We start from the raw sequence: 57,671 nt of genomic DNA, 5'->3' as shown, positions 1-57,671 counted from the left end.
TCTTAGCATCGCTTCGATCCGATAAATAGATCGTATAGTTCTCTCCCACGACGCGTTGGATTGCTGCTTTACTCGAAACCTCTTGAAATGCAAGGATTGGAGTGTCGATCTGACGGAAATAGTAAGACATTTTGCTAAAATCAGCGTTTGATCGCAATGATGGTTTGAAACGCGTATTTCCCTTGATATCTAACCATTCCATGTTCCATGTCGAAATTTTAATCTCTTGTTGCGCTAGTGTTGGTTGTGCGTATAAAACCACTACATATAGCAAAATGTGACATTTCACAGCACAATTCATTAAAGATTTCTCATAAAATTTTAGCCAAGCCATATCCGACAAGCCCTCGCAAAAAATCAAGTTTAAAAGCGAAAAAAATGCAATTTTCACGCTTTTCTTTGTATCTGAGATCTATGCCATTAAGATCGATTTGTTATTGCTCTCTAACTTATGTTTATTGATCTAAATCAATACTTTTGGCTCGTGGTTTGAGTTTAATACGGCACAACATATAGTGTCAGCCGAACAATAATTAGCCCTATATAGTGTATTTGTGGATAACTCTGTGAGTATGCTGGGTAAGGAGATAAAGTGAAACCAATCGTAATCAAGCGCGATGGCTCAAGAGCGCCATTTAGCCGAGATCGTATCCAAGCAGCAGTGGAAGCTGCAGCTGATCAAGTAGACAACGAAATCGCTATTCATGCTTTAAATGTAGCATTAGCGGTTGAGCTACAGTTAAAAGATCACGATGAAGTTCATATCACTGAAATCCAAACCCTAGTTGAAAACGAATTGATGCAAGGACCATTCAAGTCTCTTGCTCGTTCATACATCGAATATCGCCACGACCGCGATATCGCACGTGAAAAGCAAAGCACATTAACGCGTGAAATCGAAGGCTTAATCGAAGAAAGCAACGTTGATCTCATCAACGAGAATGCTAATAAAGATGGTAAAGTGATCCCAACGCAACGTGATTTACTTGCTGGTATTGTGGCGAAGCACTACGCAAAGACCCACATTTTGCCTCGCGATATCGTACAAGCGCATGAAGAAGGCGATATCCACTACCACGATCTCGATTACGCACCGTTCTTCCCAATGTTCAACTGTATGCTTATCGATCTTAAGGGCATGTTAACGCATGGTTTTAAAATGGGTAATGCTGAGATTGATACGCCAAAATCAATTTCAACAGCGACTGCAGTGACAGCACAGATCATCGCGCAAGTGGCGAGCCATATTTACGGTGGCACTACGATTAACCGTATCGATGAAGTATTGGCTCCTTATGTCTCGGCTAGCTACGAAAAACACCTACTAACAGCGAAAGAGTGGGATATTCACACGCCAGAAGCGTTTGCTATTTCACGTACCGAAAAAGAATGTTATGACGCATTTCAATCATTGGAGTATGAAGTAAACACACTGCATACCGCCAATGGCCAAACACCGTTTGTAACGTTTGGTTTTGGTCTAGGCACTAGCTGGGAATCACGCCTGATCCAACAATCGATTCTGAAGAACCGTATCGCAGGTTTGGGTAAAAACAGCAAAACAGCGGTATTCCCTAAATTGGTTTTTGCAATCAAAGATGGCCTAAACCATAAAGCCGAAGATCCAAGCTACGATATCAAACAGCTAGCGCTTGAGTGTGCCTCAAAACGCATGTACCCAGATATCCTTAACTACGACAAGATTGTTGAAGTGACCGGCTCATTCAAAACCCCAATGGGTTGCCGTAGCTTCTTAAACCCATATGAAGAAAATGGCGAGCTCATTCATGAAGGTCGTAATAACCTTGGTGTTGTGAGCTTGAACTTGCCACGTATCGCATTGCGTTCAAACGGTGATGAAAAAGCGTTCTACCAGCTACTTGATGAGAAATTAGATATCGCTCGTCGCGCACTTGAAACGCGTATTTCTCGTTTGGAAAACGTCAAAGCACGCGTTGCGCCAATCCTGTATATGGAAGGTGCATGTGGTGTTCGTTTGAAAGCGGATGATTCAATTGCCGATATCTTTAAAAACGGTCGTGCATCTATCTCGCTTGGCTACATCGGTATCCATGAAACGGTTAATGCACTATTTGGTACAGAGACCCACGTTTACGACAGTGAAGAATTGCGCCAAAAAGCGTTGGATCTTGTGAGTTACTTGAAGAAAAACGTTGAGCAGTGGGCGGAAGAAACGGGCTATGCATTTAGCCTGTACGGTACACCGAGTGAAAACTTGTGTAGTCGTTTCTGCCGTATCGATACCAAAGAATTTGGTGTGGTAGAAGGTGTAACGAACAAAGGTTATTACACAAACAGTTTCCACTTAGATGTAGAAAAGAAAGTAAACCCATACGATAAGATCGATTTTGAAATGCCTTATCCGCATATCTCAACGGGTGGCTTCATCTGTTATGGTGAATTCCCGAACATGCAACGCAATATCGAAGCGTTAGAAAACGTGTGGGATTACAGTTATAGCCGTGTACCTTACTACGGTACCAATACACCAATCGATGAGTGTTATGAGTGTGGCTACACTGGTGAGTTTGAGTGTACGAGTAAAGGTTTTACTTGCCCGAGCTGCGGCAACCACGACTCTAGCAAAGTGTCAGTAACCCGCCGTGTGTGTGGTTATCTTGGTAGCCCGGATGCTCGCCCGTTTAACTTTGGTAAACAAGAAGAAGTTAAACGTCGCGTTAAGCACCTTTAATCGTTGCTAACACACTGAATGGTAACCAGCTCGTTTAGGCGAGCTGTTTTTTTGCAGAAGAACTATGAACTATCACCAATACTATCCAATCGATGTCATTAACGGTCCTGGCACTCGTTGCACTTTATTCGTTTCGGGCTGTGTTCATCAATGCAAAGGGTGTTATAACCAATCGACATTGCGCCTTGATAGTGGTCATGAGTTCACCCAAGCGCTAGAAGACCAAATCATTGCCGATTTGAATGACACGCGCATCAAGCGCAAAGGTTTGTCTCTTTCAGGAGGTGATCCGCTTCATCCGGCTAACGTCGCTTCGGTGCTAAAACTGGTAAAACGTGTACGCAACGAATGTCCAGGGAAAGATATCTGGCTTTGGAGTGGTTATACGCTTGCAGAATTGAGTGATGAGCAACAAGCCGTGGTCGATCTTCTCGATGTGCTGGTGGATGGAAAGTTCGTGCAAGAGAAGAAAGATCTTAACTTGGAATGGCGAGGCAGCTCAAACCAAGTGATACATCGGTTCAAAATTTAGAAAAGGCAGCGAATTCGCTGCCTTTTTTGTATCTAGCAATGTCGCATTTATTAGAAAATTCAATTTCATCAGTCAGTTACGCGTGCTAGTTTTAACTGGCATTGAGTTAAGACGTGAACCTGTCATCAACGTGTTGATGCAGTAATTTTCGTCATTAGATGGAATTGAGCTGTATGGATTATGAAGTAACGACGCTAAGTGAAAGACCGGATTTAATTGACCAAGTAGCGAACCTAGACAATCGTTCATGGCCCGTATTTTTACAGCACGGTGATGCAGACAATTGGCATCATCTGTATGAGGCCTTTAGTGAAACCGTTTTAATTTTACTTTCCAGTGATCAAGTGATTGGGGCGGGTTTTACGATCCCAATCAAGTGGGGTGGAGGCGTAACGAGCTTACCTGAAACGATAGATGATGTTCTTGAACGTGGTTTAGCTATACAGAATTCCAAGTTACCAGCGAATACGTTGGTCCCGATTGCAGCTTTAGTTGATCCCAGTGTTCAGGGGGAAGGACTAAGCGCGAGCATCTTGTTAGAAATGAAAGCGCTCGCAAAACGTCTGGGTTTAACCTCTTTAGTAGTGCCAGTACGCCCAACGTATAAATCCAAATACCCAATTCAATCGATCCAAAGTTACGCTAGCTGGTTACGTGATGATGGTCTCTATTACGATCCTTGGTTGCGTGTTCACCAAAAACTAGGAGCGAAAGCGATTCATATCGCCAACTGTACGTTGACCGTTAAAGGTTCGATTGCCCAGTGGTCGCAATGGACCGATATGATTTTCCCACATTCAGGCCAGTACATTGTGCCCGGAGCATTATCGACACTTGAAATCGATAAAGCGAATGATTGTGGCATCTATCGTGAACCCAATGTATGGATGAAGCATCCGATGAGCGACGAGCTCTCGTGATACGAAAAGATATAAAATGACGGAGCGGGGTAGTGCCCCGCTTTTTTGTGCGCGTGATTAACTTGTACAGCTTCTAATACCAGCCAATATCGAGGAAAAATTTTAGTTAGAGCTTGGTTTATTAGTCGTAATTTAAAAAAAGTAGTGATAACTTGAAACTCATATTACTAACGTTGAATTTCAAAGGGTTGTGACTTTCATGTTTACTCATTTACCGACACCTCAATTAGATCCCATTCTTTCGCTCTCCGTTGCTTATAAAAATGATCCACGCAGTGAAAAAGTCGATCTCGGTATTGGGGTGTATAAAAACAGCGCCGGTGAAACACCGATCATGCGCGCAATTTCTCAAGCTCAAGATATCGTGGTCGCCACGCAACAGACAAAGTCTTATGTAGGCCTTGCGGGCTGTGAAGAGTTCAACCAATCCATGGTCAATCTAGTTTTGGGTGGCACGTCAGTATTAGATCGAGTAAGTGCGGTACAAACACCGGGTGCGAGCGGTGCGCTGCGTATGCTTGGCGACTTAATAAAGGTTGCTCAGCCTAATACCACAGTGTGGATTTCTAATCCAAGCTACGTTAACCACAAACCGGTCATGGAAGCGGCTGGATTAAAAGTAAACTACTACCGCTATTTCAGCCCGCAAACCAAACAAGTCGACAAAGGAATGATGTTGGAAGACTTAGCAAAAGCAGGCAAGAATGATGTGGTGCTTTTGCATGGTTGCTGCCACAACCCGACAGGTGCGGACATTGATTTTGATGCATGGCAGCAAATCACGGCTCTTGCACAGAAAAATGGTTTCACACCTTTCGTCGATGTTGCTTACCAAGGGTTTGGTGATGGGCTTGATGCGGACGCCAAAGGTTTGCGCTATATGGCCGACAACGTTGATGAAATGCTGATCACGACGTCATGTTCGAAAAATTTTGGTTTATACCGTGAACGTACCGGCGCAGCCATCGTACTTGGTCAATCAGCGGTTGATGCGAACAATGCCAAAGGAAAACTCCTAACATTGGCGCGTTCAACTTATACCATGCCACCTGATCATGGAGCAGCATTAGTGAAAACTATTCTTCAAAATCAAGAGTTAACTGAGATTTGGAAGCAAGAGTTAAGTGAAATGCAACAGCGTTTGTTAAACCTACGCAAAAGTTTATGTGATGAGTTGCGAAATGCCCACAATACTTCACAATTTGATTTCATCGAATCTCACAAAGGGATGTTTACTGTGCTAGGCTTTAGCCAAAGTCAAATGTCGCAACTGCGTGATGAATATGGCATTTATGGTGTGGGTGACGGACGTATTAATATTGCTGGTCTAACTGAAAAAGACATCCCATATGTGGCCGATGCAATAATTAAAGTCTCTTAAGACGGTTGTAAAAAGACTCTTCGGAGTCTTTAAGAAATAAATGAAATTTGGGGGAATGAATGAAAAAATCATGGAAGGCGTTAGTTCCATTATTATTGTGCGGTGGCTTAGTTGCTTGTGCGAATACAAATGAGCAAGCCGTCGGCAATGACAGCAAACCTCAAACATCGCCAAAAGTTGAACAACAGGAAACCTCACCAGAAACTAAGCCCGCGGTGACGCCCGATGATGCAGTCACTCAACAGCCGGAAGTCAAACCGAAGCCAGAACCTGAAACCAAGCCTGTCGAAAAGCCCAAACCACCAGTCATTGAGGCGCAACAAACTGCTGATGGCCGTTTGATTTTAGGCGAAAAAGAGTGGGTGTATATTCCTGGTTTAGAGCAGTCGTTTAAAGCGCGTATTGATACTGGCGCGACGACATCATCAATCAGTGCCGTTGACATCGTATCGTTTGAACGTGATGGCAATGATTGGGTTAAATTTAAAATTGAACACGATGGCATCAAGAGTAAAGAAATCGCTCTTCCGGTTGATCGATGGGTTAAGATCCGTCAATCGAGTGCAGAAGGCACTCAGCGTAGGGCTGTGGTTCAAGCGTGGATTCAGATTGGTGATTTAAAAGAGAAAACGGAGTTTACCCTAGCGGATAGAACGCATCTTACTTTTCCAGTATTGCTGGGGCGAAGCTTCTTTAAAGATGTGGCTTTAGTCGATGTGAGTAAGAAGTACATTCAAGACAAGCATAAGTAACCTGTTTGTTATATGCCAAAGACGGATGGAAAAACAAAAAACCGCTCAATGAGCGGTTTTTTTTATAAATTTCTGAGTTAGCGTTATTGAATCTCAATAAGCTCTACATCAAAAATAAGCGTCGCTGCAGGTGGAATAGGGCCTGTACCGCCTTTTCCATAAGCCAGTGTGCTTGGAATGTAGAGACGGAACTTGTCGCCTTCTACCATGTAAGTTAAACCTTCCTGCCAGCCTTTGATGACTTGGCCAAGACCAAATGTAATTGGCTCTCCACGCTCAACAGAACTATCAAAGACGGTGCCGTCAATGAGCGTACCGTGGTAATGAACTTTAACGCGATTTGCTGTTGTTGGATAAACGCTTCCTTCGCCTTTAGTTAGTACTTCATATTGAAGGCCACTTTCGGTGGTAACCACACCTTCTTTAGTGCCATTTTCGAGCAAGAAAGCTTGGCCAAGTTGGAAGTTTTCATCAGCTGCTTTGTGGTTAGTCCAAGTACGATAAATGAAAAAACCGGCAAGCACAAAAATGATGATTGGAAATACAAATTTAGACATGAATCCTTTCCGTTAATTTATTTTTTGATTAGGTAGTTAATGGTGTCAGCAATACTATCGACATTCTGGTGACCAGAAGTAATCACTTGGTATTTACCATTAACAATGAAAGTTGGTACTGAGCTGATCTGACCTTGCGTAGTAATGTCATCGGCCAGTTGTATTGCCTGGAATAGCTGAGCCTGCTGTTCTTCGTTTAGGTTGTATGGTGAGATCAGGTTACGGCTTTGAAATGCGTTATCGATGGCCGCTTTACGTTGTGCAATGGTCGAACCGTCACCCATTTGTACAGCAGAAAAAAGCTCAAGCATCATTTGGTGATCAGGTTTATGGCCAAGTTGCATTTCTGCTGCGTAGTAAATCATCGCGCCAATTTGTGCACTTTCGTTAAAGGTCACGTGGATCTTACCAATGCTTTGATCGATTAAACTTTCCAGTTTAGGGATTTCCGCTTCCATTTTGCCGCAGTGACCACAGTTCAACGAAAACACTTCTGTTACTTGCGGGATACGGAAGGTAGATAGGTTTGCGGGCAGTTTTGAATACTGCTCACCTTCAACTGGTACGGTGCTATCAGAACAACCCGCTAATAAAGCCGAAGCACCTAGCAAAAATAGTGTGATCATTTTTTTCATAAAAGTTTCTCGTTACGTGCGCGGCAAGGGCGCATTTAAAGTGGTTTGATTTTACCGTTATGTCAGGATTTAACAAACGGTTATAACTTCAGAGTAGCAATTTCTAACAACTTATCGTCATATGTTTGTAGTTATGAATGAGAAACACGAGTGTTTGCGATAAAAATGAGCAAGCAAATAACTTTTTGTTTAATCTATCTAAAGAAATCGATTAATAGGGCGATATAACGTCTGTAAGCAATCGATTTAGATGGTAGTCAGATGAGAGCATTAATAGCCTTAAGTATGTTGTTAGCCCTACAGGGCTGTGGTTCGTTACCCGATGATATTCTTAACGACAACATGTTGACCATAGCGCCGCAAGGTGAACAAGACGTAATGCACCCAGATTGGGGCAAAGCCACGGTGAAACCAAAATCCGGCGTGCAAGGCCCCTATGGTGAAAAGAATGCGTACCAACCACACTCACTAGAAAGTTTTCTAGCAAAGCACAATTTAAATTATGAAGTGCTGCCGGGTGATTACAAGATGGTCAAACTGGTCGATACGATCAAGTTCAATACGGGTTCATCGCAAGTGTCTCGTCAGTCTGCTTACTGGCTCGACGTTATCGCCCGCTACGTTGCGTCCCAGCCAGGTATTGATGTAGTGATTGATGGCCATGCTGACAATACTGGCGCCGCGAAATTTAATGACAAGCTTTCGGTGAAACGTGCCGACGCCGTCAAGCAGTCTTTAGTCAACAATAGCGTTGATCAGCGTTCAATATTTACACGTGGCTATGGCGAAGCTGAGCCTGCTTGTAATAATGCTACTGCAAAAGGTAAAGCTTGTAATCGACGTGCAGAAGTCCTGTTCATCTTATCGGCGGATTATTAAGCAAACCGTACTCATCTAGACGAATTAGCACGAGAATAGCGACATTGGCGCTATTCTCGTTTTTGTATCTGCCTATAATTACTCTCAAGACGTGCCAATAGGAAAATTACGTGGCTGAACAACCCAAATATATCGTTGCGCTGGATCAGGGCACAACAAGCTCCCGAACGATCGTGTTTGATCATCAAGGCAGTGTGGTCGCCAATGCGCAGCGTGAATTCAAACAGATTTATCCTCAAGCCGGCTGGGTTGAGCATGACCCGCTTGATATCTATGCAAGCCAAAGTGCAACGTTAACCGAAGCCTTAGCAAAGGCCGGGATTCGTGGCGACGAAATCGCAGCGATAGGGATTACGAATCAACGTGAAACCACGGTGGTGTGGAATAAATTAACGGGCAAGCCCGTGCACAATGCCATTGTATGGCAATGTCGTCGTACCACGCCGAACTGTGATGAATTAGTTGCACGTGGTTTAGAAGCGTGCATAAAGACGAAAACAGGCTTGGTACTTGACCCATACTTTTCGGCAACCAAGATACAATGGATCTTAGACAACGTTGATGGTACTCGGGAACAAGCCGAGCGGGGCGAATTGTTATTTGGCACGGTGGATAGTTGGCTCATTTGGAAAATGACGCAAGGAAATGTTCACGCAACAGACTACACCAATGCTTCACGTACCATGCTGTTTAATATTGACGATAAGGCATGGGATGATGAATTACTGCAATTGTTTACGATTCCCAAATCGATGTTGCCACAGGTGCAATCTTCTTCATCGTATTTTGGTGATGCAAACATTGCAGGCCATAACATTCCTATCTGCGGTGTCGCCGGCGATCAACAAGCAGCGCTGTTTGGTCAAAAATGCACCCAAGCAGGTCAAGCCAAAAATACCTATGGTACGGGCTGTTTCTTATTAATGAATACCGGGCAGCAACGTGTTAATTCAACTCATGGTCTATTAACGACACTCGCTTGTGATGCACAAGGTCATCCGTGTTATGCCCTTGAAGGCTCTGTTTTCATGGGCGGCGCATCCGTTCAGTGGCTACGTGATGAGTTGAAATTACTGAACTCTGCTCAGCAATCGGAAGAAATGGCGACACAAGTAAACTCCACCAATGGTGTTTATGTGGTTCCTGCTTTTACGGGGTTGGGTGCCCCTTATTGGGATGCGCATGCGAGAGGTACAATTGTGGGATTAACCCGAGGTGTTAATGCCAATCATATTGTCAGAGCCACCTTAGAAAGTATTGCGTATCAATCAAAGGACGTATTGGCAGCCATGCAAGCCGATTCGGGCATGACATTGGAACATCTCAATGTAGATGGTGGTGCGGTTAAAAATAACTTCCTAATGCAATTTCAAGCCGATGTATTGGCAACCCCCGTTGTTAGACCTCAAGTTGGTGAGCTTACCGCTCTTGGCGCAGCTTATCTGGCGGCGTTGGGATGCAAAACATGGCCTCATAGTGAGCAAACGGCCAGTGCCAACGCGATAAATGATGTATTCACGCCTTGCCAAGATAACCACAAACAAGCTCAACGCTATAAAGGTTGGAAGCGCGCGGTGAAGTGCGCCCAGTTATGGGCAACATTAGACGATGAGTAATAGATAGACTGGATCGTCTTATTTAAGAGATTCAGGCTTGTTTGCTTCGTTAAACCTTGAGTAAGCCCTGCATAGCAGGCTTACTCTGCTTACTTTTCTACTACCTAGACGATCGAAATAAAACGTTAGACTTGTTTGTGCTTGTCTTGGTGCATTTTGACTAGGAAGTAAACATTAACGCACGCGATGAAACCATTAGTCAGAACCACTGGCCAGGAATCAATCATTAAGCCGTAAGCGGTAAAAAGCGCACAGCCAAAAAAGTTGATGACACGTAACTTGATGATATCTTTCATAGTCAGTGATAGTGCGACCATGATGGATGCAGCGTAGCCTAATAGTTCGACTCCGTTAAAGTCCATTGTTAACCCTCATTTTATTGCGATGTATTGGTACTACTTTGTGTTTTAGCGGAGCGGTTAGCTTGGTATGCGTCCTTCCCCTGTCGCTCTAGGAGATAGAAACTGACTACACTGCGTTGAACTCAAAGTTTGTACCAAAAGTCATTCTGAATGCATGGTATGTGTTGTTATATTTAGCATTGCATTGACAGATGCTTATTGTGTTTAACAAAAGCATAGCAGCGACAAAACTGTGATTAAACCCTCGAAATGCAGAAGATTGAAGGTTAGCGATTACGCAAACGGTTGGGGAGTGGTGGGCTATGCAACGAAGTGTTAACTAAAAAGCAAAAAAAAGCCCACATATAAGCATGTGAGCTCAAATCTATTTAGACTGAAAAATCAGCCTTTACAGCGATAAGTTATTTCTTAACGCCTTTTTGAACTTGTTTGTCAGCTTCAGTTAGTTCACGAATGCGACGGCTGATGTCACGACGTTCTTTTGAGATTTCAGCGCTTTTGATGATGTGGTCATCAACACGGTCTTCGTAATCCGCTTTCATGTTTTTGATGATTGCAACGATTTCATCATGAGACATGTCTGCAACGATGTAATCCATCAAGTTTTCTAAAAGGTCTACACGTTTACGGTTATCACGAACTTTTTTCTCGTTATCGATAAGCTCACGTTTTAACTTATTCTTACGACGCGCCTGAGATACGATTTCAAATACACCACTCATAGGTTCCATTCCTAGTTTTAACGTTAACTGGCAATGATTAAATCATAACAGAGCGGGGGTTTACAGTACTAAGATCAATCATTTCGACAACTTGGTGCTTTTATCAGCAATTCGTTTCAAGATAGATTGAGCCTATCGCTGGAACGATATATTATTTTGCAAAGTCACTTGAATGATAACGTGTTGAATTATGCGAAGTTCCGACATTATCTTACCAAAGCCTGAAGCGACCTCAGATGAAATGCGCAATGAAAAACTTGTGAAAGCGTACATATTTGAGAGAACACAGCAAGAAATCACCGAAGTCGAGCTAAACCGCGCTAAAATTGTCATTATTGATGAAAATGGCAACTTGAAGCGAGTGCCACTCTTGGCAGAACACTAATTCATATCAAAGTTAAAATAATAAGGAAGTATTATGAATATTGAGCTATCCCCGATTGAAGCACGAGTGATTGGTTGTCTTATCGAAAAAGAAGTCACAACACCTGATTACTATCCCCTAACGCTCAATAGTTTAACCGCCGCTTGTAACCAAAAAAGTAACCGCGAACCCGTTTTGCAACTGAGTGATTCTGATGTACAAGGCGCTGTTGATAGTTTGATCTCTCGCCGCTTGGTCAGTGATGAGAGTAGCTTTAATAGCCGAGCAAACAAGTTCCAGCATCGTTTCTGTAATACAGAATTTGGCGACCTGAAGCTAAGTAAGCAGGAAAAAGGCATTGTTTGCTGTTTGCTACTTCGTGGTGCTCAAACGCCGGGTGAAATTCGCACTCGCACCAATCGCCTTGCTGAATTTTCTGACGTAAAGGAAGTCGAGGCGTTACTAGACAAAATGGCTAATGCTGAAACGGGCGCCCTCGTTGTTAAGTTGCCACGTGAAGCAGGTAAACGAGAATCACGTTACCAACATCTATTTAGTGGCGAAGTAGATATTGAAGCGTTAGCTGCTTTAGCACCGTCATCTACCGGTCAATCGGCGAATGCACGCATTGTTGAGTTGGAGGCGGAAGTTGCGGCATTAAAAGCTGAGGTTCTCGAACTTCGTGCGACGATTGAAGAATTGAATGGTTAACCCAACTAAGACATTGTGGAGCGTGTATTTTGTACGTACACGCTCTGACAAACTTTATTGTGGTATTACGACCAATGTCGAGCGCCGTTTCGAGATGCATTGTGCAGGCACAGGCGCGAAAGCCCTAAGAGGGCAAGGGCCACTTGTTTTAGCGTGGTATCATCCGGCTGGCGATAACCGCAGTATAGCGTCTAAGATAGAGTATCAATTAAAACAAATTCATAAATCACGAAAAGAGGCTTTAATTTGCGGCAAGCTAGATCTAAATGAGGCCCTTCCACAAGAATATTGTGAGCTAATAAACCCGCAAAGTTAAAAATGTATTACGCTTTATAATAGACAAAAAATTCAAATAAAATTCTGATGGTTCAGCATTGTACTGAACTACTTAATGGCTAGGTAAAAAAGAGATTTTGTATGTATAAAACGACTTTAGCTGCGCTACTGTCTCTCATCTCATTAAACGCGATGGCGCATTCGACGCAAGTGTTAAATGGCTATTGGCAGTATGATGAATATCTAGAATCACACGTAAGGCAAAAGGTATTGACGGAGCAACTTTCACAGGCGGTGAGAGAGGAACCGACCACTATAGAAAAGGCGCAAGAACAGCCTATTTCAATCTCTGTGGTTTATCCAGGCCAACAAATTTCAGATTACTGGGTTCGTAACATTAAAGCGTTTGAAGCTCGCTTGGATAAACTGGGCATCAAGTATAATATTAATCAGGTATTTACAAGGCCTAATGTGGATATGCGACAACAAAGCTTGTCGTTACTCGAAGCGATTCAAAACAACTCAGACTACCTAATTTTTACCTTAGATACCACTCGCCATCGAAAATTTATCGAGCATGTAATCAGCTCAACCGATACCAAGCTCATTCTACAAAATATTACCACTCCGGTGCGCGCTTGGGATGATCATCAGCCATTTATGTATGTTGGTTTTGACCACCAGCTAGGTACAAAGCACATCGAAAATTACTACAAAGAAAAAACCGCAGCTGGTAGTAAGTATTCCGTGTTGTACTTTTCAGAAGGCTACATTAGTGATGCGCGTGGAGATACCTTCATTGAAGAGATGAGCCATCATGACGGCTATAAGTTGAGCTCTTCATTCTACACCAAAGCGACCAGAGAATCGGGTTTCAACGCAGCCATGAATGCGGTGGAAAAAGATCCGGATATTTCATTTATTTATGCTTGTTCAACCGATGTCGCACTGGGTGCCGTTGATGCTCTGAAACAACTCAAACGAGGCGATATTTTGGTTAATGGCTGGGGGGGAGGCTCTGCGGAGTTAGAGGCGATCGAACAAGGTGATATTGATGTGACGGTGATGCGTATGAACGATGACACCGGCATTGCGATGGCTGAGGCGATTAAGTGGGACTTAGAAGGTAAGCCAGTTCCCCATGTTTATTCGGGTGATTTTGAAGTGGTAACGAGTGCCGATAGTGGTGAAAAGATCGACATCTTAAAGCGTCGTGCATTTAGGTACTCAGACCAATAATGAAACTGTGGAAAAGGCGAACGGGCAAACACCAACTTGCGACGCTATTAACGCATTCAATTTTTGTGACAATTGGCGTGCTTACCTTAGTGGTTGTGTTACAAAACTACCAAGTAAACCGCCAAGTGGTCACACAAGAAGTTGCTCGTTCAAAGCTGCAAACATCGAGCTTGATACAAGAAATATTTACATTCAGGCTCGAATCGATTGAAATCCAGCAAGATAGCTACAGCCGTAGCTTATCCCTGATCGATTCTTTACGCGGTGACAGTGAAGAAAATATCACCTTATTCTTTAATGGTATTGACCAAATCGATCCCGATCTTTCGCCTGATTTCCGTTTTATCACCAAAGGCGACAAGATAACGTGGAACGATGAGAATCACCGTTTCTACGGTATTGATGATGAACAATTAATGCATATTAGCCATGATCTCGTCACGGGTAGTGATTGGTATATCTCGCAAACACCTTCTGCTTTGGGAATGCGCTATCTGATGATTCGCCGTACCTCACTGATTGCAATGAGTAATGGTGAGGTAGTCGGTGATCTCTATGTCGGTATTGTACTAAACAATAATTTTTCTCTTATTCGCGCATTACTGGATGGCAGTAATGTCGATGAGGTTGTGTTGACGGTCGGCAGTGAAATCATCGCGAGTAGCCTGAAAACGAATGCTCGTCACATCCAATGGCTTGAAGAATACTCTCCGGAACTCAATGCGAATGATTTCATGGTTTCGAAGGTTGATTTAACCATCAACGATGTGGCTACTTTTATTACGGTTTACACCATTCAAGATAACTCTCATATCGCGTTATTAATGCAAGGCCACTACCTCTGGGTTGGTGCTGCACTATTGGTGATCGTGTTAATTGCACTGTACAGCCGATTTTGGCTCCGGCTGAGAGTGTCGAAAGAGCTGAATAACTTAATGGTCTACACCGAGCAAAGCATAGAAGCCAAGCAAGAAAAACGGTTTGAAGGATCTGAAATAGCAGAATTCAACACTATCGGCAAATCGTTTCAACGTTCGTTCAAAAGACTCCGCGAACAAGAAAAGCAATTTACAGACTTATTCAACTACTCACTGTCACCGATGACCTTATGGGATACATCAGGCCAATTACTGCGAATGAATCCGGCAGCGGAACGTACATTCTGTAAAAGTGATGAACTCTATCAATTATTATTAGATAAGCTTATCCCGCAGATTCGAATGGCGGCAAATGGGGCATCATTGACGGGAATTAATATTGCCATCAGCGATATTACTTATCGTTGGAACTTCTCTCCCATCATTATAGACAATCAAACCCGGCACATTATGGCGCAAGGACAAGATGTCACTAGCTTTGTCGAAGCGGAACATCAAAGTAAAATGGCGCGTGAAGAAGCTGAAGAGCTAGCGCGGATTCGAGCGGACTTTTTGGCCAGAATGAGCCATGAGTTGCGCACACCGCTAAATGGTATCTTGGGTGTTTCTCAGTTACTCAAAACCAACCTAACCAAAGCAAACGACATCGAGCATATGAATGTTTTGGTCAATAGTGGCGAACATCTATTAGCAGTACTGAACGATATTCTCGATTTTTCTAAAATTGAACAGGGTAAGTTTCATATCCAAAGCCGAGATTTTAGATTGTACGAAATCGTCAATACGATAGAGAAAACTTATCGACCACTGTGCGATGAAAACAATGTTCGGTTTACGATGCAAAGTAATATCGATGCAGGGCAATTGGTCTGCAGCGATCAAATTCGCTTAAACCAGATCATGTTTAATCTGGTCAGTAACGCGGTTAAATTTACCCATTTTGGTTCAATTAATGTCAGTCTTAATCTCCAGACTCATGGCCGTGATACGACACTGGATGTTGTAGTGGAAGATTCGGGCATTGGTATTGATAGCTCACGACTTCAGCATATTTTTGAGCCTTTTGTTCAGGCCGAAATGACAACAACCCGTGAGTACGGTGGTAGTGGCCTAGGTTTGGCGATTGTTCATAGCTTAGTTGAATTACTTGAAGGTTCGATTTGGGTTGAAAGCGAAATTGGCGTGGGGACACGCTTTAATATTACACTGCCAATCCAATTGCATGACAATGAAGCATCCGCTGAAGACAACCAATTGCTCGTGAAACCCGAAACACTGTTTGATCGCTCATTAGAGGTATTGTTGGTCGAAGATAACCATACAAATGCTTATATCGCCCGTGCATTTTGTGAAAAATATGGAATGAAAGTGACATGGGTGCAAGATGGCTACAATGCCATAGAGCATTTAAAACATAATCCGGAACTCGATTTGGTCTTAATGGACAATCAACTACCGAGTTTGGGTGGAATAGAAGCGACCAAAATTATCCGTCAAGAATTGCACTCTTCGGTGCCAGTCTATGCTTGTACGGCGGATGGTATGCATGATACCAAGCGTGCATTTATCGATGCGGGGGCAAATTATGTCATCGTTAAACCGATCAAAGAGAGCGCTCTTAACAAAGCTCTGATTCATTATCGAGATACTTTTTTCCAAACTAACTATGTTAGCCACATGGATAAGTAACGCTCAGTGAGTTGGGATGACTGTTTGTCAAGAGTGGTTCAGAGTGGCTTGGCTTGGAAGGATTTTTCAAGCAGCGTTTGTTTTAGTGTCTGGGTTAGCTCGATAGCGTGATCAAATTTGACGCCGATTTTATGGCCGTGTTTGGTTTTCTCAATGCTTACAACGGAATAAGTTAACTCTTGCGGTAGTGCATTTGAAAGTTCACAAGCAATCTCTATTATATGCTCTTTTTCGAAGTTGTTTTCTCCCGCAATAGACAAAGCACAGCCGGTGATGGAAAAATCGGTCATAGTCGCTTCGTAGGTGACGGTGTTGGCGGTAACTTGGGCTGGGATGTTGATCGAGTAGCGCTCATAATTGCGAATCGGTTTCGATGCAAAATGTTGTGGCATACGGATCAACAATAACCCAGTTGGTGCGCTTATGCAGGCGAGTACAGAGCTCTTGAACGCAATGATATGGCCAAGTTTCGACTGTGTTACCGCTCGAACGACAACAGAAACGTTGTTCAGTTGGCGCATGACCAACATTTCTTGCGACTTTTTTGGCAACTCAACGATGAGATATTGGCCAAGCTTACACCCTATGTAATCGGCATTGTATGAGTGTGTGTCATTGGGGCCAAACTCAAGATTGATCGATAGCTTGAGGCCAGCGGTCAATAATGGGATAAGCTGATCAACGTTGTTTTGCGGCATAGTCATGAGCGTACGTGGAAAACATATCGCCTACTATAACGTTGAATAACAATAAGTTGAACCGTATCACTTTAGGTGAAGATCATTTTGGGATCTTCGTCTGATGGAGAGTTCATTTTCAAGCCGTCGCAGTTCTTGTGCATCGCAATCAAAATGCAGCTTGGTTCTACGTCTCACAATGTCATCAGCGGTGAAGGCCCACTCATTTTCGACCAAATAATCTAACTCAAAGCGGTGTAAGTCAGCGATGATGATTTCGTTATGAGTCTCGGCATTTTTCACTACGTCCCACACAGCAGTACCATACTGAGCCACGAGTCTTGCAACGGTTGCTGCTGAAAGCGAGGGATGTGCGCAGGTGACTTGATTCAGTAGTACCGCTCTTTGCAGGCCAATAGAGCCGGGAAGGGGGGCTGTCGGTTCTGACTGTGGCGGTGATAAGGCAAGAAAAGGTTCTAACGCTTTGATCACTTTAACGGAAAGCTTACGGTAAGTGGTTAATTTACCGCCGAAAACAGTGAGGAGAGGTGGCGCATTATGCACTGACTGTATTGTCAGATCATAGTCGCGGCTGAGCGCTTGCGCCGACACCGGCTTTTGCTCATTATTACTAGTATCATTCGGCATGTCCTCGAATAAGGGCCGGACACCGCTAAAGCTATCAATGACATCACTCGTATCAAGTTGATGGGTGAAAAATTGGTTGGTGAGCCGCAGCAAATAGGCGGTTTCCTCGTCACTTGTCTTCGCGCTATAAGCATCACCTTCAAAAGGGATATCGGTAGTACCAATCATTGAAAAACGGTCAAGGTAAGGAATAACAAAGACGATTCTTTTATCCTTATTTTGCAAAACGTAGGCGTGTTCTCCTTGATAGAGCTTAGGCACGATGAGGTGCGATCCTTTCACTAAACGCATACTATGTGGGCTTGTTTCTGGCGTGTATTGCTCAATAAAAGAAGCGGCCCAAGGCCCCGTAGCGTTAATCAGTACGCGGCTATAGCGTACTGATTCTAGATTTGTTCGCTGATCAAAAATAGTCACCTTCCATAACCCATGCTCGTATTTACTCTTTATCACTTGGCAATAATTACGCACTTCAGCGCCTGCTAAACGGGCTTGCTGCAAGTTCGCTATCACCAAACGTGCGTCGTCAATCCAGCAATCAGAATATTCAAACGCGGTGGTTATGTTTTTTTCTAAACCATCGGCTGGGTCGACTTTCATTTGTCGGGAAGGCTTAAGAATGCAGCGTCTGGCAAGATGATCGTATAAAAATAGTCCGGCTTTGATTTGCCATTTTGGCCGTAGGTGGGATAAGTGTGGCAGGCGAAAGCGCATGGGTTTAATGAGATGAGCGGCTCTAGAGAGCAAAATCTCTCGTTCGTTAAGCGCTTCTTTGACTAACCGAAATTCGCCATATTCAAGATAGCGCAATCCGCCGTGGACGAGTTTTGAACTGGCTGAAGAAGTTGCACAGGCAAAGTCCTTAGCTTCGAATAATCCGACACGTAGTCCACGATTGGTCGCTTCTGCAGCAATACCCGCGCCGTTAATGCCTCCGCCAACAATGATGACATCGAGCGTGGAATCTTGATTTATTATCGACTTGCCTTTGCTCACTATAAGTTCCTGATATCAGGGCTAATAGTGGTAATTATAGACAAACGCTAATAACGGAATGTGAAAATTATCTAATAACCAACAAACAACATTAAAACAGGCTGTTGATCAAGCGTTGTTCTTCATCAGTAACTTTAAATCGGGCGCTATCATCCAATTTGGTATTGATGACGCCACGTAACTCCCGTAACTGACTTGGCGTGAGTTGATGCAAGCTCGCTTTGAGTAACTCGAGTCTTTTCGAGTCGTGGTATGAGCGCTGAAGATAGGTCGTTGTTCTGGCGTTGTGGACAGTTGCCATTAGAATCCCCTTGTTTTGAAAGCAAAACTAAGCCGCGCCACATCCTTATGGTAATCGTTTTATTTTGGTCGTCGCATCAGTGCGTGCTTAGAGGCATTTAGAATAGATAACTGAGGGGAAGTAATGTCCGAATTGTGTCAGCTAAAGGCGAGAACTCGGTGAAACTGACATTCGTTTTAGGCTACTTTTGCAGCCACTGTGTGTAATCTATAACTCAGAATTACCCACAGTGATGCATTGATAAATAGCGCTGTTATTGCGCTAGACCACTTGTTACTGAGCGCTTTGCTCTGTTTCAGACGAGTGGTTAACTCGTACCGAGAATTTGCTCGCCAGTGAGTGCAGTTCTGGCAGCATGCGATAAATCAAATAGAGCTGCTGTAGCACCATTCTCGCCGAACTGTCATCTTCATCGCGCCATTCTGCAAGGCGAGCTTCCAGTGCAGGGTCATCAATATTTGACGTCGTACATTCCGCAGATTGATCGTTTAATTGGCAGTAGAGAGATTCAAGGTGATGGTGAATCACACGGTGCGATTGCAAAACAAGCTGATGAGTACAATCATTATCGATTCGCGTTCGATGAGCGCCTAAGGCCGAAATATAGCTCAGTAGGGCATGATTGAGCGTTAACAGACGGAAACTTTCATCCACGGCTGAGAGATATCTACCCGGTTCCACCAACATCGCACTGATTGCTGACGTTAAATTGGCATCTTGGTTGTGGGCATTACGACGTGCGATACGGTAGGCGAGGCTATCATTTTTACCAATACGATACTGGCCAATAATCTGTGCGAGGTAATCCTTATTGGAGCGAATACCTTCAGCCATCACTTTATGTAAACGCTTCGATTGCCAATCAGGCAGGATGAAGGTGACGGCCGCAACGGCAAGCGCGCAGCCAATCAATGTATCGGCTAAGCGCGGTAACACGACAGCGTAACCTTCGCCAAGCTGATTAAAACAGAACAACACTAACAGAGTAATAAATCCGGTCGCATAACCATAATTGGCGATACGAAAAGCAAAGAATGCCACACCAGAAATGACGATAAACACCAATTGGCTCTCTTGGGACGGGAATATAGCCAGCAGTGGCGCTCCCACAAGTAGCCCCACCAGAGTGCCTAATACTCGCGCCACCAGTTTTTGTTTTGTCGCGCTGTAGTTAGGTTGGCAGACGAATAGGGTGGTCAGCAAGATCCAGTAGCCACGTTCAATATCAAACAACTGAATAATGCCATAACCGAGGGTTAAGGCGATCGACATCCGAATCGCATGACGAAACAGCATCGAATCTTTGTTGAGATTAGAACGAATGCGTTGCCACATGATCTTTGGCGTGTGTGCATCAGTATCGTCAAGAACTCCTTCTTCTAAACGGCTGACATCTGGGTTGTTAACGTTGCTCAGCTGTCTATCGACCGTGGCTAGGTTATTAAATAGATAACCGAGTTGCGAGAGTAACGAACGCCATTCGGGTTTGTTCTGCTGCTGCAAGTAGGTAAGAGAGGCTTGTAATTCATCGAGAGCCAAGATGGAGTCGGTATATTGAAAGTCCTTACCTAAACGGATTGCTGTAGCGATTTCTCGGCATGCTTTGGCCTGAACTTGCAATAAGTGTTTAAAACGAAAGAGTACGTCAGAACGATCAAAATGCGATGCGAGCTCTTGATAGCGATAATGGCTCGAACTAGCACGTTCGTGAATATCTTGGGCGATAAAATAGATATTGAGGAAACGGTCACTGGCACCATCGATATGGCCACGCTTGGAGCGACTCAGTAATGTGGCCTTACATTGATTTAGCGCAGTAACGGTCAGTGCGTTGAGGTTTGCCTCTTTAATTCGATAGGGCTGGGGATGAAGGTCAGCAACTGGGTGAAAGAGTTCACTTTTCGCATCGAGATAATTGCCTAGCTCATAAAAAACTTTGGATAGACTTTGCTGTACCGGTTGTGTTGGCCAAAACGCATGCCAAATCATCGACATCAAATAGTACCAAGCGGCACCACTGAGTAGCATTAATGGCTGAAACCAAAGGTTGGTGCTTTCGTGAGCCCCTAACATGGCATAGATAGCGATCAATAACGAACCAAAGGCAATACTGGCATATCGAGGACCAATCGCACCTAGCATAATAAAACCGAAGCTAGAGACGAAGAGGCCAATAGCGAACAGTGGTGGATATTTGAAAAGTACTTCAATCGAAACGGAGGCGACTGCGAAGCAGATAAAAGTCAGTGTGACAGATTTTAAGCGACCGGTGAAACTATCTTCACTTTCAGCAAGCGCCGCTGCAATCACCCCAAGAATCAACGGTATGACTAATGAATTTAGCTGGTAATACCAAGTTGGAATGACAACACCTAACAGGGTGGTCAGTATTAATAGACTGTAATTAAACGTCTTATTAGCCCAATAGAGGCGGAGTTGACTCAAAAAATGCACTGTAATTCCAAATTTTACCGTAACTGAGAGCGAATCATAGCAGAGTCTCTATGGTAAACTTCTGATACAGATAAAGAAATAAGTTTAGTTGTTGATAAATTAAGCGTTGCGATTATTGACAACGAATTTTCAATTCCTTTTTCAAATCGGAACAAGGATACGATATGATAAAAGCAACAGAATCCATAGGCTTATTACAATGCAGCTAACTGCAAACAAGACTGCAAAGTTCTTCATCCAAAACGAATATCATCATGTTAGCCTCGATAACGATTTTATCGTATTGAGCTCAGAAAACTGTGAAGAGCGCATTCCCTTTAATATCTGGAATGGTCGCGTTGAACTCAAGCGTGGGTTAATCTGGGGCGGATTGCAGTTCTTCGCACATCCTCAAGATAATCGTCAACAAAGTTGGCTTGTGCAAGGTTTGCCGTGGGAAAAATGCCGCCAATTTGCGCGCTACGCAATCAATCATTATCAGCATTGGCATAACGAGCAATGTCGTCAGTTAGTGGCACATTTACCGCAGTGGGAAGAGCAGGTCAGTGTATTCCATCGTGCACAAAGCTTTGTCACTCATGCTCAAGTTTCACAGTGGCTTGATACGGTAAACCAAGATTTTAGTGCAATGTCGATGTCGCTAGAAGATGCGACGCTGCGTATTCCCAAGCGGATGAGCAAAATTGCCCCATGGATCAACGATTCCGAGCAACAGCTTGAACAGCGTAATCATGACTGGATGCTCAATGAACTGGACAATTGGAAAGTACTATTCTCGCAAATTGAATCGTCACCTCTCAATCTATCGCAGCAAAAAGCGGTGTTGCTAAACGATAACAATAACCTTGTCTTAGCTGGTGCTGGCTCAGGTAAAACCAGTGTACTTACCGCACGTGTGGCCTACTTGTTGCAAAGCCATTTAGCGCAAGCCTCAGAAATATTAATGCTCGCGTTTGGTCGAGAAGCGGCCCAAGAAATGAGGCAGCGACTAAGCAGTAAGATTGGTTCAGGCTCTGAGCCGGTGAAAGTGAACACATTCCATCAGCTTGGTTTGCAGATCTTGCGCCATGTGGAAGGCGATCAAGTTTCGATTTCTCAAGTGGCGACCAACGACAATTTACGTCAAGCCTGGTGTACTGATTGGTTAAAACGCCATTGGATGACACCCACTAGCTACAAACGCTGGCAAAAACATCTGTCGCAATGGCCAATTGCCTATATTGCCGGTGATGAAGAGTTAGGAAGCCATGTAGAAAACCCGAAATTAATCGCTTGGTTAGATACTCAGTTGAGCCAACTAGCGGCGATGGAATGCAGCAAAAAGCAGATCCAGCAACAGCTGGTTGAACATCGTGAATATACACGGCTTAACAGCGAGTTAGCACTAGTGTGGCCATGTTATCAAGCGTGGCTAGAAATGTTGAAAGAACAAAATGAAATCGATTTTAACAGCATGATAAGCCGTGCAACCAGTTACGTGCAAAAAGGCAAATTTACCTCACCTTGGAAATACATCATGATTGATGAATACCAAGATATTTCGCCGCAGCGATTGGCATTAGTGGAAGCACTGTGTAACCAAAGCAAACACCAAGACTGCGTGCTATTTGCCGTAGGGGATGATTGGCAGTCAATCTATCAGTTTGCGGGTGCAGATGTCGACTTGACCACTGGCTTTGCTGAACGTTTCCCTAACTCTACGTTACACTATCTCGATACAACGTATCGCTTTAATAACCAATTGGGTAACGTTGCCAATGCCTTTATTCAGCAAAACCCTAACCAGTTGGAAAAAGAACTTAAGAGCCACAAAGAGCAAAAAGGCAAAGCGGTCACCTTGTTGCCAATGGCGAATGTTGAGAAGGTACTCGATCAATTAGATCGTAAAGCGAAGACAAAGCAAACGGTATTGATTTTAGGCCGCAATCACTACCACAAGCCAGAGTTGTTTACTGATTGGCAGAAACAGTTTAATCAACTCGATATTGAGTTCATGACTTGTCACGGTAGTAAGGGTAAAGAGGCGGACTACGTAGTGATTGTCAATGTTGATGAAGGCCAGTTTCCTGCGCGAGTGAAAGCGATTCACCTCAATGGTGCGTTAACGCAATCGAACGATGATTTCGCTTATGCAGAAGAGCGACGTCTATTTTATGTGGCATTAACCCGTGCGAAGAAAAAAGTATGGGTGGCGTATAAAGGCAGTGGTTCTACTTTTGTCAAAGAGCTACTTAACGACGATTATCCAGTGAACCAAGCATAGTTAGCATTAAGCCAGTGTTAAACGTTGTATAAAAAACCGAAGCCAATGCTTCGGTTTTTTCTTATCTCAGACTGAAATCAGCACTTGCCGTTAAACATTGATAGCAAGAATTAAGTGCGCTCAGCAATGTATGCGTCATAATCTGGAATTTCGATGTCTACTTCTTGCTCGATAAGATCTGAGCTAAAGAGAAATTTAGCGGTGGCACGGTTTGTGGCAACCGGAATGTTCCATACACTCGCGATACGTAGAAGGGCTTTTACATCTGGGTCGTGTGGAACGGCATTGAGGGGATCCCAGAAGAAAATCATCACATCAATTTTACCTTCAGAAATTAACGCACCTAACTGTTGGTCGCCGCCCATAGGGCCACTGATCATGCTCTTAATTGCAAGGCCAGTCTCTTTACTTAGCATATGGCCAGTCGTGCCCGTTGCGTAAAGAAAGTGTCGTTGAAGTTTCTCTTTGTTTTCTTTTACCCAACGCAACAGCTCTGGCTTGCAGTTATCGTGAGCGACCAGCGCGACATGTTTATGTGCTGGCATAGTACGCGTTGTTTTTTGCATCTAATATTCCTAATTATTGATATAAAACGTAGGGCGATACTCTGAAGGAGACAGAGACTCGGCGATCACTTTAGGGTTGAGACTATTCGGTGTCAAAGCTTCTATGATAGGAGCTTCAATTTTTTCATATTGCATCCCATTCAGGTAATGAATTGCCTGTTGAATCGAGAGACGTCCTTGCTTAACCATTTTGTCGGTTGGGGCAAATTCGACACGATTTCGTAGCAAACCGCGATACACGCCATGACTAAGGTAAGTGGAGATGAGACCGATTTGTCCGGTTTTTCCTGCTGAACGCAATTCACTGATTGCCGCTTCAATTGCTACAGCGCTACCCACGATGTAATCGATTTGATCACCTTCAATCGCTTTTTGCACTAGATTGCGTTGTAGCTCTTTATCATTATCAGCCCAGTACGTTTCCGTGATGCGGACATCGCTGTCTTTAATAGCGGCTAGTAGCCCTTGAATAACGGGTTTCGTTCCACCGCTTGATTTTGGTCCAGGTAACAAGGCGACACTAGTGATGCCACTGCCTAGTGGATGTTTACGCTTGAGGTATTCGCCGGTGTAGTAACCCATCCAGTACCAATCAACGCCTACTTCACCTTTGAGGAGGCTTTCCGTCTCTTTATCGACAATCAGTTTATTCACAGTGGCGAAAATGGGGGTATTACCAACATAGCTTTTCAGATCTGAGAAGTAGATATCAGGTGCTACAGTACCTAGAATAATTGCGTCGGCATTCCAGTTGGTACACAGCGCAAGCTGTTCTTTTTGTTTTTCGTGGTTTGGGTAGCCACCGGCTTCGAGTACTCGTAGTTGAACGTTGTTTTTGCGTGCTTCGTCCACCATGCCATAGTTAACAGATAACCAGTAGGAATCTTTGAGGTGAGGGTAAATGGCACAAATTCGTAACGGCTCTTTGGCGACAGAATGAACGCTAAACAATAAGCATGAAAGAAGAAGTGAAATTTTGATAAAGCTATTGGGCACAGAAACAAATGGCATGACGGTTTTCGTTGGATTAAATAGTGTAAACACTGCAGAATATAGCGCATTCTGAGAGAGTTAAGAAGTGATGAATTCCCATGTTACTTGCTAAAGCCAGCATTGGCCGTAAGTTGTTGTTTGCTTTTTTGGCGATGGCACTGTTGGTTCTTATGTCGTCCGTTATCGGCGTTTTTGGTTTTTCGTTTGTGGCGAAAACCGAACGCAATGTAGTTAATTCCGCGATCCCTTCAATGATAGAAGCTCGTCAAGTGGCAGAGCTTAGCTCACGTATTATCTCGTCGGTGCAAAACCTAACCAATGCGCGAACCGAAGCGCAACGTAAACAATCGGGTAAGGAACTGTTTGATCAACTGGAAGCCTTACTGACTCATATCAAACAATTAGGCTCAGATTCTTTTGATTCTCAGTTACTTAAATCTCTTGAAACGAATGTACAGCAGATCATCAACACGTTGGGCAAACTCGGCATCGTCGTCGAGAAGAAGCTGTTTCTTGAACACGATTTAATTGTACGCACGGAAGATATGCGTACTCTTGCCCAAGAATTGGAGCAACTTACTCGCACGCAAGTTTCAAATACCAGCACTATTGCGGTGGCGAACGTCACGCACATTTATGATCTGCTAGCAAAAAAGCAAACAGAGAAAGCCTACCAAGCACTCGATGCTCTAGTCGAAGTTGATTTGGATCTCTCTGAGCGCTTGCATGAACTGCACCTATTAGCGTTCCAAATGCTAAATCAAATCGAAGAAATTCGCACGATTAACGATACTAAGCGATTAAGCAGTATTCGCGAGCAGTTCAATAATAACTTGTCAATCATGAAGCGCCGCGTAACGGCAGTGGAAGATCCGACACGCTCAGTACAAATGTCTGAACTTCTCACCCAACTTGATAAGCGTGGGGTCGCATTTGATGTTGTGTTACAACGTCACGATAACGAGCAAGAATCACATCAGTTGATGCTCGATACGCTCAATCAATTCACAGCACTGAATACGACCGTTAATAAGTTGGTGGATGATTCCAACCAAGCGACAACGGAAGCGGTCGACGAGTTAAAAACCACGCTTAATTTTGCCCAATTGACCCTTACTATCATAACCGTGTTAGGGATGATAATCGTGGTACTCATCGTATGGAAAGTGGTTTACGTGTCGGTATTAAAGCGATTAGCGGAGTATTCTTCTGCGCTGCTGTCGATTGCTCAAGGACAATTGAAGGTCGATATTACGGTAAAAGGTAACGATGAATTGGCGCATATGGGACAAGCTATCATCACTGCGCGAAATACCGCCCATGCACTGAAAGTGGTGGCGGAGAGTGAACGCACCGCTAAGCGCGAGCTAGAAGAACATAAAGGGCAATTAGAGGAGTTGGTCACTGAGCGTACACATCAGTTACAAGAAGCGAACAAGCGTCTTAACCTCGAAGTGGTTAACCATACATTAGCTCGCCAAGAAGCAGAGCAGGCGAGCCGTGCTAAGTCTGCCTTCCTTGCGACTATGAGCCATGAAATTCGTACCCCAATGAATGGTGTGTTAGGTACGGCTCGTCTACTTAAAGATGCCGGGCTAAATGCTCAACAAACTTACTATGTCGACATCATCAACCGCAGTGGCAAAACCTTGCTCGCGATCCTTAATGATGTGCTTGATTACTCCAAAATTGAAGCGGGTCACTTAGAAATTCGCCCGGTTGATTTTAATCTTCACTATATGGTTGAAGATGTCCATCAACTGTTAACCGGCCGAGCGAAAGAAAAACACCTTGAACTGAACACCATCATCGAAAGTGATATCGCACCATTTTGGTATGGCGATGTTACGCGCATCAGCCAAGTACTGACTAACCTGGTTGGTAACGCCATCAAGTTCACCGACGATGGACATGTTGATATCTACGTTTCATTAGAAGATGAAAATCAGGTGATGTTCGAAGTATCAGATTCGGGTATTGGTATTTCACAACAAGAAATGGAAACACTGTTTGATGCCTTTACACAAGCGTCGGGTGGTTTAGGTGTTAAAGGTGGTACTGGACTTGGTTTAGCGATCAGTAAGCGTATTGTAGAGGCGATGGGTGGTACGCTAAATGTGGAATCCGAAGTCGGTCAGGGGAGCCGATTCTGGTTTACCGTTCCACTTGAATTAGGACAAGAAGTCGCGAAGAAGGAGAGTCAGAATCAATGCGTTCTGAGTGCCAAAGTGTTGTTGGTGGAAGATAATCCAGTTAACTGCCTGGTTGCAGAAGGGTTCCTGACAAATTTAGGCCACCAAGTTGTGATTGCCGAAACGGGTGAAGAGGCTAAACAATTGTTTGCCGAAGACAAGTTCGATATTGCCTTGTTGGATATTAACCTACCTGATTGTGATGGCCGCGATCTGTTGGAACAGCTTCGTCAAATGGAGCAAGATGCCCAAATACCAGCGTCAGATCTAACGCCTTTTGTTGCCGTATCAGCGCATGTCTATAACGAAGAAGTTGAGAGTTATCTGGCGGCAGGTTTTGATGGTTACTTACCGAAGCCGCTAGATAAAGAAGCGTTATGTGAACTTATTCAGAATCATCTGGAAGGAAAGACTTTGTTACTCGATCAGGCTAATTTGCCTCAACCTTGCACCAACCACCTAAGCGTCATTAATGAAGCGGTGATCCTTGATGATCTCAACGTGCTTGGTAAAGAAAAAATGCAGCACATTGTGGAATTGTTCCTCAATGGCAGTGATGAGATATTAGCCTTACTGACTTATGCAGAACAGGCGAATGACAACGTTCAAGTGAAGCAGTTGGCGCATAAATTGAAAGGTTCAGCGGGAAGTTTAGGCTTAATGGCTCTCCACCAAGTGTGCGCTGATATTGAGAGTGCCAACAACCCGAGGCAAACCTACCAAATTTCAAAAACTAAACTGGTCGACGTTCTACAAGAGTCCAAGTTGGCATTATTAGCGATAGTCGCCTAAATATAGTCGGCAAAATAATGATAAGTTTTAGTTGATCAATAACGGATTAGTAAAGAGTAACAAGATTAGATCATCCAAATGGCCGATAGGGCAATTAACGATTGTGCGGTGTAGTAAGTGAACATTACGACATGGCGAGAAAAATCGGAACTTGCTCTAAATCGGTCAATGGCTAAAACCAAATCCGACATAATAAAAATGATCGCTCCAATACCCGCTAACACACCGATGTGTTCTGGAGAGGTTTGCCACGCTTGAATCGCATTCCAAGCCATAAACAAAATAGCAGCTATATAACAGCCTACATGCCAGCGAACCTTTTTCATATTTGGCGCCAATAAGAGAAAGATCACCACGCCACTAAACGCTAATAAGATAGGCAGCAGCAGATTCGTGTAACTCGGAATAATGAGCGAGAAAGCGAATCCGTAGCAGATCTGTACAGTTAAAAAACACCACAAACCAGCGAGGAAATGATCCTTGGGCGACATCAGAAGTGCATCGCCTAATACCGACAAAGATAGCCCTAAAGCAATGAGATGATTGTAGTCGTTGTTGTGACTTGGACTGCCAACCACCAGCAACGCAAGTAATACCGCAGGGAGAGGCTTGCTAAGGTAAAATAGCCAACGCGGCCCATGACTAATCGTGTAAATATGCACTAAGCAAAATGAAACAATAGCAAACCACATATTTTTCCTTTAGACATAAACCATCTGTATTGATCCCCGTAACCTTAGCGGTTGTTGCTCAAAATTTCTATATGATGTTGAAAATTATTAATCTTTTACCAGTCGTCTAATGGAAAAGTTTGGTTTTATTGATGGTAGTAGTCATAAAGAGCAATTTGTATGTGAAAGTGGTCAATTTTGTCTGTTAGCCACTATTCTTATCAGACCTATATGTGCTGAGGTAACTGGTATGAGTAATCCTGTTTGTTGGTTTGAAATCTATGTTGATGACGTTGAACGAGCGAAAGCATTTTATCAAGATGTCTTTAACGCTGTTCTTGAACACATTGAAACACCGGATGGGTCAAATATTGAAATGTGGGCTTTTGGTTCAGATATGGAATCTTATGGTGCGACGGGCACAATTGTTAAAATGCCGGGAATGGCGGCTGGGGGGAATAGCGTAATCGTTTATTTTTCTTGCGAGGATTGTTTAAACGAAGAGCAGAAAGTTGTCGCTGCTGGAGGTAAGGTCATTCAGCCCAAAATGTCGATCGGCGAGCATGGGCGGATCTCATTAGTAAGCGATACTGAAGGTAATATTATCGGATTACATTCTACTCAATAAGCGTTCTTCGTTGATTTGAAACGCGATCGACAAGGGTGTTAATAACGAGATTTAGGCTTAGCACATGTCATGCTAAGCCTAGAACTAAAAGCTGAAAGTTAAGCAATCGCGTTTTCTAGGATGACGCGGCTTTGCGTCAAATCAATTGCTTGTGTTTCACCTAACGCAACCATGCCATGCTTTTCAAGTTGCTCAAGAACTAAATTGATTGCTGCTGCTTTATCGCCGTTATGTTCGGTTAGTTGGGTCGGTACATTAAGGCTGTGATAGAAGCCTTCAATCGCGTCGATAGTGCGCTCAGCAAGCTGGTCACCGGAGTCTAAACGGAACACCTCACGGCCCATCTGTTCAAGTTTGCCGCGTTTAAGTTCAATCTGATTACGCAATAGAGAGGGTTGCACGATCGCTAAAGATCGCGCGTGATCAACATGCCAAAGTGCTGTTAATTCATGGCCAATCATATGAGTCGCCCAATCGTGTGGTACGCCGGAACCAATCAAGCCATTGAGCGCTTGGTTTGCCGTCCACATTAGGTTTTCTCGCCATTGGTCATTATCACGTTGGTCATATTGGCTCGCAAGCGTCAAAAGATTACGCAATAACACTTCAGCATAGCCATCTTGTACCATATGGCCGTGATTGTAGGTCAGATATTGCTCGCAAACATGAACCCATGCGTCGACTAAGCCATTGATAAGTTGACGTTCAGGCAAGGACTTCATTACATCCGGATCCATAACCGCGAATTGTGGTTGAACAAAAGGGGAAAGAAATGCCAGTTTATCTTGCGTTGCTGCTTTCGTGATAACCGCTCCAGAATTCGATTCAGACCCCGTTGCCGGCAGGGTGAGTACTGCACCCAGAGGTATTGCTGATCCTACTTGGTGTTGGCCTGTCAAAATATCCCAGCCGTCACCATCGTAATGAGATGCCGCAGCGATGTACTTACAGCCATCAATAACCGAACCACCACCGACTGCAAGGATCATCTCAATCGCGTGCTCTTTGACAATCGCCACCGCTTTATCGAGTGTTTCTTTGGTTGGATTCGCTTCAACACCCGAAAACTCGCACCATTGATGATTTTCCAGTGCTGCTGCAACTTGCTGATACACTCCGTTAGCTTTAATTGAACCACCGCCATAAACCACAAGCACTTTAGTTGTAGTAGGAATAGAATTCGCGATAGCGGCAATTTGCCCTTGGCCGAAGAATATTTTTGTCGGATTTAGATAAGTGAATTGCATAGACATGGCACACCTCGTAGGGGTAGTTTGGAGAACTAATATTATTGATTTATTTATTACTTAATGGGGGCGGTCAAACACGATTGCAACTCAATAATCGTTGAATCACCGTTAATGAGTGAATAGCGCTTTAATCAGTTGTTGTTTGATAATGCTGTGTCGTGCCTCGTTACGTAGTAAAAGACGTAAAGGCATACTAATTGAGCACATTGTTGATTATACGAACAAAAACGGGGAAAGAATCATTTACAAATTTGCTGTTTTTTACTGGCAGTGTTTAAGCGATACTAAATTCCCCTATAGGAGATCTAGTCAATCTTCTCAAACACCCTCAGTCAGAGGGTGTTTTTTTTATTATTATTTAGCGTCGTTCAGCAGTGGTTTAGATCGTTCACCATTAGGTTGCAATATCGTTTTTCAATGGGTTGTACTCATACTGACTGCTATCAAGATTATTGTCCTCAAAACGGTAGCTTTCTGGGACAACCACGACGCCGTTGGGGGAAATGGTAAAGCGTCGTGCATCATCAATACGATTTAAGCCAATTTGTGTTCTTGGTGGGATCTTGACGTGCTTATCGATAATACAATTCACTAGTTGGCAACCTTCGCCAACCTCGACATCGTCAAATAAAATACTGTCAACAACGGTCGCGCCATCCAAGATACGTACGTTGGGCGAAACAATCGAGTTTTGCACGGAACCGCCAGAATTAATGACGCCATTTGAGATCATCGAGTTAATGAAAATGCCTTCATTTCCAGTAGCAGAAGAAACGGTGCGAGCTGGTGGATATTGCCTTTCATAAGTTCGAATTGGCCAATCGTACTGATAGAGATTCATGGGTGGAATCGGCTCCAACAAATCCATATTGGCTTGGAAAAAAGAGTCAATCGTGCCCACATCGCGCCAATAACAATCCATCGCCACACGGCCCAAAGGATTACAAAACTGATAGGCATAGACTTGTTGGCTTTCAATCAGCTTAGGAATGATGTCGTTACCAAAATCATGGCTAGAATCGGCTTTTTTTGCATCCAATTCGAGTTGTTCGCGCAACACATCGGCATTGAAGACGTAAATCCCCATCGAAACATCGGCAATATTGGGGTCATAGGGGCTAGTAGGGGGATCACTCGGTTTTTCAATAAACTCGGTAATAACCGAGTCGGCTCTGGTTCTCACTACACCAAATTGATGAGCTTCTTCCTTGTTGACGCCCATACAAGCGATGGTCAGTTTTGCACCATTCTTTTTATGTTCGGCAATCAACGCTGCATAATCCATACGATAGATATGATCACCCGAGAGGACCACCACATACTTGGCATCGCTGCGCTCCAAAAGCCACAGATTGTGGTAAATCGCATCTGCCGTGCCTTCATACCATTTACCGCCGCCACGCATTTGTGGAGGGACCACGGAGATGAATTCCCCCAACTCTGGATTAAGTAATGACCAGCCATCACGAAGATGTTTCTGTAATGAATGCGATTTGTATTGCGTGAGTACCAAAACTCGTCGTAGCCCTGAATGAAGGCAATTGCTTAATGTAAAATCGATAATCCGGTATTTTCCGCCAAAGGGAACGGCGGGTTTCGCCCGATCATCGGTTAAAGGACTTAAGCGTGAACCGACACCTCCTGCGAGGATGATGGTTAATGTGTCTTGCATGGTGACTCTCCGGTTTCTGACGTTGCCTGCAAACAAATAAGTTGCTTACTTGATAGAGGTTAGTACAAGAAATAGGCCATTATGCAAAGTATTGGTTTTTCAGAATATTTACTGTTTGAGTTGGCGAACTACGTCTCATTAGAGTGCAACGTTGTGTTGTTTTGCACTCAATTGGGGATTGAAGCAATAATCAGACAAAGGAAGAAGCGTTGATCCGAATGTATAAAAAAACGCCTTATAAAAATAAGGCGCTTACATAGGGGGAATTCAGGAGTGAAGCATGAAATCGATTAAGCGGTCACAGCCACTTTCTTATCACGACTCTTGAGGAATGCATAAGTAAAGCCCGTCACTGCCGTACCTGCTGCAATTGCGACTAAGTACATCAACACCGGAGAAACTGCATTTGGGATCAACAGGACAAACAAGCCGCCATGTGGCGCCATCAGTTTTGCTCCAAACAACATAGAAAGAGCCCCCGTTAATGCGCCGCCCGCCATACATGATGGGATAACGCGAATAGGATCTTTCGCGGCAAATGGGATCGCACCTTCAGAGATAAAACACAGACCAAGAACGAATGATGCTTTACCCGCTTCGCGTTCACTTTGCTCAAATTTACTTTTCGCAAGGAACGTCGCTAGCCCCATACCAAGAGCTGGAACCATACCGGCCGCCATAATTGCCGCCATTGGTGCGTATGTTTGTGAGGCTAATAAGCCAACACCAAAAGCATAAGCAGCTTTGTTAACCGGACCACCAAGGTCAAAACACATCATTGCGCCAAGGACAATACCAAGCATAACTGCACTGTCTGAGCCCATATTATTAAGGAAATCCGTCAGCGCAGTCATAATGCCAGCAACAGGGCCACCGACAATATAGATCATGACTAAACCGGTAAATAAGGTCGCAACAAATGGAATGATCAGGATTGGCTTAAGCGCCTGCATCGATTGAGGTAGCTGCAGTTTGTCGGCAATAAATTTAGCCGCGTAACCGGCGATGAAACCTGCGGCAATACCGCCTAGGAATCCGGCACCAGTTGAACTGGCTAACATACCACCAACCAGACCTGGCGCGAGGCCCGGACGATCTGCAATAGAGAAAGCAATAAAGCCCGCTAAGACAGGGATCATCAGCGCAAATGCAGAACCACCACCGATGGTCATTAGTGCAGCAGCCAGTGTGCCTTCTTTTTCAAATGCATTAATACCAAAGACAAAGGATAGGGCAATGATCAGCCCGCCCGCAACAACGACTGGAAGCATATGAGATACGCCGGTCATTAGATGCTTATAGACACCTTTCTTTTCGTCTGTTGCTGAACTGGTTGCGCCAGCCGTCGCAGTGAAAGGAGTTGCGTTAGCAAAAGCGGTTGTGATTTCTTGCTCGGTTTTCTTGAGCGCAAGCCCAGTACTGGTTTTATATAACTTTTTGCCATTAAAGCGCTCTAGGGGCACTTCAATGTCAGCGGCGATAATCACCAAATCAGCATCAGCGATCTCTTGAGCACTCAATTGGTTTTTCGCGCCCACAGAGCCACGGGTTTCCACTTTGATCTGGTGGCCCATCGCTTGCGCTTGTTTCTCTAACGCTTCCGCCGCCATAAAGGTATGTGCGACGCCTGTTGGACATGCGGTAATGGCAACAATGCGTTTTTGCTGCTCAGAATCAGTACAAACCGGCTCAGATTGACAAGCAACTTCAAGTAAGACCGCCTTGGCGTCGGCATCTTTCAAAACCTGCTGTGCGTTGTGGATGACTTCTTCGACATCAACACGGTACACTTTTTTACCCACAAAACGTCGATCATCAACTTCACGATTCGCTGCAATAATCACAACATCACTTGCGTCGATGATTGCTTCGTCAATCTCAGTGTAAGGGATCACATTCGATTGGCATTCTATATTGGCTGTCCAGTTTAGTGCTTGAGCCGCTTTTTCCAAAAGCCCCGCAGCAATAATGCTGTTAGCAACGCCGCTAGGACAAGCGGTAATAATAGTTAGATTCATAACATCGACCTTTTGTTATTTGAATTCAGACGAAATTGGATTGATTTCTACTTGTTGTTGTAATGCGATAACTTCTGCAACCTCAGCGACACCAACTCCCACCTGCGAAACCGCAAGGGCAGAGAGTGCTGTTGCGAAGGTGAGTAATTGATTTTTTTCCATTCTTTGCATGTGTCCCCAGCATAGTCCGGCGACAAGGGTATCCCCAGCACCTACCGTACTGACCACCGACATTTTTGGTGGTCTCGCTGCCAGCCATTGGTCTTGGCTTAGCCACATAACACCTTTTGCCCCAAGTGAAACGACGATATTGTCGATTCCTTTAGTACTTAGTTGTTCAGCGATACCAACCACGTCTTTTTCGCTTGAAACGGGTTGTTGGGCAAAATCCGCCAGTTCTTCGTCATTGGGCTTAATTAGCCACGGCGCGGCTTCGATACCGGCTTCAAGCGCGGCTCTGCTCGAATCAAACAGCACTCTTTTACCGTTCGCTTTGAGTTTTCGTACCCAGTTGGCACACATTTCTGGTGTTACGCCGCTCGGTAAGCTGCCCGCAAGGACGAAATAATCATGGTCGTAGCAAAGCTCATCGAGGGTTTGTTCAAACAGGTCAATCGCTTGCTGGTTAACCGTTACGCCAGGGAAATTGATGTCGCTAACGGCGCCATTGCTTTCGACTAGTTTAACGTTGATCCTTGTCGAACCCTCTACGCGAATGAATCGATCCGTGGCGCCCATCTCCTCAAATAACTGACAAAATAGCGCTTGATTATCTAGGCCAAGAAACCCTGTCACAGTGACGTCTGCACCTAAGTCGCTCAACACACGCGCAACATTGACACCTTTACCTGCCGCATGAAAATCACTTCGTTCAACTAGGCTGACACCACCTTGGACTAAGGCCTGCAAACTACCTGTTAGATCCAATGCAGGGTTTAAGGTAATGGTCACGACTTTATTGATTTTGTTTGTAGCTTGGATACTCATAGGGTTATGCCTCACCTAGACCAGATTCGATCGCTTGTCCGATTGCTGCCAATGCTTGTTTTGCATCGTCGCCCTGAGCAACAAATTCCAACTGGTGGCCGTGTTTAACGCCAAGCGCGATAACCTTCATTAAGCTTTTAGCGTTAACAAACGCGCTGTCGGAATCAATGTTACGCACAGTAATAGTGGCATCGAATTTTTTAGCACTTGCGACTAACATCGCGCCTGGGCGGGCGTGCAATCCATGAGCGTTGCGGATTTGGAAAACCGCACTATTGCCATCAGCGGTTTGAGCTTCGTTGGCACTAATATCGACCAATGGATTGAATAGTGTGATCAACTCTTCAGCGGTCTTATCGTTTAAACTTCCAACGGAGTGGTTAGTAATCAACGTCTGAATGACGTTAAGCTGAGCTTGATGCGCACCATTACAAGCGGAAAAAGTGATCAGGGATGTGACGTTTTTGCCTTCGTAGTGGCACTGATTTGCAGTTGAAACAAATGCCATACCTGTTTGGTTGCTCCCTTTGTTTGAAGCGAGCAACCAAACGCCATCACCAAGGTGGGTAGGGGCTTTTGCGACCACATCAGCGACAAATTCGTTGTTAACGCTGCCACTGTTTTTAAGTGAGCCAGCTGAAACTGCCGCCATCTGAATCATATCGCTTGCTGGAAAGCCAAGCTGAATGTGGCTGGCATCAAAGTCGATATTAAATTGTGTTTCACCGTTTAGCAGTGCAATGATTTGTTCCGCGTTGTTGGCATTTTTCAGCGCAGTTTCAACGTTGTCATCAGCTAAGACATTGGTTAGCTGCTTTAAGATACCCAAGTGTTCATCACTTTTTGCCGCGATGCCGATGGCAAGGTAAACCAGGTTGCCGTCACCCCAATCTATGCCTTGAGGAAAATGGGAGATAGTGACACCAGTCTGTTTAACTAAGTCACGAGTGTCGACTGTACCGTGTGGGATAGCAATACCGTTGCCGAGATAGGTCGAATTTTGCGCTTCACGCGCAGCCATACCTTGGTGATAACCTTGCTCTACTAAGCCTTTTTCGACCAGTTGCTGAGCGAGAGAATGAATGGCAGCGTGCTTATCCGCAAACTCCTGATTGAGTGATACGTCTTGTGTGGAAAGCTTTAGCATGTAGGCCTCGTAGGGTGTTATTCGTTGTACTTACAATGTCGCTGAATCGGTTCAGCAACTAGGTAAAAAAATTCAGCAAACCGTTAGGTAATAATCATGATATTGAGATATACACGACAAATTGGTTGTTTGCTGAATCCTTTCAGCTTTAATGCTGAATCCATTCAGCGTATAATGCAAACATTGTTGAGATCATTGTTTACAAACTTTGATCTAATCCACAGAACGTAGATCAGAATATGACACTGGATGAAATAGCGAAATTGGCCGGCGTATCGAAAACGACAGCCAGTTATGTGATCAATGGTAAGGCTAAGACTTACCGAATCAGCGAGAAGACACAGCAAAAAGTGATGGCGGTAGTCGAACAACATAATTATCGACCTGATGTTGCGGCAAGCTCACTTCGAGTTGGAAGCAGTCGCTCGTTTGGTTTGGTGATCCCAGATCTAGAAAACACCAGTTATGCAAAATTAGCAAAATTACTTGAACAGAATTCGCGCAAAGCGGGTTACCAAATATTGATAGCGTGCTCTGATGATGATCCACAAACAGAAAAAAGCGTGGTGGACGCGTTAGTCAGTCGCAAAGTCGATGCGTTATTTGTTGCGAGCTGTATTACTGATGCGAGCGAGTTCTACCAGACATTACAGAGCAAGGGGACACCGGTTGTTGCCATTGACCGCCCACTGGATGATGAGCATTTTTGCTGTGTGATCAGTGAAGACTTTGGTGCGGCACATGAGTTAGCTATGTCAATACTTAGTGACGGTGTCACTAAACTTGGAGTGATTGGTGCGTTGCCAGAACTCAACATTTCCCGTGAGCGTGAACTCGGCATTCGTTCTGTCGCTAAAGAACGAGGAATAGAATTACAGCTAGGTTATGGCGAGCATTTTAATCGTGAACAGGCACAAGTAATATTTCAGCAGTGGGTAAATGAGGGGAATGTGCCCCAAGCGCTTATTACAACGTCTTACACCTTGCTGGAAGGCGTTCTGGATGTCTTACTTGTTCACCCTGAACTGATTGGTCAGATTAAACTTGCTACGTTTGGTGATAACCGCTTGTTGGATTTTCTACCATTTAAAGTAAATTCGCTGCCCCAGCAGTTTGAAGTGATAGCCGATAGTGCGCTTGCGCTGGCCCTGAATGCCGCAGCTAAGCGCTATGAAACCGGTGTTGAGTTGGTGCCGCGACAAATTAAGGTTCGAAATTAAGCGCAAAACGCCCCGCGAAAGCAGGGCGTTTTTGCGTCTAGCGATTTGCTAACTGACCATTAGTGTTTGAACATCTGAACCTGGCGATTAAGGCGCATCGCGATAGATTGGAGATCCTCAGCAACGGTACGTGAACTGACCGCTTCTTCAGACAGTTGATTGGAAACATCATTTGCCTGTTGAATATTTTTGCTTATCTCTTCCGTTACCGTGCGTTGCTCAGAGGCTGCGTTGGAAATTTGCGTCGCCATATCTGAGATCTCTTGAATCGAGATGGTGATTTTCTCTAAAGCACCAGTGGCATCGTTGGCATCTTCGACACTTGACGATGCAAGCGTTTGACTGCGGTTCATCGATTCTACTGCTTCATGACTGTTTTTTTGCAAACTTTCAATCATGTCACGAATTTCTACCGTTGAACTGTGAGTTCGTTGTGATAACACGCGCACTTCATCCGCGACTACAGCAAAGCCACGACCTTGCTCACCAGCACGTGCAGCTTCAATCGCTGCGTTCAAGGCTAACAGGTTGGTCTGCTCAGCAATATCGCTAATGGTGGAAAGAATGGCATTGATCTCTTTAGAGTTTCGCTCGAGCTCACTGATGGTATTCGATGCGTGTTGCAACTGTGAGGCGAGGTTAGTGATTGATTCTTGATTGCGTTTTATGACCAATTTACCTTGGTCGCAATGTTCCGTTGAACCAAAAGCCGAGTCTGCCGTTAAGCGTGCATTAGCTGCCACTTCTTCCGCTGCTGTCGACATTTCATGGACAGCAGTCGCAATTTGTGAGACTTCGTTAAGCTGAACTGAAAGGCCATCGCTAATTTCTGTCGCGACGCGGGTGCTGACTTTCGATTGTTCGTCAATACTCTGCGCTGATTGAGAGATATCTGTGACCACTTCTTGCAGCTTGGCGATAAAGGCATTGACGTGACCCGCTAACAGGCCAATCTCGTCTTTACTATCGACGTTTATACGTTTGGTTAAGTCACCATTACCTTGTGACAGATCACGCATTGACTCGCTCAGTGAATGAAGGGGAGCAAGAGCCTTTTTCACAATGAATAATGAAATAAGCGCAATAATGATCACTTGTATCAAGCCTAGAATCATCGACTGTTGAACCAACGATTGATGCGATTGGAAGGCATGATCTTTATCTATGACAATGGTGTAGTACCAATCGGTATTGGGTACCTTACGCACAGCCAGTAGCGAATCAACGCCTGAAATAGAGAGCGGTTGTAAATGATTAATTGATGAGAGCTCGACAATCTTGCTCATGGTTAAATCAGGCGAAATGCGATCAAGATTTTTGAGCGTCAAATCGTTATTGGCGTGGCCAACAATATGGCCTTGGCTGTTGACTAAAAATCCAAATACGCCCGCTTCATCGGATTCTACGATATCGTCTACTAGCGTACTGATCTCAACATCTGCACCAAGTACACCTTCAATACCGGCCGTATTAAATGGTTTGGCAATAGAAATAACCAGTTTCTGTGTTCCTATATCGACATAAGGCTCGGTAATTTGCATTGTGCCAGCCGCCATCGCTTCTTGATACCAAGGACGAGTACGAGGATCGAATCCATTTGCGTCAATTAGAGGTACACCTTGTAAAAACTGGCCATCAGCAAGACCCGCGTAAACAATTTGAAAATCACCCGCCTTAGTTAGGTAAGCTAAATAGGACTCGAGATCACCACTTTCTTTAAATACACCAGTAGCAGCATCAACAACTGATATTTTAGCTGAAAACCAGTTGTTCATACTGGCGATGTTACCTTCTAATAAGGTCATACCGTACTGTGTTGTTGAGCGCTGAGTTTCGTCGAGAATTTGACGTCCTGTAAGATACGTTTGCGCTGCGGTCATCATGAGTACAGCGGTAACAAACGCGATAGTTAATTTTGTTTTTATCGATAATGCTGACATATACAACCTTTTCCCTATATCAACTGTTAAGCGCGCGGAGCATATCAGACAGCGTTCGAAATAAAATTTTAAATTCTATGGAAATTTGATTTAGGTCGAAAGAATAGCCAGCATTTATCTATACGACAGAAAAAAGTAATGAATATTTAACAATCTGTTCGCCAATATTTAGCGTAAATACGCGTTAAATTGGAAGTGGTAGAGGAAATAACTATTTTGTTGAGCGAATAGTGTGATTGTCAGAATAATGACGAAAAGTTAGAGGTGAGCTGAATAACATCATCAAAAAAGCCTACGGATCATCGTAGGCTTTGCATGTTAAGTCACGCTGTTTAACAGGATGTGTACACTTAAACGAGAGATTTAAAACTGGAAGCGTACTGATAGCGCAAGCTGTGGTCCGTAAATACCCGAATTACGCGTTTCAGCCGATAGCGAAAGCTGGTCGGTTGAATGAAAACGAACGCCGGCGTGAAACACAGAACGTTCATCAAGAACACCGACACGCGTAGTTGCTTCCACTTGCGCTGCTAGCCATACCCGTAAGCCAATATTGAATTCAGGCACGGTATTACGCTCTTTATGTTCATCTTCAGGGTAAGTAATGGTATGCAAGAGAGCTTGACCAAAAACGTCAGCAAATTGGTTAATTGGCCCATTAAAACCAAAACCAGCAGCTAAGTCAGCATCACCTTTAAATTGGCTATCTGCATGAGCGACAAAATGAACGCTTTCTAGTAGCTGTTTGCTGACCTCGATACCGGAAAATTTTGGGTTAATTGCGGTACGAAATTCTAAATAGTTATAGTTAAAGTTATTAGCAAACGCAGGTTGCGCAAGCAATAAGCTGGCTAGCAAGCCTAAAAGCCATTTTTTGTTCAAAGTTCTTCTCCAACTGACAGCGGTGATGCTGAAAGGCCCACAAAATGTGGGCCTGATGTTGGTTATTTTACCTATTAATTTTATAGATTTACAGTACTTGAATACGATCTACCTCGATCTCAGGCGTATTGCCACCCTCAAACTCACCAAATAGACGAACTCGGGTTGTAGCATCTATTGGTGCGGCAAGACGAATGTCATCATCAAGCTCTATTTGAACTTCGGTGTTACCATCGGTAAACATAAATTTGTCATTGCTCAACTGACGAACTAAGTGACCTTCTACAACGACGTGCTGTTCGGTAAACATGTTGCTCTCCGCGACTAACTTGGTCATGTTGCTCAACTCAACAGGGCCGTTGAACTGAACGCCGTTCGATTTTTGATGATGTCCACCATCGGCCAGGGCAATGGATGGGATAAGAATGACAGCAGCAGCGATAGCTAAAATTGTTTTTTTCATAATAAGTTCCTTCATTGATGCTATTTTGGCGATGTGCCTTGATTTGATGATGCTATTAAACAACACCTTAGGTGAATCAATGCTGAGCTAGGTATTCATTTTCAATTCATGTTTTTGTTAGAAATAGCCGCTTAAACTGGTTATCATCGCGAGAATCAAAATTCACAAGTCAATCCGTTATGTATTCAGCTTTACAAGCTCTGATGGTACAGGGCACCACGTCTGACGCAGGGAAAAGTGTTCTAGTCGCCGGTTTATGCCGTGTTTTGGCAAGGCGTGGTGTGCACGTTGCTCCTTTTAAGCCACAAAACATGGCCCTAAATAGCGCAGTAACCGAAGATGGTGGCGAAATTGGTCGCGCTCAAGCGGTACAAGCCGCTGCGTGTAACGTTAAACCTACCGTCCATATGAATCCGGTTTTGTTAAAGCCTAATTCTGATACAGGTGCTCAAGTCATTTTGCAAGGTAGGGCGTTAAGTAATATGGAAGCGACCAGCTATCACGATTACAAGCGAGTAGCGATGGAAACCGTCATGGATTCTTTCAATAAGCTACAAGCCGAATTTGACTCGGTAATGATTGAAGGCGCTGGTAGCCCAGCAGAAATTAACCTACGCGAAAATGACATCGCTAACATGGGCTTTGCTGAAAAAGCCGATGTGCCTGTTATCATTGTCGCAGATATCGATCGTGGCGGTGTTTTTGCTCATCTTTACGGAACATTGGCGCTCTTGTCAGAATCAGAACAAGCACGAGTAAAAGGCTTTGTCATTAACCGTTTCCGTGGCGATATCAAGTTGCTCGAGTCTGGCCTTGATTGGCTAGAAGAGAAAACGGGCAAACCGGTTATTGGTGTTTTGCCGTACTTGCATGGTTTTGACCTCGAAGCTGAAGATGCTATCAATAATGACCAAGGCGATAAAACAACAGCGAAATTAGTCGTCAAAGTTCCGGTATTGACACGTATCAGCAACCACACTGATTTCGACATACTGCGTCAAAATCCAGATATTGATTTACAGTTCGTCGGTAAAGGTCAGTCGCTCAATGGCGCTGATATTATTGTTTTACCAGGGTCTAAGTCAGTACGCGCCGATCTCGATTATCTACGTAGCCAGAATTGGCATAACGAAATTGCGCGTCATTTACGTTTTGGTGGCAAGGTTATGGGGATCTGTGGCGGCTACCAGATGTTAGGTATGCGCATTGATGACCCATTAGGCATTGAGGGTGAGCCGGGATCAAGTGAAGGCCTTGGTTATCTGAACACTACCACCGTTCTGACAGAAGACAAAGCGCTGGTCAATGTAACGGGTGAACTGTGTTTAAATGGTAAAGTGGCTAAAGTGAAAGGTTATGAAATCCATGCCGGTCGTACAGAAGTACATGAAGTACAGCCGATAACACTCAATAGTGGCGCTCTTGATGGCGCGGTGAGTCATTCCAATCAAGTTTTGGGAACTTATCTACACGGTGTATTCGATAACACTGAAGCGCTAACTCTACTGTGTGAATGGATGGGACTTGAAAACGTTGCTATCGTTGATCATCATGCCAATCAAGAGCGGGCAATTAATCGAATCGCTGATGCGATAGAAAAGTATCTAAAGTTGGATTTATTATGGCCAGAATTAGAGTCAAATGAAGTTACAAATTAGAATCATCGCGTTACTGGGGCTACTCATGATGAGTTCCCCACTCTTTGCTGCAAGCAAAGTCGCACCAGAGAAATTACGTATTTACGCAGCATCATCAATGACCAATGCCCTAAACAGCCTGATCAGTGATTATCGTGAGGCGCATGATGTGAGTATCGTACCGATTTATGGTGGGTCTTCATCGTTAGCCAGACAAATAGAGCAGGGCGCACCGGCTGACATCTTTATTTCTGCCAATACTTTGTGGGTTGATCGTTTGATTAAAACCGGTGTTGTAACCCCGGCGGATGTCGCAGATTTTGCAAGTAATCAACTGGTTGTCATCGCACCTATTGACAGTGATGTGATGCTAAAACCACTGCAGAATGAATCGTGGCAAACCGCGCTAAATGGTGAGCGTCTTGCGATTGGCCAACCTAATGCCGTTCCTGCCGGGATTTATGCTCAGCAAGCATTAGAAAACATCGGTGTATGGTCTACCGTTAAACGCTCGCTTGCCCCAACCAATAATGTTCGTATGGCCTTAACGCTCGTCGAGCGTGGTGAAACGCCACTGGGTATTGTTTATCAAACCGATGCCCAAGTGTCTGACATGGTGAAGGTGATATATCGCTTTGAACCATCCACCCATCAATCGATTCGCTATCCAATTGTGACATTGTCTGATACGCCTGCAGTCAACAATTTCTCGAACTACCTCCAGACCGATGCCGCTCAGAAAATTTTGCGCCAATATGGTTTTGAGGTGACGTCGGCACCCAGCAGCAATTAAGCGTGATGGAAGAATGATAGGAATAGGAGCGTAGGTCTTGTTATCTGAGTATGAATACCAAGCGGTAATGCTAAGCCTTAAAGTGTCGTTTTATGCCATCTTGTGGTTGATACCGCTGGGCATAGGGATTGCTTGGTTATTGGCTCGCAAACAGTTTGTTGGTAAGAGCCTCGTTGATAGTATTGTCCACCTACCTTTGGTGTTACCGCCAGTAGTGGTTGGTTATTTACTATTGATCATGATGGGGCGGCAAGGGGTCGTCGGCGGTTGGCTCTATCAAACGTTTGGTCTTTCATTTGCTTTTAACTGGAAAGGAGCGGCATTAGCCTGTGTGGTCGTTGCACTACCACTCATGGTCCGTTCAGTTCGACTCAGTTTAGAGAACGTCGATACAAAACTGGAGCAAGCGGCATCCACGCTGGGCGCTTCCCCATTGAGGATATTCTTCACCATCACTTTGCCATTGACCATACCAGGGATTATCACTGGTGTGATGCTGTCATTTGCACGCAGTCTTGGTGAATTTGGAGCGACGATCAGTTTTGTGTCGAATATTCCCGGCGAGACTCAAACCATCCCATTAGCAATGTACACCTTCATTGAAACGCCCGGAGCTGAGAATGAAGCGATGCGTTTATGCATTATTTCCATTGTGATTGCACTTGCTTCTTTGCTGGCATCAGAATGGTTAACACGCCGTTGTAGCAAGCGTTTAGGAGCTAAATGATGAGTAAATTAGCTCTGGCCTTTAAGCAAACATTAGGCGATAGCCATTTCGATATCGACGTTGAATTGCCAGCAAAAGGGATCACTGCGATATTCGGCCGTTCTGGCGCGGGAAAAACCTCATTGATCAATGTGGTTGCGGGATTAACTCAGCCAAGTTCAGGACACATCGAACTCAACGGACGAGTGCTCTATAGTTCCAGTCAGTCGATTAACCTACCAACACGAACTCGGCGCGTTGGCTATGTGTTTCAAGAATCACGTTTGTTTCCTCACTACCGCGTGAGCGGAAATCTGCTTTATGGTGTCAAACAAACTGACCAAGATTATTTTGATCAAGTGGTAGATTTACTCGAATTACGAGCATTGTTAAGCCGTTTTCCTATTGAGTTGTCTGGTGGTGAAAAGCAACGTGTAGCGATTGGCCGGGCGTTGTTGTCTAAACCTGATATCTTGTTGATGGATGAACCGTTAGCATCGTTAGATTTACCACGCAAACGTGAAGTATTACCCTTTTTGGAACATTTGGCAGATAACGTCAATGTGCCGATTCTGTACGTCACTCATAGCCTAAATGAAATACTACGTTTAGCCGATCATATTGTCGTGATTGATAAAGGTCGAGTCGTTAATTCGGGTTCAATTGAGAGTGTCTGGTCATCAAATGCTATGCGTCCTTGGCAATCTTTTACTGAGCAAAGTTCTCTATTCGAAGCGCGATTAATGGAACAAATTGATGACTACGCTCTGTCGGGGTTAGAGCTTGCTGATGGTGTAATGCTGTGGGTACAAAAAGTTGAAGCGAAAATCAATAGTCGAGTTCGCTTGCAGGTTAGGGCGAACGATGTTTCGATCAATTTAGAAAAGCCTGAACGCAGTTCGATTCGAAATGTACTACACGCTCAAATTGTAGAGATTGAAACGCACAGCCACGGAAACGTAAGACAAAGCGTATCAGTAAAGCTTAAATTAGCTGAACATTGCTTTATGTGGGCAACTATTACGGCATGGGCAAGAGATGATCTTCAATTGGCGGTGGGAATGAATGTTTACGCGCAAATCAAAGGGGTGAGTGTGACTCAACGCGATATCGCCTTGTCACATGAACATTAATCCCGCTTATTGTTGCTATATCAGTGGGGTGAGATGCCACGACAAAGAAAAACTGGTATAAAAAAACGCCGCATTAAGCGGCGTTTTTGATCTATAAACGTAGAAATTACTTCGCGTATACGTCAGTAAAGTCACGTTTTAGAATTGGGTCACGGCGAGCTTTCTTAAGCTGCTTAACCATATCTTTTACACAGTTGTGTAGAACTTGATCAAGTAGAGAAGCGCGGTAATCGTCTTTCTCGGCATCAGTCATGTCTTTTGGTAGGTTAAGAGTTGGGAACTCTTCCATTACATTTAGACCAGCGAATGCTTGGCTAACAGATACTAGTGCGTGAAATTGCTCAAAGTTATCTAAAATGTTTTGCGCACTTTTTGGTAATTCGTCCCAAGAGCCACGAACTGCTTCTTCAGAAACTTCATGAATAGATACGACCATTTCGTACATTGCTTCTGGAACACCATCAAATTCGATTACTTGACGAAGTTCTGCTGAAACTGTTGAAAGATCGACGATTTTTTTCTCATTCGGAGTTACGTCAGACATAGCGTTTTCTCTTTTAATTGTATATTCCGCGCTATGCTAGTTTTTCTGTAAAAAATGTCAACCTCAGTGGATGAATACAAGGTCCTAATGTATGCTTATTAAGCAACTGATTTAACAGATCGTTTCATAATAGGAATAGTGTGTGGAAAAAACAGGGTCTACTATGAAAATACTGCTCGTAGATGATGTACAGATGGAGCGCATGCAATTAGCCGTAAGGCTTAAACAGCTTGGTCATATCGTCGAGATGGCCAGTTCAGGTTCGATGGCTTTAGAGTTATACCCACAATTTTCACCCGATCTTGTTTTACTCGATATCACTATGCCGGATATGAATGGTTTTGAAGTCTCGGCAAAAATCCGTGAACAATATCCCGAATGGATCCCGATTATCTTTTTGAGTGGCCATGATGCGCCGCAAATGATCGCTGATGCTATCGAAGCAGGCGGTGATGATTATTTGATTAAGCCCGTAGATAGATTGGTACTCAAAGCCAAGCTCATTGCGATGCAGCGTATTGCTTTTATGCGACGCCAATTAAATCAAAAATCAGCCGACCTTGCCAAAGCGAATCAAGAGCTAGAAAAACTGGCCAGTGAAGATGGTCTAACGAAAGTGCGTAACCGTCGTGACGTTGACCAAAAACTCAAAGAAATGATTTCAGTACACGGGCGTCATGCTGTCTCTCTAACCGTAATATTATTAGATGTAGACTTCTTTAAACTCTACAACGACAATTACGGTCATATCGAAGGTGACAAATGTTTGATCCAACTAGCGGCAGCGTTAAACAATCTCTTCGTCAGGAATGGTGAAGTCGTTGGTCGTTATGGTGGTGAAGAATTTGTTGTATTACTGGGCCATAGTGATGTCTACCAAGCTGAAATCCATGCGCAACGGATTAAAGACTGTATTGCTGAGCTAAATGTGAGGCATGATTTCAGCAAAGTCGCCGATTCCGTCACAGTGTCACAAGGGGTGGTGAGTATACAACCTACTGGACGCGAAAGTATCGAGCAGCTTTATCACATGGCAGATTGCGCGTTGTATCAAGCGAAACACAACGGCCGTGATCACTACGTCGTGTACGACCCGTCGATGGAATATCAAGAGTCATAGTCAAACGACGTAATATAAGCTGATTGATCTAAAGTAAGCATGAAAAAAACAACCTTGATCGCGAGTACATTGATCTGTGCTGCGCCGAGCGTGTCTGCACGTGAAGGCCACAGCGAAGTAAAATCCTATTTAGAGCAGGCATTTTCTGCCGCGATCGTAATGACCGATAGTGACGTATTGACGCTCGGCGTCCACGACTTCGATCCTAACGAATGGCTCAATATCGATAATGAAAATCTTGGTTCTGCTGATTCAATTGATTTGCGTCAGCGTTTTGCGGTGTCCGCAATGCCATTCACTATCGATTTAAGTGATGAAGAGGCGGTAAATAAGTCGCAACTGTTTTTCCGTCTATCGGCATTAGTGTCTCGCCAAGACGTCGTGATTCGTGGTGTTGAAGAAGACGATACACAGAGGGAAGTGGTACTAGGTGCATTTTCGGCTTATCGCTACCAGTATCACATCAACAGCGAGTGGCAAGTCACGCCAGGTTTAGGTGTGCATTTGCAGTATTTTCGTAATGAACACAATTACAATTCTGCTGAGTCTAATCAATACGTTAAGCCAGCGCTTGATGGTGTGGTATTTAATACCTCTGCGTGGGCGGCAACGTTAGAGCCGCACGTTGAACTGAAATATAACCGAGAGCGTGATTGGGGCAGTTGGAACGCCACCAGTTCGGTGCACTATTTCTATGGTCGAGGTTGGGGTGAAGCAAACTATGGCGATGTCGGCAATCCACATGGATGGTATGTCGCCAATGGCTTGGAAGCTTTTTACAACATGACCAAATGGGGGCGAAGCGTACAATCTCTTTACTCGAGCATTAAGCGCATCGATCTCGGTGGTGACACTGAAGAACCGATGGGCACTAACTACTATTATGAGACATCGGTGGGCTGGCTGATGACACCGCCATTTAAATCAAGTTGGATTGATAATATTGGTATCGGCTTTAACCTAAATTACGGCAGTCGCTTAAAAGGCGGAAGTATCGTATTGTTTTTCAATCAAGACTAACTTGAACGTCGCATAAAATCCGTGCCGCTCAGCTTTTTTGATTGGCTATGCGGCTTTGACACAGTTTCGACCGCCTTTCTTGGCTTTGTAAAGCGCTTGGTCGGCCGATTTAAGCACCTTCTTTGTGTCTCGGTGTTCTGTGCTGTCGGCGACGCCAATGCTGATAGTTAGAGATACGGTATCTTTTTCTTTTTTACCACCGCGTTTTTTATGACCTTCTTTGTTATCTTTAGGGCGGGTCGGGCGGTTCCTCAAGACCAATTCATACTCTTCAATGCTGATGCGTAGCGCTTCCAAATAATCCCACGCATCATCCACCATCTTTCCTTTGAATAGAACGGTAAACTCTTCGCCGCCGTAACGATAAACACGCGCGTTTCCGCCCACTTCACCAAGTTTGGTTGCCACTAACTTCAATACATCATCACCAGTATCATGACCATAAGTATCATTGAAGGATTTAAAGTGATCGATATCGAGCATCGCAATAGAAAACTTACGGCCTAAATGCTTCATATCCGACTCCAGTGCTAAGCGACCAGGAATGCCGGTTAAGCGATCATTAAACGCAAGTTCATAGCTGGCTGAGATGAGGTAAACCAACAGTAAAATGCCCGATATGACATACATGGCACTGGAAACGAACGAGATATGGAAAAAGATAAACGTTACGGACGTGAGCAAGATAGCGGAATAGATAGCGGCGTCAATAATACGGTTTTGTCGCAGTACGATAATGGCACTCGAAAGAGAGATGGCGACTAGGTATAAAACCAAGACAAACGGTAGACGAGAGATTTCAGGAATGACAAACAAGAATGTTTCACTGATATCGCTAAATCCGCCAGCATAAAAATGACTCAGAATAAGCTCACACCAGAGTAGGAATAAGCCTAAAACGCCAAGATAAATCAAAAAACCACGGCTTCTTACACTAGTGTCTTTGAACAGATAGATCATCATACACGCGATAGGCTGCAATAACGCTAATAAGGAAAGCTCTAAAAGCGTGGTACCTGTCGATAAAGGGCTTTGTAAACGAGTTTGGATAACCCAATAGGAAACCAACAACGCCGTCGCCACCATGGCACAACGACTTTGTTTGAATGCGTGACTTAAGGCAATTGTCGCGATAAATAGAATGTATGGGAGACTTGTGCTGACCGTCTCGTTAGCTTGGATTAAAGCGGAAACATTATTCATGCCAACGGCAATCATTAGTAACAGCAACAGCGGAAACGCAAATCGGAACCAATTTGACGTGACCAAAGAAAACGACATGTACTAGGCCTTTATCATGAAAGAGACAATGTTAACAACAATGAACAAGGATAACGTTATCTGATGATATTCCAAGTATTTTGGCTATTTAATCAGTGAAAAATGCGTAAGAGCGTAAACAATTGCGAAGATTCGCGCACAAATTGATGAGCTAAGCTAAAGTTTGAGTAACTAGGTTATTGCTATTAATTTGGTTTTAAAGCATTTTTATATGATACAGATGTAAATTAAGCAGTTTGTTTACGAGGGCAATGTGTATGCAGATCAGTGTAGATGTACACAATTACATGGAAACGTTGGTAGGGCAAGTTTTAACCCAACCGGAGTACACCGAACATTTTGATAACGACCAGTTAGCCGATTTAGCGTGTTTGACATTAAATCAATTACGGCCAGTATATATACGTCACGACATCGATTTTCTCGCAACCTTATCTGAAGAACGTCTGGTCATCCTTAAGAACTATGCTCATGTCGCTGTCGAAGCCGCGAAAACGATGATTGTTGATGACCGACGTAAGTTACGCCAAGATGATCTTCCGGTTATTTCGAGCCAGTATCGTTTTGATGAAGACGCTGAACTCGAATGGTTTGAGAAACCATTGTTACCGACAAAATCGCGTAATTAAGGCGCATTTACCACTCGTTCCATACCAAATTGCTATCGTGCGCAATGTGCCGTTAAAATAAAAGTAACAAGTAGATAATCAAGGAGTCAAAGTGGGGTTATTTTCTCGCTTATTCGGAAAAAAAACAGCAAAGGCAGAGCCTGTAGTTGAACCGATAGAATACAAAGGCTTTTTCATCTATCAGCAAGCAATCGCCGAAGGTGGGCAGTTTCGCATTGCAGGTAAAATCGAGAAAGAGATCGATGGTGAATTAAAGACGCATCGTTTTATTCGTTCCGATGTTTTGTCTAGCCGAGCTGATGCCGATGAATTCATGTTGAAAAAAGCGCAAATGTTTATTGATCAAATGGGTACTAATATTTTCGATTAGATCTCCCCGTACTTGATAGATGTCATACATTGAAGAACCATTAGCCGCTATGCTGATGGTTCTTTTTTTGTGTCACAAAAGTAAGTAACTGTTTTTTTTGTCCATTTTTGCGACCTGGTTTGACCTCTGTTCAGGTTGAATGGTGTTGTTTCATTACACGCAAAATTGCAAAATAGGCCATTACTTTCGGTTATATGTAATGAAATTTTGTTTTTTTATTACAAAAAGCTTGAATTTCATACACCCGTTAGATAAAAACAGAATAATCATTGTGCCAATAGTCAAGGAATAGCTATGCAAATTGGTGTGCCAAAAGAAATACTCGCTGGCGAAACGCGAGTTGCTGCATCGCCGAAATCGGTTGAGCAGCTAATAAAACTGGGATTCGACGTGGTTGTTGAATCGCAAGCAGGGGCGTTAGCAAGTTTTGATAACGTCGCTTTTGAAACAGCGGGAGCTAAAGTCGTTTCCACAGAAGAAGCTTGGTCGTCAGACATCATCTTCAAAGTAAACGCTCCTATCGCTGATGCTGACAACGGTGTCGATGAATTCGCGCTTCTTAAAGAAGGCTCAACCTTAGTCAGTTTCATTTGGCCGGCACAAAATGCTGAGCTTATGGAAAAGCTTTCAAGTAAAAACATCAATGTGATGGCGATGGATGCCGTTCCTCGTATTTCGCGTGCACAAGCACTCGACGCATTATCTTCTATGGCAAACATTGCTGGCTACCGTGCGGTTGTTGAAGCGGCGCATGAGTTCGGTCGTTTCTTTACCGGTCAGATTACCGCCGCAGGTAAAGTGCCACCCGCGAAAGTGTTGGTGGCAGGTGCGGGTGTTGCAGGTCTTGCGGCTATCGGCGCAGCAGGCAGCCTTGGCGCAATCGTTCGTGCATTCGATGTTCGTCCGGAAGTAAAAGAACAAGTGCAATCAATGGGCGCTGAATTCTTGGAAGTCGATTTTCAAGAAAACTCAGGTTCAGGTGATGGTTACGCCAAAGAAATGTCGGATGACTTCAACAAAAAAGCAGCAGAGCTCTATGCCGAGCAAGCAAAAGATGTTGATATTATCGTAACGACCGCACTTATCCCTGGCCGTCCAGCGCCAAAGCTAATCACGAAAGAAATGGTCGATAGCATGAAAGCGGGCAGTGTGATCGTTGACCTTGCTGCGGCAAACGGCGGTAACTGTGAATACACGGTCGCTGATCAAGTGATCACCACGGCGAATGGCGTAAAAGTGGTCGGTTATACCGATATGGTTGGCCGTCTACCTACGCAATCTTCTCAGTTGTATTCAACCAACCTTGTTAACCTAATGAAGCTGCTTTGCAAAGAGAAAGACGGCAACATTGACATCGATTTTGACGATGTCGTTCTACGTGGCGTAACGGTTGTTAAAGAAGGTGCAGTGACGTGGCCAGCGCCACCTATTCAAGTTTCAGCACAACCTGAGCAAAAACCAAAAGCGGCGGCGCCACAGAAAAAAGTGGACGAACCGGTCTCTCCAGTTAAAAAAGTGATTGGTTTAGGTGTTGCTTTAGCGGCATTTGGATGGATTGCCTCGGTTGCGCCAGCGGCGTTCCTTGCACACTTCACGGTATTCGTATTGGCGTGTGTAGTGGGTTACTACGTTGTATGGAACGTTAGCCACTCGCTACATACTCCATTGATGTCAGTAACAAATGCAATTTCAGGCATTATTGTTGTGGGTGCGCTACTACAAATCGGTCAAGGCAATGGTGTGGTGACATTCTTGTCATTCATTGCAGTACTGATTGCCAGTATCAACATCTTTGGCGGATTTACCGTTACCAAGCGCATGCTTGAAATGTTCCGTAAGAACTAATAGGAGTTACAAGGAATGTCTGCAGGACTAGTACAAGCAGCTTACATTGTAGCTGCCTTATTCTTTATCATGAGCCTTGCGGGGCTATCAAAGCAAGAATCAGCTCGCGCCGGTAACTACTACGGTATTGCTGGTATGACGATCGCTTTGATCGCAACGATCTTTAACCCAGAAGCAAATGGCACAGTATGGGTGATCATTGCAATGGCAGTGGGTGGTAGCATCGGTATTTTCTACGCTAAAAAAGTAGAGATGACTGAAATGCCAGAATTAGTTGCGATCCTACATAGCTTTGTTGGTATGGCGGCCGTTCTAGTAGGTTACAACAGCTACTTAGAGCCACCAACAAGTTTGGTTGCAACGCATGCTGAGCACGTTATCCACCTTGTGGAAGTGTTCTTGGGCGTATTTATCGGTGCAGTGACGTTTACAGGTTCAATTGTTGCGTTTGGTAAACTGCGTGGTGTGATTTCATCTTCAGCACTAAACCTACCGCACAAGCACAAAATGAACTTGGCAGCGATCGTCGTTTCAACATTGTTGATGATCTACTTCGTTAAAGCGGATGGCAGCATGTTTGCGCTGATCGTCATGACGTTAATCGCATTCGTATTTGGTTACCACCTTGTGGCTTCCATCGGTGGTGCCGATATGCCAGTTGTGGTATCAATGCTGAACTCTTACTCAGGTTGGGCAGCGGCAGCGGCAGGTTTCATGCTAGCGAACGATCTTCTGATCGTAACAGGTGCATTGGTAGGTTCGTCAGGTGCGATCCTTTCTTACATCATGTGTAAAGCAATGAACCGTTCATTCATCAGTGTTATCGCTGGTGGCTTCGGTCAAGAAGTCGTTATCTCAAGTGATGAAGAATATGGTGAGCACCGTGAAACCAACGCGGAAGATGTGGCTGATATGCTGAAAAATGCAAAATCAGTGATCATCACTCCGGGGTACGGTATGGCAGTTGCGCAAGCTCAATACCCAGTTCATGAAATTACAGAGAAACTTCGCGCCCAAGGTGTTGAAGTGCGCTTTGGTATTCACCCTGTAGCGGGTCGTCTACCTGGCCACATGAACGTGTTACTTGCAGAAGCGAAAGTACCGTACGACATCGTATTAGAGATGGACGAAATCAATGACGACTTCCCACAAACGGACGTTGTATTGGTCATTGGTGCAAACGACACGGTTAACCCAGCAGCGTTAGAAGATCCAAACAGCCCAATCGCGGGCATGCCGGTATTGGAAGTTTGGAATGCGAAAGACGTTATCGTATTCAAGCGTTCAATGAATACTGGTTACGCTGGTGTACAAAACCCACTGTTCTTTAAAGAGAATACTCAAATGCTATTTGGGGATGCGAAAGAGAGTGTAGACGCGATTGCTAAAGCACTATAAGCTTTACGCTAATACTACGAAGGCCAGCAATTTGCTGGCCTTTTTCTTGGCTGCATTTTGTCGTATAGCTGCTTTGTCGGTCAATACGTTGATCTAGAAGGGGGCTCGATGTTATTCATCATCACAGAGCGAGCAGTATGCCAGCTGATGATGTTGAAGAACCCTACGTTATTCGTTGCCCGCAAACTGTTCATCCATTGCATAATTGACACGAATATTACATTTTCAATGTCAATTTTTGCCATAATCAGGCATTGTAGTGGTAAATAGTTGATTTAATAAGTTTTTGCTTTGAAACATACCATCATCAAATCGCTGTTAATGACATTGAGTGCTCTTTCTTGGAGTGCCAGTGCTGACTCTCTACCTGAGCGTATTGATAAATTTGTTAATTTATTCAAAACATCAGAAGCCTCGGTGTCCTATGACATTCGAGTCTTGCAGTCAGACTACCCAACTCGGCTGATTACTCCGCAGTCGATGCTACCGCAAACATCAAGTTATCCATTGCGCGATATTCAGCGACTTTATCAACTGTCGGTGACTTGTACTGGAAAATTGCCGCTAAGCCCTTTGGTCACGGAACCATTAGTCTTTACGCGTGCAATGTGTAAAAACAATACGTTAAGCCCAACATGGTTTGCTCGCAGCGGACTTATTCATCCGGGCGGGGGGACGTACGCGAATCGTTACGTTGTCACTCATCCTCAAGAGGTGGAGACGCTTGAGCAATATATGCACATCAAAGAGCGACCATTTGCGGCAGAAAATACCTTGCTTGGTCGTCTACAACGAATGAGTGAAGACACCATAATCGCGCTGATTTCCGGTGCCAGTATGTTTATCGAAGATGAGGATTTGTGGCTAAGGAAAAACGACAGCTACTATATTTATCCTGAATCGGTATGGAGTAAAAACGTCACACGAGCGGGGTTAAGTTTATCCAACGGAAGTACGTCCGCGACCTGTTTTGTGCAACGTGGTAACATCTGTTGGGATGTTGAAGATCATGCTGATATTTTAAGGATCAGCATGGTCGCCTTGGTAATAGCCAATATCTTATTGGTTATTGGTTGGTCGATATACCGCTGGAACACCAAGCGACGTGATATGCAAAGTCGTATGCTGGTATTGCAAATTCTTACCCATGAATTGCGTACACCAATCGCCAGTCTATCGTTGACAGTGGAAGGCTTCCGACGTGAATTTGAACGTCTTCCAGAATCCGTTTATGACGAGTTTCGTCGATTATGCGAAGATTCTCGAAGATTGCGCCAATTAGCAGAAGCAAGTAAAGATTATTTGCAGTCTGATAACAAACCGCTGGCCTCAGAATGGGTACCATCTGTCGCCGAGTGGTTAGAATTTAAGATTGAAGAAGAGTTTAAAGCACCGATCGATTTTGCCATCGATCATGATGTTGCCGCCAAATTGAATGTTTACTGGTTAGGTACGTGCATCGACAATCTGATTCGAAACGCGGTTAAATATGGAGTTAAACCGATTAAGTTGGATGTAAAAACATCCAAAAATAAAATTACGTTCAGCGTGATAGACCAAGGGCTCTTAACACAGAAAGATTGGCGTCAGGTTCGTAAACCTTTCGTTAGTAAGAGTGGTCTAGGCTTGGGCTTAACTATCGTTGACTCTATGGTGGGGCGCATGGGAGGAAAGATGACTCTCATTGGGCCGCCGACAACGTTTATATTGGAGATACCTTGTGAAACAGACACTGCTTCTCGTTGAAGACGACAAAAACCTTGCTGACGGCTTACTCGTCAGCTTAGAACAAGCCGGTTACGAGTGCTTCCATGCCGAAACAATTGCAGATGTCGAACAGTATTGGGCGAAATCCGATCTTGTGATTCTCGATCGTCAACTGCCGGATGGCGATTCTGTATCTCATTTGGGGCAGTGGAAAGCGATCAAAGAAATCCCCGTGATATTGCTTACCGCACTGGTGACAGTGAAAGACAAAGTCGCAGGCCTAGATTCCGGCGCAAATGATTATCTAACAAAACCGTTCGCAGAGGCTGAACTGTTCGCGCGTATTAGAGCTCAACTTCGTGCTCCAGATGGTCAAGAGCAGGATGATAGCAAAGTTAAAACAGATAATTTATTGATTGATAAGAGTACCCGTGAAGTATTCTTTAACGATCTACAAGTCACTCTTACCCGTACTGAGTTTGATTTGCTGCTGTTTTTGGCGAGCAACCTTGGCCGTGTATTTACGCGTGATGAACTACTTGATCACGTATGGGGCTACAACCATTTCCCGACAACGCGTACTGTCGATACCCACGTATTGCAGTTACGTCAGAAGCTACCAGGTCTTGAGATCGAAACGCTTCGTGGTGTTGGTTACAAGATGAAAGCATGATACCAAAATCCATATTGATGATGGGAGCACTGATCAGTGCTCCTCTTTCTGCTGACGGTGTAACGTGGTTTGACAGCAATTCACCACTAACTCAAACACACAAACATCTCCTTAACGGTGATCTGAATGCCATGTTTTCATCGCTGGTTGAAGTGTGGCAGTTAGAAGACAACATTACGTTGAAACCTCATCTCAACGATTTATTGTTACAATCGTTAGAAGTGGATTGTGGTAAAAGCCTTGACGATAAAACCTTACCCGATTGGTTAAAAGGGATTGTGGTTAAGCGAACTGAAATTCAAAGCCCAGGGCGAGATGCATTTCGTGCCACCGTTGAGGTGCAAACTCAGCGAGAGATCACTGATATCAGTTTAATGCGCTGGGTCGACAAATCGATCTCTAGTGATAACACTCTTGATATTGTTCGAGAGAATAACGAATCAGGGATGGTGACGTACTCAAAACGTTACAACATTAACAACAAACTACCGATGGGTTTATATCGAATTGATGTGGTGACCAAAGATAACGAATCTTGGAGTTCGTGGCTCGTTCTCGGTGATCCACAAGCTGATATGACGGTTCGTTGGTCTTCAAAAGATCACTGGGAAGTGGAAAAACACGCGCTGCTTAATACCAATTGTCCATTACCGAAATTGAACACAGCTCTATACGATTATGTCGATGGAACGTATAACCAAGTTTGGAGTGGCAACTATGAATCTGACTACCCAACCTCGCTACCGATAGATCAAATAGAATCAGGGCGTTACGTATTAGCCGTTTCAATGATTCATCGACGTTGGCAAGGTAAGATAATGGTTGAACAAGCGCAAATTATTAGTAAAACGTATGATGTTTCTGTAGAGGAATAACTAAAGATAAGAGACAATGTGTCGATATAAGTCCAACGGTCACAACGAAAAATATCGATATGAAAACCGCATTTAAATTATTACCTCTTACCTTAGCTGTTGCAGCAAGCAGCAGTTACGCTGCGAACTATGCCGTTGAAGCACGCGGCGATGCAATGGGCGGTGTTGGCGTTGTTTCGGCTAACTTTTTAACTGCCCCTTTTTATAACCCAGCGATCACGGCCATTTACCGTCGTAACGATGACATGGGTATGATCACGCCAAGTTTTGGTTTGAAGTATACCGACAGTGGGTCATTTGTTGATGGTCTGGATCAGACTAAAGATTTCATCAATACCCCGGGAAGCGAAGCGGAACTGGCTAAAGCGATGAATGATCTGAAAGGTCAGAACCTAAACTTCGAAATGGGTGGCGTAGTGGCCTTTGCTATTCCAAACCGATTCATTGCTGCGAACGCATTCGGTAAGTTGTACACTGAATCTTTCGCTTCAGCGAATATTTCTGAAGGCAGTGGCAACGCGTATGTCGATGCGGCCAACAGTTCAGTTGAAGCGGTGTCAATCGGAGTTGCAGAGGCCGGGCTTTCTCTTGCGAAATACCAAACTTTCCTTGGTCAGCACATCTCTTTTGGCATCACCCCAAAACTGCAAAGAGTTTATACCTACGTTTATAACGCAAACCTAAACAATTACGATTTGAAAGATCTGCGTGAAAATGGTCAAGCTGAAACCATGTTTAACATGGATGCTGGTTTTTTATGGTTCCATGGTCCATTCCGTGTGGGTATCTCAGGTTCGAACCTAATCTCTCGCGATATTGAAACCAAAATGGTCAACAACAAATCTTACGCTTACGAAATGTCACCACAATATACCGTGGGTGCAGGCATCGTAGCAGACTACTTTACCTTGAGTGTTGATTACGACTTGAAAGAAGAAGAACGCTTTACTAACT

Annotated in this window: 52 protein-coding genes (2 of these 52 running past the window's edge); 30 read left to right on the top strand and 22 right to left on the bottom strand. The window is 44.2% G+C overall.

The features are described from left to right. On the bottom strand, nucleotides 1–391 hold the 5' portion of the coding sequence (locus RH86_RS01020; protein ID WP_009384401.1) for an endonuclease/exonuclease/phosphatase family protein. Its footprint begins 608 nt before the window's first position; only the first 391 of its 999 coding nucleotides appear in the window; it begins with the start codon at nucleotides 389–391; its stop codon lies beyond the left edge, outside the window. Between the two features lie 201 nt (nucleotides 392–592). Here RH86_RS01020 and nrdD point away from each other — a divergent pair, with 201 nt between their 5' ends. The 5 genes from nrdD to RH86_RS00995 all read left to right on the top strand — a co-directional run bounded on the left by nrdD (nucleotide 593) and on the right by RH86_RS00995 (nucleotide 6,298). Then, nucleotides 593–2,713: an anaerobic ribonucleoside-triphosphate reductase gene (gene nrdD, locus RH86_RS01015; RefSeq protein WP_009384399.1), complete on the top strand. Its 2,121-nt coding sequence runs from the start codon at nucleotides 593–595 to the stop codon at nucleotides 2,711–2,713. 64 nt (nucleotides 2,714–2,777) lie between these two features. After that, nucleotides 2,778–3,245: an anaerobic ribonucleoside-triphosphate reductase-activating protein gene (gene nrdG, locus RH86_RS01010; protein ID WP_009384397.1), complete on the top strand. Its 468-nt coding sequence runs from the start codon at nucleotides 2,778–2,780 to the stop codon at nucleotides 3,243–3,245. Between the two features lie 173 nt (nucleotides 3,246–3,418). Then, nucleotides 3,419–4,165: a hypothetical protein gene (locus RH86_RS01005; protein WP_009384395.1), complete on the top strand. Its 747-nt coding sequence runs from the start codon at nucleotides 3,419–3,421 to the stop codon at nucleotides 4,163–4,165. Between the two features lie 199 nt (nucleotides 4,166–4,364). Further along, nucleotides 4,365–5,546, top strand: coding sequence for an aromatic amino acid transaminase (locus RH86_RS01000; RefSeq protein ID WP_009384393.1), 1,182 nt, complete (start codon nucleotides 4,365–4,367; stop codon nucleotides 5,544–5,546). 59 nt (nucleotides 5,547–5,605) lie between these two features. Beyond that, nucleotides 5,606–6,298 (top strand): RimK/LysX family protein, encoded by a 693-nt coding sequence (locus RH86_RS00995; RefSeq protein ID WP_009384391.1) that lies wholly within the window; start codon nucleotides 5,606–5,608, stop codon nucleotides 6,296–6,298. Nucleotides 6,299–6,381: 83 nt separating this feature from the next. On the opposite strand, the gene RH86_RS00990 is transcribed toward RH86_RS00995, so the two are convergent. Further along, nucleotides 6,382–6,855, bottom strand: coding sequence for an FKBP-type peptidyl-prolyl cis-trans isomerase (locus RH86_RS00990; protein WP_005599409.1), 474 nt, complete (start codon nucleotides 6,853–6,855; stop codon nucleotides 6,382–6,384). Between the two features lie 17 nt (nucleotides 6,856–6,872). Further along, on the bottom strand, nucleotides 6,873–7,490 hold the full coding sequence (locus RH86_RS00985; RefSeq protein WP_009384387.1) for a thiol:disulfide interchange protein DsbA/DsbL: 618 nt from the start codon (nucleotides 7,488–7,490) through the stop codon (nucleotides 6,873–6,875). Between the two features lie 285 nt (nucleotides 7,491–7,775). Here RH86_RS00985 and RH86_RS00980 point away from each other — a divergent pair, with 285 nt between their 5' ends. Together RH86_RS00980 and glpK are read left to right on the top strand one after the other, a co-directional pair. Then, a complete protein-coding gene (locus RH86_RS00980) occupies nucleotides 7,776–8,369 on the top strand; it encodes an OmpA family protein (protein WP_009384385.1) in 594 nt (197 codons plus the stop codon). Nucleotides 8,370–8,479: 110 nt separating this feature from the next. After that, entirely contained in the window at nucleotides 8,480–9,985 is a 1,506-nt protein-coding gene (gene glpK / locus RH86_RS00975; protein ID WP_009384384.1) for a glycerol kinase GlpK, read from the top strand. A 125-nt stretch (nucleotides 9,986–10,110) separates the two neighbouring features. On the opposite strand, the gene RH86_RS00970 is transcribed toward glpK, so the two are convergent. Both RH86_RS00970 and RH86_RS00965 read right to left on the bottom strand, forming a co-directional pair. After that, on the bottom strand, nucleotides 10,111–10,347 hold the full coding sequence (locus RH86_RS00970; protein WP_009384382.1) for a YgjV family protein: 237 nt from the start codon (nucleotides 10,345–10,347) through the stop codon (nucleotides 10,111–10,113). A 401-nt stretch (nucleotides 10,348–10,748) separates the two neighbouring features. Then, nucleotides 10,749–11,069 (bottom strand): DUF496 family protein, encoded by a 321-nt coding sequence (locus RH86_RS00965; RefSeq protein ID WP_005599404.1) that lies wholly within the window; start codon nucleotides 11,067–11,069, stop codon nucleotides 10,749–10,751. A gap of 190 nt (nucleotides 11,070–11,259) precedes the next feature. Here RH86_RS00965 and RH86_RS00960 point away from each other — a divergent pair, with 190 nt between their 5' ends. From RH86_RS00960 to luxQ, 5 genes are all read left to right on the top strand, one after another. Further along, nucleotides 11,260–11,454 (top strand): hypothetical protein, encoded by a 195-nt coding sequence (locus RH86_RS00960; RefSeq protein WP_009384378.1) that lies wholly within the window; start codon nucleotides 11,260–11,262, stop codon nucleotides 11,452–11,454. Nucleotides 11,455–11,487: 33 nt separating this feature from the next. Next, nucleotides 11,488–12,144, top strand: coding sequence for a YceH family protein (locus tag RH86_RS00955; RefSeq protein WP_009384376.1), 657 nt, complete (start codon nucleotides 11,488–11,490; stop codon nucleotides 12,142–12,144). Next, nucleotides 12,137–12,460: a GIY-YIG nuclease family protein gene (locus RH86_RS00950; protein WP_009384373.1), complete on the top strand. Its 324-nt coding sequence runs from the start codon at nucleotides 12,137–12,139 to the stop codon at nucleotides 12,458–12,460. The genes RH86_RS00955 and RH86_RS00950 overlap by 8 nt, the downstream gene beginning before the upstream one ends. Nucleotides 12,461–12,561: 101 nt before the next feature. Next, a complete protein-coding gene (locus tag RH86_RS00945) occupies nucleotides 12,562–13,659 on the top strand; it encodes an autoinducer 2-binding periplasmic protein LuxP (protein ID WP_009384371.1) in 1,098 nt (365 codons plus the stop codon). Continuing rightward, nucleotides 13,659–16,226, top strand: coding sequence for a quorum-sensing autoinducer 2 sensor kinase/phosphatase LuxQ (luxQ, locus tag RH86_RS00940; RefSeq protein ID WP_009384369.1), 2,568 nt, complete (start codon nucleotides 13,659–13,661; stop codon nucleotides 16,224–16,226). The genes RH86_RS00945 and luxQ overlap by 1 nt, the downstream gene beginning before the upstream one ends. 38 nt (nucleotides 16,227–16,264) lie before the next feature. On the opposite strand, the gene RH86_RS00935 is transcribed toward luxQ, so the two are convergent. From RH86_RS00935 to yccS, 4 genes are all read right to left on the bottom strand, one after another. Then, nucleotides 16,265–16,930 carry a PilZ domain-containing protein gene (locus RH86_RS00935; RefSeq protein WP_009384367.1) on the bottom strand — a complete coding sequence of 222 codons (666 nt, stop codon included), beginning with the start codon at nucleotides 16,928–16,930 and terminating at the stop codon, nucleotides 16,265–16,267. 60 nt (nucleotides 16,931–16,990) lie between these two features. Further along, on the bottom strand, nucleotides 16,991–18,547 hold the full coding sequence (glpD, locus tag RH86_RS00930; RefSeq protein ID WP_009384365.1) for a glycerol-3-phosphate dehydrogenase: 1,557 nt from the start codon (nucleotides 18,545–18,547) through the stop codon (nucleotides 16,991–16,993). 91 nt (nucleotides 18,548–18,638) lie between these two features. Further along, complete coding sequence (locus RH86_RS00925) at nucleotides 18,639–18,848, bottom strand: hypothetical protein (RefSeq protein WP_005599390.1); 210 nt, start codon at nucleotides 18,846–18,848, stop codon at nucleotides 18,639–18,641. Nucleotides 18,849–19,121: 273 nt separating this feature from the next. Then, nucleotides 19,122–21,302 (bottom strand): YccS family putative transporter, encoded by a 2,181-nt coding sequence (gene yccS / locus RH86_RS00920; protein WP_009384361.1) that lies wholly within the window; start codon nucleotides 21,300–21,302, stop codon nucleotides 19,122–19,124. Between the two features lie 199 nt (nucleotides 21,303–21,501). Between yccS and helD the strand changes: the two genes are divergently transcribed. Beyond that, entirely contained in the window at nucleotides 21,502–23,565 is a 2,064-nt protein-coding gene (gene helD, locus RH86_RS00915; RefSeq protein ID WP_009384359.1) for a DNA helicase IV, read from the top strand. A 110-nt stretch (nucleotides 23,566–23,675) separates the two neighbouring features. Here helD and RH86_RS00910 read toward each other — a convergent pair whose 3' ends face one another. Further along, complete coding sequence (locus RH86_RS00910; RefSeq protein ID WP_009384357.1) at nucleotides 23,676–24,131, bottom strand: methylglyoxal synthase; 456 nt, start codon at nucleotides 24,129–24,131, stop codon at nucleotides 23,676–23,678. A 9-nt stretch (nucleotides 24,132–24,140) separates the two neighbouring features. Continuing rightward, the gene (torT, locus tag RH86_RS00905; RefSeq protein WP_009384355.1) at nucleotides 24,141–25,142 is read right to left on the bottom strand and encodes a TMAO reductase system periplasmic protein TorT; all 1,002 of its coding nucleotides are present in this window, start codon (nucleotides 25,140–25,142) and stop codon (nucleotides 24,141–24,143) included. Nucleotides 25,143–25,222: 80 nt separating this feature from the next. On the opposite strand from torT, the gene torS reads away from it, so the two are divergent. Continuing rightward, on the top strand, nucleotides 25,223–28,108 hold the full coding sequence (gene torS, locus RH86_RS00900; protein WP_009384353.1) for a TMAO reductase system sensor histidine kinase/response regulator TorS: 2,886 nt from the start codon (nucleotides 25,223–25,225) through the stop codon (nucleotides 28,106–28,108). 65 nt (nucleotides 28,109–28,173) lie between these two features. Here torS and RH86_RS00895 read toward each other — a convergent pair whose 3' ends face one another. Continuing rightward, nucleotides 28,174–28,800, bottom strand: coding sequence for a lysoplasmalogenase (locus RH86_RS00895; RefSeq protein WP_009384351.1), 627 nt, complete (start codon nucleotides 28,798–28,800; stop codon nucleotides 28,174–28,176). Nucleotides 28,801–29,029: 229 nt separating this feature from the next. Between RH86_RS00895 and RH86_RS00890 the strand changes: the two genes are divergently transcribed. Further along, nucleotides 29,030–29,407 carry a VOC family protein gene (locus RH86_RS00890; RefSeq protein WP_038219022.1) on the top strand — a complete coding sequence of 126 codons (378 nt, stop codon included), beginning with the start codon at nucleotides 29,030–29,032 and terminating at the stop codon, nucleotides 29,405–29,407. Nucleotides 29,408–29,505: 98 nt separating this feature from the next. On the opposite strand, the gene RH86_RS00885 is transcribed toward RH86_RS00890, so the two are convergent. From RH86_RS00885 to fruB, 5 genes are all read right to left on the bottom strand, one after another. After that, on the bottom strand, nucleotides 29,506–30,654 hold the full coding sequence (locus RH86_RS00885) for an iron-containing alcohol dehydrogenase (RefSeq protein WP_009384347.1): 1,149 nt from the start codon (nucleotides 30,652–30,654) through the stop codon (nucleotides 29,506–29,508). 397 nt (nucleotides 30,655–31,051) lie between these two features. Continuing rightward, nucleotides 31,052–32,365 (bottom strand): glucose-1-phosphate adenylyltransferase, encoded by a 1,314-nt coding sequence (gene glgC / locus RH86_RS00880; protein WP_263053148.1) that lies wholly within the window; start codon nucleotides 32,363–32,365, stop codon nucleotides 31,052–31,054. A gap of 254 nt (nucleotides 32,366–32,619) precedes the next feature. Continuing rightward, nucleotides 32,620–34,347 (bottom strand): PTS fructose transporter subunit IIBC, encoded by a 1,728-nt coding sequence (gene fruA, locus RH86_RS00875; protein ID WP_009384344.1) that lies wholly within the window; start codon nucleotides 34,345–34,347, stop codon nucleotides 32,620–32,622. 15 nt (nucleotides 34,348–34,362) lie between these two features. Next, nucleotides 34,363–35,334 carry a 1-phosphofructokinase gene (gene pfkB, locus RH86_RS00870; protein WP_009384342.1) on the bottom strand — a complete coding sequence of 324 codons (972 nt, stop codon included), beginning with the start codon at nucleotides 35,332–35,334 and terminating at the stop codon, nucleotides 34,363–34,365. Nucleotides 35,335–35,338: 4 nt separating this feature from the next. Then, nucleotides 35,339–36,481 carry a fused PTS fructose transporter subunit IIA/HPr protein gene (gene fruB / locus RH86_RS00865; RefSeq protein ID WP_009384341.1) on the bottom strand — a complete coding sequence of 381 codons (1,143 nt, stop codon included), beginning with the start codon at nucleotides 36,479–36,481 and terminating at the stop codon, nucleotides 35,339–35,341. 239 nt (nucleotides 36,482–36,720) lie between these two features. Between fruB and cra the strand changes: the two genes are divergently transcribed. Further along, entirely contained in the window at nucleotides 36,721–37,701 is a 981-nt protein-coding gene (gene cra, locus RH86_RS00860) for a catabolite repressor/activator (protein ID WP_009384340.1), read from the top strand. Nucleotides 37,702–37,760: 59 nt separating this feature from the next. Here cra and RH86_RS00855 read toward each other — a convergent pair whose 3' ends face one another. The 3 genes from RH86_RS00855 to RH86_RS00845 all read right to left on the bottom strand — a co-directional run bounded on the left by RH86_RS00855 (nucleotide 37,761) and on the right by RH86_RS00845 (nucleotide 40,986). Continuing rightward, nucleotides 37,761–39,641: a methyl-accepting chemotaxis protein gene (locus RH86_RS00855; protein ID WP_009384339.1), complete on the bottom strand. Its 1,881-nt coding sequence runs from the start codon at nucleotides 39,639–39,641 to the stop codon at nucleotides 37,761–37,763. A 363-nt stretch (nucleotides 39,642–40,004) separates the two neighbouring features. Next, complete coding sequence (locus tag RH86_RS00850) at nucleotides 40,005–40,523, bottom strand: hypothetical protein (protein ID WP_009384338.1); 519 nt, start codon at nucleotides 40,521–40,523, stop codon at nucleotides 40,005–40,007. 88 nt (nucleotides 40,524–40,611) lie between these two features. Further along, on the bottom strand, nucleotides 40,612–40,986 hold the full coding sequence (locus RH86_RS00845) for a YgiW/YdeI family stress tolerance OB fold protein (RefSeq protein ID WP_009384337.1): 375 nt from the start codon (nucleotides 40,984–40,986) through the stop codon (nucleotides 40,612–40,614). 179 nt (nucleotides 40,987–41,165) lie between these two features. Here RH86_RS00845 and RH86_RS00840 point away from each other — a divergent pair, with 179 nt between their 5' ends. The 4 genes from RH86_RS00840 to modC all read left to right on the top strand — a co-directional run bounded on the left by RH86_RS00840 (nucleotide 41,166) and on the right by modC (nucleotide 45,255). Beyond that, the gene (locus RH86_RS00840; RefSeq protein WP_009384336.1) at nucleotides 41,166–42,644 is read left to right on the top strand and encodes a cobyric acid synthase; all 1,479 of its coding nucleotides are present in this window, start codon (nucleotides 41,166–41,168) and stop codon (nucleotides 42,642–42,644) included. After that, nucleotides 42,628–43,416 (top strand): molybdate ABC transporter substrate-binding protein, encoded by a 789-nt coding sequence (gene modA, locus RH86_RS00835; RefSeq protein WP_009384335.1) that lies wholly within the window; start codon nucleotides 42,628–42,630, stop codon nucleotides 43,414–43,416. The genes RH86_RS00840 and modA overlap by 17 nt, the downstream gene beginning before the upstream one ends. Nucleotides 43,417–43,483: 67 nt before the next feature. Then, nucleotides 43,484–44,143 (top strand): molybdate ABC transporter permease subunit, encoded by a 660-nt coding sequence (modB, locus tag RH86_RS00830; protein ID WP_050798532.1) that lies wholly within the window; start codon nucleotides 43,484–43,486, stop codon nucleotides 44,141–44,143. After that, nucleotides 44,143–45,255 carry a molybdenum ABC transporter ATP-binding protein ModC gene (gene modC / locus RH86_RS00825; RefSeq protein ID WP_009384333.1) on the top strand — a complete coding sequence of 371 codons (1,113 nt, stop codon included), beginning with the start codon at nucleotides 44,143–44,145 and terminating at the stop codon, nucleotides 45,253–45,255. The genes modB and modC overlap by 1 nt, the downstream gene beginning before the upstream one ends. 106 nt (nucleotides 45,256–45,361) lie before the next feature. Here the strand turns inward: modC and RH86_RS00820 are convergent, their stop codons facing one another. Beyond that, a complete protein-coding gene (locus RH86_RS00820; protein WP_005598313.1) occupies nucleotides 45,362–45,799 on the bottom strand; it encodes a DUF3069 domain-containing protein in 438 nt (145 codons plus the stop codon). Between the two features lie 163 nt (nucleotides 45,800–45,962). Here RH86_RS00820 and RH86_RS00815 point away from each other — a divergent pair, with 163 nt between their 5' ends. Further along, entirely contained in the window at nucleotides 45,963–46,919 is a 957-nt protein-coding gene (locus tag RH86_RS00815; protein WP_038219002.1) for a diguanylate cyclase, read from the top strand. A gap of 39 nt (nucleotides 46,920–46,958) precedes the next feature. Further along, nucleotides 46,959–47,939 carry a Solitary outer membrane autotransporter beta-barrel domain gene (locus tag RH86_RS00810; protein WP_009384331.1) on the top strand — a complete coding sequence of 327 codons (981 nt, stop codon included), beginning with the start codon at nucleotides 46,959–46,961 and terminating at the stop codon, nucleotides 47,937–47,939. Nucleotides 47,940–47,984: 45 nt separating this feature from the next. Here the strand turns inward: RH86_RS00810 and RH86_RS00805 are convergent, their stop codons facing one another. Beyond that, the gene (locus RH86_RS00805) at nucleotides 47,985–49,220 is read right to left on the bottom strand and encodes a GGDEF domain-containing protein (protein WP_009384330.1); all 1,236 of its coding nucleotides are present in this window, start codon (nucleotides 49,218–49,220) and stop codon (nucleotides 47,985–47,987) included. A 257-nt stretch (nucleotides 49,221–49,477) separates the two neighbouring features. On the opposite strand from RH86_RS00805, the gene RH86_RS00800 reads away from it, so the two are divergent. From RH86_RS00800 to RH86_RS00765, 8 genes are all read left to right on the top strand, one after another. Beyond that, complete coding sequence (locus RH86_RS00800) at nucleotides 49,478–49,849, top strand: late competence development ComFB family protein (RefSeq protein WP_009384329.1); 372 nt, start codon at nucleotides 49,478–49,480, stop codon at nucleotides 49,847–49,849. Between the two features lie 91 nt (nucleotides 49,850–49,940). Then, the gene (locus RH86_RS00795; RefSeq protein WP_005598308.1) at nucleotides 49,941–50,219 is read left to right on the top strand and encodes an HlyU family transcriptional regulator; all 279 of its coding nucleotides are present in this window, start codon (nucleotides 49,941–49,943) and stop codon (nucleotides 50,217–50,219) included. Nucleotides 50,220–50,513: 294 nt separating this feature from the next. Further along, a complete protein-coding gene (locus RH86_RS00790; RefSeq protein ID WP_009384328.1) occupies nucleotides 50,514–52,064 on the top strand; it encodes a Re/Si-specific NAD(P)(+) transhydrogenase subunit alpha in 1,551 nt (516 codons plus the stop codon). Nucleotides 52,065–52,079: 15 nt separating this feature from the next. Then, nucleotides 52,080–53,462, top strand: a complete 1,383-nt coding sequence (gene pntB, locus RH86_RS00785; protein WP_009384327.1) for a Re/Si-specific NAD(P)(+) transhydrogenase subunit beta — start codon at nucleotides 52,080–52,082, stop codon at nucleotides 53,460–53,462. Nucleotides 53,463–53,783: 321 nt separating this feature from the next. Continuing rightward, on the top strand, nucleotides 53,784–55,208 hold the full coding sequence (gene vxrA / locus RH86_RS00780) for a sensor histidine kinase VxrA (protein WP_009384326.1): 1,425 nt from the start codon (nucleotides 53,784–53,786) through the stop codon (nucleotides 55,206–55,208). Continuing rightward, nucleotides 55,183–55,842, top strand: coding sequence for a response regulator transcription factor VxrB (gene vxrB / locus RH86_RS00775; protein WP_005599733.1), 660 nt, complete (start codon nucleotides 55,183–55,185; stop codon nucleotides 55,840–55,842). The genes vxrA and vxrB overlap by 26 nt, the downstream gene beginning before the upstream one ends. Continuing rightward, nucleotides 55,839–56,717 carry a DUF2861 family protein gene (locus tag RH86_RS00770; protein WP_009384325.1) on the top strand — a complete coding sequence of 293 codons (879 nt, stop codon included), beginning with the start codon at nucleotides 55,839–55,841 and terminating at the stop codon, nucleotides 56,715–56,717. The genes vxrB and RH86_RS00770 overlap by 4 nt, the downstream gene beginning before the upstream one ends. Nucleotides 56,718–56,776: 59 nt before the next feature. Further along, nucleotides 56,777–57,671, top strand: the 5' portion of a protein-coding gene (locus RH86_RS00765; protein WP_009384324.1) for a conjugal transfer protein TraF. 227 nt of this gene lie beyond the right edge of the window; the window shows 895 of its 1,122 coding nt (coding positions 1–895); the start codon lies at nucleotides 56,777–56,779; its stop codon lies off the right edge, out of view.

Source organism: Vibrio sp. N418, from assembly GCF_000222565.1.
GTDB classification, from domain to species: domain Bacteria; phylum Pseudomonadota; class Gammaproteobacteria; order Enterobacterales; family Vibrionaceae; genus Vibrio; species Vibrio scophthalmi.
This window is presented reverse-complemented; position numbering and strand designations above follow the sequence as displayed.

What these genes read in the sequence shown, in the direction of transcription:
- nrdG (WP_009384397.1), top strand. Translation starts at nt 2,778, where the DNA reads ATGAACTATCACCAATACTATCCAATCGATGTCATTAACGGTCCTGGC.
- RH86_RS00885 (WP_009384347.1), bottom strand. Translation starts at nt 30,654, where the DNA reads ATGCAATTCACTTATCTAAATCCGACAAAAATATTCTTCGGCCAAGGG.
- RH86_RS00890 (WP_038219022.1), top strand. Translation starts at nt 29,030, where the DNA reads ATGAGTAATCCTGTTTGTTGGTTTGAAATCTATGTTGATGACGTTGAA.
- fruA (WP_009384344.1), bottom strand. Translation starts at nt 34,347, where the DNA reads ATGAATCTAACTATTATTACCGCTTGTCCTAGCGGCGTTGCTAACAGC.
- RH86_RS00955 (WP_009384376.1), top strand. Translation starts at nt 11,488, where the DNA reads ATGAATATTGAGCTATCCCCGATTGAAGCACGAGTGATTGGTTGTCTT.
- RH86_RS00790 (WP_009384328.1), top strand. Translation starts at nt 50,514, where the DNA reads ATGCAAATTGGTGTGCCAAAAGAAATACTCGCTGGCGAAACGCGAGTT.
- RH86_RS00895 (WP_009384351.1), bottom strand. Translation starts at nt 28,800, where the DNA reads ATGTGGTTTGCTATTGTTTCATTTTGCTTAGTGCATATTTACACGATT.
- luxQ (WP_009384369.1), top strand. Translation starts at nt 13,659, where the DNA reads ATGAAACTGTGGAAAAGGCGAACGGGCAAACACCAACTTGCGACGCTA.
- RH86_RS00820 (WP_005598313.1), bottom strand. Translation starts at nt 45,799, where the DNA reads ATGTCTGACGTAACTCCGAATGAGAAAAAAATCGTCGATCTTTCAACA.
- cra (WP_009384340.1), top strand. Translation starts at nt 36,721, where the DNA reads ATGACACTGGATGAAATAGCGAAATTGGCCGGCGTATCGAAAACGACA.
- pfkB (WP_009384342.1), bottom strand. Translation starts at nt 35,334, where the DNA reads ATGAGTATCCAAGCTACAAACAAAATCAATAAAGTCGTGACCATTACC.
- RH86_RS00980 (WP_009384385.1), top strand. Translation starts at nt 7,776, where the DNA reads ATGTTGTTAGCCCTACAGGGCTGTGGTTCGTTACCCGATGATATTCTT.
- torT (WP_009384355.1), bottom strand. Translation starts at nt 25,142, where the DNA reads ATGCCATTTGTTTCTGTGCCCAATAGCTTTATCAAAATTTCACTTCTT.
- modB (WP_050798532.1), top strand. Translation starts at nt 43,484, where the DNA reads ATGCTAAGCCTTAAAGTGTCGTTTTATGCCATCTTGTGGTTGATACCG.
- RH86_RS00800 (WP_009384329.1), top strand. Translation starts at nt 49,478, where the DNA reads ATGCAGATCAGTGTAGATGTACACAATTACATGGAAACGTTGGTAGGG.
- RH86_RS00945 (WP_009384371.1), top strand. Translation starts at nt 12,562, where the DNA reads ATGTATAAAACGACTTTAGCTGCGCTACTGTCTCTCATCTCATTAAAC.
- RH86_RS00805 (WP_009384330.1), bottom strand. Translation starts at nt 49,220, where the DNA reads ATGTCGTTTTCTTTGGTCACGTCAAATTGGTTCCGATTTGCGTTTCCG.
- RH86_RS00990 (WP_005599409.1), bottom strand. Translation starts at nt 6,855, where the DNA reads ATGTCTAAATTTGTATTTCCAATCATCATTTTTGTGCTTGCCGGTTTT.
- RH86_RS00995 (WP_009384391.1), top strand. Translation starts at nt 5,606, where the DNA reads ATGAAAAAATCATGGAAGGCGTTAGTTCCATTATTATTGTGCGGTGGC.
- vxrA (WP_009384326.1), top strand. Translation starts at nt 53,784, where the DNA reads ATGACATTGAGTGCTCTTTCTTGGAGTGCCAGTGCTGACTCTCTACCT.
- fruB (WP_009384341.1), bottom strand. Translation starts at nt 36,481, where the DNA reads ATGCTAAAGCTTTCCACACAAGACGTATCACTCAATCAGGAGTTTGCG.
- RH86_RS00925 (WP_005599390.1), bottom strand. Translation starts at nt 18,848, where the DNA reads ATGGCAACTGTCCACAACGCCAGAACAACGACCTATCTTCAGCGCTCA.
- RH86_RS00985 (WP_009384387.1), bottom strand. Translation starts at nt 7,490, where the DNA reads ATGAAAAAAATGATCACACTATTTTTGCTAGGTGCTTCGGCTTTATTA.
- RH86_RS00950 (WP_009384373.1), top strand. Translation starts at nt 12,137, where the DNA reads ATGGTTAACCCAACTAAGACATTGTGGAGCGTGTATTTTGTACGTACA.
- RH86_RS00960 (WP_009384378.1), top strand. Translation starts at nt 11,260, where the DNA reads ATGCGAAGTTCCGACATTATCTTACCAAAGCCTGAAGCGACCTCAGAT.
- RH86_RS00935 (WP_009384367.1), bottom strand. Translation starts at nt 16,930, where the DNA reads ATGACTATGCCGCAAAACAACGTTGATCAGCTTATCCCATTATTGACC.
- RH86_RS00815 (WP_038219002.1), top strand. Translation starts at nt 45,963, where the DNA reads ATGAAAATACTGCTCGTAGATGATGTACAGATGGAGCGCATGCAATTA.
- RH86_RS00840 (WP_009384336.1), top strand. Translation starts at nt 41,166, where the DNA reads ATGTATTCAGCTTTACAAGCTCTGATGGTACAGGGCACCACGTCTGAC.
- RH86_RS01000 (WP_009384393.1), top strand. Translation starts at nt 4,365, where the DNA reads ATGTTTACTCATTTACCGACACCTCAATTAGATCCCATTCTTTCGCTC.
- RH86_RS00970 (WP_009384382.1), bottom strand. Translation starts at nt 10,347, where the DNA reads ATGGACTTTAACGGAGTCGAACTATTAGGCTACGCTGCATCCATCATG.
- helD (WP_009384359.1), top strand. Translation starts at nt 21,502, where the DNA reads ATGCAGCTAACTGCAAACAAGACTGCAAAGTTCTTCATCCAAAACGAA.
- RH86_RS00910 (WP_009384357.1), bottom strand. Translation starts at nt 24,131, where the DNA reads ATGCAAAAAACAACGCGTACTATGCCAGCACATAAACATGTCGCGCTG.
- RH86_RS00855 (WP_009384339.1), bottom strand. Translation starts at nt 39,641, where the DNA reads ATGTCAGCATTATCGATAAAAACAAAATTAACTATCGCGTTTGTTACC.
- modA (WP_009384335.1), top strand. Translation starts at nt 42,628, where the DNA reads ATGAAGTTACAAATTAGAATCATCGCGTTACTGGGGCTACTCATGATG.
- RH86_RS00965 (WP_005599404.1), bottom strand. Translation starts at nt 11,069, where the DNA reads ATGAGTGGTGTATTTGAAATCGTATCTCAGGCGCGTCGTAAGAATAAG.
- RH86_RS00810 (WP_009384331.1), top strand. Translation starts at nt 46,959, where the DNA reads ATGAAAAAAACAACCTTGATCGCGAGTACATTGATCTGTGCTGCGCCG.
- modC (WP_009384333.1), top strand. Translation starts at nt 44,143, where the DNA reads ATGAGTAAATTAGCTCTGGCCTTTAAGCAAACATTAGGCGATAGCCAT.
- torS (WP_009384353.1), top strand. Translation starts at nt 25,223, where the DNA reads ATGTTACTTGCTAAAGCCAGCATTGGCCGTAAGTTGTTGTTTGCTTTT.
- RH86_RS00845 (WP_009384337.1), bottom strand. Translation starts at nt 40,986, where the DNA reads ATGAAAAAAACAATTTTAGCTATCGCTGCTGCTGTCATTCTTATCCCA.
- RH86_RS00770 (WP_009384325.1), top strand. Translation starts at nt 55,839, where the DNA reads ATGATACCAAAATCCATATTGATGATGGGAGCACTGATCAGTGCTCCT.
- RH86_RS01005 (WP_009384395.1), top strand. Translation starts at nt 3,419, where the DNA reads ATGGATTATGAAGTAACGACGCTAAGTGAAAGACCGGATTTAATTGAC.
- pntB (WP_009384327.1), top strand. Translation starts at nt 52,080, where the DNA reads ATGTCTGCAGGACTAGTACAAGCAGCTTACATTGTAGCTGCCTTATTC.